This is a genomic window from Flavobacterium nitrogenifigens, assembly GCF_003254565.1.
In the GTDB taxonomy this organism is placed as follows: domain Bacteria; phylum Bacteroidota; class Bacteroidia; order Flavobacteriales; family Flavobacteriaceae; genus Flavobacterium; species Flavobacterium nitrogenifigens.
In genome coordinates this window covers 115,344-173,014 of sequence record NZ_QJRI01000179.1, presented here as the reverse complement: position 1 = coordinate 173,014, position 57,671 = coordinate 115,344, and the positions used below count along the sequence as shown (strand labels likewise).

The window sequence follows — 57,671 nt, the reverse complement described above, 5'->3', positions numbered from 1 at the left end:
TCTGTAAAACGCAAAAGGAGACTCCATCATTCTTCTGTACCGAATGGGCAGCAGACTTTCAACCCTTCCTTCACTAGTCTGAATTAAAATATCTACTGGATCTTTGCGGTTTTTAAAAGAGTTCCATTCCTGATGTTTCTCCAAAGGTATTTTCTTTCTAATCGAAGCTCCTTTTTCATAACGCTCTGCCTTTGATGCGATCGGATTAAATGTGGTTTCGGCTATATGTTTTGAATCTTCGGTCATAACTTATGGTTTTACTTCACTTCTGTTAAATCACCCATTTTCCAAGTTTTATCAAAAAACCCTTTTTCTGGGCCATAAAAACGAGCCAATAATTCAAATTTCCCTTTTGGATCCGTTGGAACCCAGTTTGATTCTTTTCCTGCAGGTGCTTTTGCTCCAAAATAAATATCGACAGAACCATCGCTATTTTTTTGAATTCCAGGAGTGGTTGAAGCGCGGCTGAAATACTTCATGCCTTTTATTAAAGCATGCGTTTCACGATCGTAAGCTGTCACAGACCAATATAATTTTACAGGAACATTTGCTGGAAGATGCAATTGATACAATTTTGAACCATCAAATTCCTGACCTTTATCGTCTTTAATTGTCATTAAATAAAACTGCCCTGTGCCTAAATGTTTAGCACTGAAATAAGCTATTGAGTAGCTTATTGCTCGTTCGCTTACAGGATAAATGTTTGGAGCTGTATAATTGGACATTATTGCTTTTACAACATCTTGAGAAGCGGGTAATGCCCAGTTTGTACCGTCATAAAAAGGGGGAGTAAAAATTGCCTCATATTTACTGTCAATCCATTTTCCGGCATCTTTTACGACTATTTCCAGAATCTCTTTTGTTCGGGCATCTGCCTGAAAAGTTTTTCCTTTTTCAATTCCAATTGATTTTAAAAAATCAACCATAACTAAATCTCGAGTCAGCCACGGTTCACGCTGTACAAACTGATTTAAGAGTTCGAAAAAATGAAAATTATATGGAATTGTATTGCTAAAATCGACTTCAAGCAAATCGGTAAATTTTGTAGCTGGTGGATTTGATGCCTGAGAATATGGATAAATTTTAATACGTTTTCCATAATCAATTGCCCTTTTTAGATCGGCTGGACTTCCGTTGGTAAGATTAGATCTAAGAATTGCAAAACCTGTATAGGTTGATGAAGGCATTGGAATATATCCTGCTGGTATTTTATCTTTATAATCTGGTGGCAAAATCAAATATTTTCCACCCTTTCCTTTATCGACACCCGCCGGACCAATATCTTCAATTGCGGTTTGCCAGCCATCATCAAGACTTCCCGTTAAAGAAGACGCGCCTTCAGCAGCTGGAATTTCTAACACAACAGGTCCTTTTCTAGTGTCATATAGAGGATTTATATAAACAACATCAGGATTTGGTGTTAATGTTTGATTTTTTGAATTTATTAATCCTGACCAATAAATGATCTCATTAAAATTACCTTTTGCAGCAGTTAAACTTTCATTAAGCAGTTCAAAATTGACTGCTGGCATTCCCCAAACAACAGCTTCAATTGCTCGATTATAAATTATTTGCTCATTTAAATTAGCTGGTTTAAAAACACTTGAAACTGTTTCTGTAGAAACTGCTTCTGTTTTTTCTGTCGAAGTTTTATTGCAAGAAATAAATAACGCAATAATAAAAAGTGAAATTATTTTAGTCTTCATTTTATCTCGTATTAAAAAAATTAAAATGATCTTTTCTAAATTCTCATGAAAAATTATTGCGGGAATATAAATGCCACCACCGCTCTTAATCCCCAGTCTGGTTTTATCGATTGATGTCCAACAACCGGAATTAAAGGCATAACGGCAAATTGCATGGTTTGTCCTCCTAATTTTGTAATTGCACCAACATTTGGACTAACGGTTATAAGTGTAGTATTTCCTTGCCAGTTTTGAGTAATTTCTGAAGTGATTCCTAAACTTGCTCCGCTTTTATAACTGTGTGTTAGAAATAATTGTGTGTAAAACTGGTTAAAATCGGCTCTATCTGCATTTCCTGCGACAGACCAAATTTGATTGGCTAAGAAACCAATAGAAAGTCCTTTTCCTTGATGCATGACCAAAACACTTGGTCCAATTCCGAATTTTTCTGTTCCTAAAAATTTTTCTGTCGCAGTTGGCACTAAAAAGGCTGGACCAACTCCTAAGATAAGTCCTTTAGTTTTAGGAGCAAAAAATGCCGTCACTGTTGCATCACTCAAACCAAATTCATGTGTGTTTTCTCCCGTAACATCTTGTTGATCTACAACTGGAAGAATATAACGAGTAATTAAATTTAAATTCTCACTCAACTTAAAAGGAACAACTGGCTGTATATTGATCTGATATTTTATTCCATTATAAGGGCCAATTCCATAAGTAAGATTATTTTGCAACGGGACGCTAATTAAACTTGCCACGGGATTTGCCATTTTATCGGCAAGTTCTTGCGCACTATTTCCCGGTTTTGCAGGTTCTTCCTGAGCAAACGCAGCAAAATTTAAAAGAAAAAAAAGCGTAGCAAATAATAATTTAATTGAAATGGAAGATACTCTCATAATTTTTTCTTTTTTGATTTTTAATTATTTACAAATCAAAACAAACAGCTTTTAAAAGTTTTAAAAGCTGTTTGTTTTTTTAACCTTTGAAATTTTATCAATTATCACCCCCCACCGCTTCTTTTTTCAGTTGTTAAGGCTTTCAGTTTTTCCTGAACATGCTTAAACATTATGAACTCATCAATTTTTGTCGGTCCAGGATATAAGTTACTCTGCACTTTATGTGGCGGATATTTTTCATACGTTTTTACAAACTCAGCAATTACGTCTTGTATGTTAGGCATAAACCACGTTTTTTCGGTAAAGTTATTCATGAATAAATCATAACGTTCTTGCGGATCGGCCCATAAATCAAATATTTGAGGAGCAATAGAAACATAACTTTGAGGACCTTTCCAACCTAAGTTTGTATCTACAGCCAGTCCTCCAGTATACATTCCTCCATCTCCTCTTAGATTAAAGACCGCTTTAAATTTTCCGATTCTCACAGCGCCTGGAGTCAATTCATCTTCAGTAAAATAAAACCACATATCTCTTTTTGATTTTCCTGTACCAAATAAAACAGGTGACATATCATAACTATCAAAAATAGTTGGCTTGCCTTCTCGGTCAACAGTTGGCAATTCTTGGCCAGATAAAGCCGCAAATGTTGCCATAAAATCCAACGTTCCTAAGATGTCGCTATTTTTACTATTTGGTTTAATTTTTCCAGGCCACCATGCCAAAGTTGGAATTCTGCTTCCTCCTTCACGAACAGTTCCTTTTGTTCCTCTAAATGGTGTATATCCGCAATCAGGATAAACATCTTGCCATGTACCATTATCAACTGTATAGATGATTAAAGTATTTTCGGCAATTCCCAAATTTCGAACTTCATCCATAATACGTCCTATTCTTGTATCTAATTCTACAATACAATCGGCGTATTTGTTTTGGCCTGCAGATTTACCTGCAAAATCAGGATGCGGTAGGTTTGGCTGATGATTTTTTGCAAAAGAGATTTCCATGAAGAATGGTTTGTCTTTTTTTGCATTTTCTTTAAGCCATTTTAAAGATTCCTCTTCTGTATATTGATCAATATAAGGAATTGCTTTTCCATCAAGTTTTCTAACCTCTCTATAAGGTTTTCCTGCCTCGCCGTCTAAAGCTCCTTTTGTACCTTTTGCCCATCTTTCTCTAAGATTTTTCGGCATATCCTGATTCCAGTCCGGGTCAGCATAAGTATAAGCATTTAAATGGTAAAGTGTTACATTTTTCATTACATCAAACCCTTGTGCAGTTGGCATAGAATAATCCTCTTCACCCAAATGCCATTTTCCTGCAAAAAAGGTGTTGTAGTTTTTTCTTTTTAATAAAGACGCAAGAGTCCATTCTGCTTTTGGCAGACCACCGCCATCTCCAGGAAATGCAACTGTTGTCATCCCGCTTCGATTAGGAATTCTTCCAGTAATTAATGCTGCTCTTCCTGGCGTACAGCTTGGCTGTCCATAAAAAGACCAAAACTGCATACCTTCATTTGCCATTCGATCAATATTTGGAGTTGCAGCTCCTCTGGCTTCACCACCGCCATAAGGACCTAAATCTCCCCATCCGGTATCATCTGATAATAAAATAATAATGTTTGGGCTTTTTTGCGCATAACCAATACTGGCCATAAAGAAGCAAAAAAGCAAGCCAAAAGTCTTCAGAAGATTGGCTGGTTTGATTAATCTAAAATTTGCTTTCATAAGTTGTTCTGGAATAAATTACACAATCTTTAATTCTAAAATTCTAGGACACGAAATCTAATTATTTGTCGGGGAATATTTTTTTCCAATCGTCTTTCATGCTTATTACATGATATTTGTATTTTGCGGCAGTATTTAAAGAAAGATTATCTTTTTCCTGATAATTGTATTCTCTAATTGAGTCATTGTGATTTACAATTAATTGAAAAGATGGGTATTTACTTCCAGAAGAATATCTCAACATAGCAAGATCTCCAGCTCCGCCTTCATTTCCGCAGGCAAAAACAGGTCTTTGACCAATGTGTAGTTGTATGCCAACAGGTTTTCCTTCCTTATCATTAAAATGATCTAAAGCTGGTTCTCTTAAAACAGCATTTTTAGCATCATCAAATTTATATTTGAAAGAAGTTCCTACCACCTGATCTTTTGGAATCCCGTAAAAATCAGCCGATATCGCTCTTACTAATTCGATCGTTCCACCAGTAACAATGAAAGTTTTGAAACCATTTGCACGCAAATAATTTAAAAGCTCCAATTGAGGTTGGTATCTGATTTGTTTTAGCGGAACATTTTTACCCGGATATTGGGCACCAGCAAAAAACTCTTTTGTTGAAGCTTCAAACTCGTCTTCGGTCATTCCGGTGTGAGTTGCGGCAACTAATTCAATTAATGCTTTATCTCCACCTTTTTCAAAAAAAGCTTTGTCTTTTTCGACTACAGCTTTAAAAGGCTGTTTTTGTGCTAAAGCTGGATTGGCTTCCACCATTTTTTTTACTCTGTAGAAAGCAAATAATTCTTGTACATATGGTTTTTCGGCCCAAAGTGTTCCGTCATTATCAAAAGTCGCAATTCTGTCTTCTACTGGAATAAAATCTGGACTTCCTTCTTTTGTTACTTTTTCAACGTAAGCAATAATGTCCTTTTTTAATGCTCCGTCATTCCAACTAGGCAAAGGATCACCACTTGTTGCAGTAGTTTCTGTTTGTTTATTTTCTGTTGGAGATGTTACAGTATCCGATTTTTTACAGGACAAGAAAAACAGAACCACCAACGATAATATAGATATACTTTTTTTCATGATGCTTTTATGTTAGTAAAAGAGATTCAGGCTGAAAAATCTGAATCTCTTTTATTCTTATTTATTTTTTCTTTTTTGTTTCTTGCTCCTCGTCTTTTAATTTAGGCATCACATTTTTCTCTATATACTGTTTTGCCTTAATATCTTTCATCGCTTCTTCCATAATAGTGTAAGCAGAGAAGCTTGGCGGAATTGATCTTGGAGGATATTCTTTAAATGTTTCTGCAAATACGACTACATCTTGAATTGCTCCATACATCATCTGCACGTGATTCAACTGCCATTCCCAAAATGAATTAGAAGTTATGTCTGCTCTTTCATAAGGATCTTGATATAAATTGAATATTTTTTGCAAACGAAGTTTTGTAAACGGCTCTGCCCACACTCCCATTGTACCTTCTAAACGCTGCTCAGCAAAAACATATTTATAATCTCCTTCTCTTAAACCAACTAAAAGGCCATCATCATCTGTATAAAAGAATTTATCTCTTGCGCTTTTTGGTGTTTTGCCTTCTAAAAATTTACTTTGATCATAACCATCCAAATGTACTTTGTACGTTTTTCCATTTGCAGAGTAACCTTTTAGAAGTTTATTTACGATATCTGGCTCTCCCGCAATTGAAGCAAAAGTTGGAATCCAATCATTATGGCTCATTAATTCTGTAGTTACAGTTCCTGGTTTAATATGTCCTGGCCAACGAACAATACATGGTACACGGAAAGCTCCTTCCCAGTTCGTGTTTTTTTCTGAACGATAAGGTGTCATTGCCGCATCTGGCCATGTATTCATGTGAGGCCCATTATCTGTAGAATACACTACAATAGTATTATCAGCAATTCCTAAATCATCTAAAGCTTTTAAAATGCTGCCTATAGTTTCATCATGCTCAATCATTCCATCAATATATTCACTGTCTCCATGCGTATATCTTCCTCTGTGTTCTTTTCTCACGTGCGTACGCAAGTGCATACGAGTAGCGTTGAACCAGCAGAAAAATGGTTTTCCTGCTGCACTTTGTCTCTTAATAAAATCGATTGCTGCTGCTGATGTTTCGTCATCAACGGTTTCCATTCTTTTTTTAGTAAGTGCTCCAGTATCTTCAATTTTTTGTTTTCCAACTCTACCAAAACGAGGATCAGTTGTCGCGTCATCAACATTTGTTGCGGTACATTTTAAGACTCCTCTTGGCCCAAATTTTTTCAAATACTCTGGATCTTTTGGATAATCTGGCAATTCTGGTTCTTCTTCTGCATTTAAGTGGTACAGATTTCCAAAAAATTCGTCAAAACCATTAACTGTTGGTAAACTTTCATTTCTATCTCCAACGTGGTTTTTACCAAATTGTCCAGTTACATATCCTAAGCTTTTCATGATTCCTCCCACAGAAGGATCCAACTGGCTCATTCCCATAGGAGCTCCAGGAAAGCCTACTTTTGTAAGACCCGTACGAAGACCGTGCTGTCCTGTTAAAAAAGCAGCTCGACCAGCAGTACAGCTTTGCTCTCCATAATAATGAAGAAAACGTAATCCTTCATTAGCTAAACGGTCAATGTTAGGGGTTGTATATCCCATAACTCCATCACTATAAGCACTTATATTAGTCGTCCCAATATCATCACCCCAAAGCACCAATATATTCGGTTTTTTGCTCTGTGCGGTAACAGAAATTCCCGAAAAAAATAACACTGCTAATATCCTAAAAGCATATGCAAGCGTGCATTTAAATTTAATTTGTTTCATGATAAAAAAATTCGTTAGTATTCTTATTGTATGAGTTTTGAAAATCCCCAAAAAAAAAAAGGAAAACGGTAAGCTTTCAAAAAAACACTTCTAAAGCTAGGTTGCATCTTTTTAATATGTTTCAAATTCATTTTTATATTAAAATCTGAAACATGATATTTTTAACTTTTTCTTAAGTATCTCAAATTTAACTAATAAAAGAGCGAACAATCGTGTTTATTCGGCATGAGCTTGTTGCATATTATAATATGAAACAAGATAATTGGAGAATTTGCACCAAAATGTTTCATTTTAAAAAATGAAACACAACAAACTGTCAGAAAATTAAGCAGTTATGTTTTTGCCTAAAAAAGAGAAAAAGAAAGAAATAAAACACGAAAATCTTTTTTTGAGCTGCTATTTTTTAACAAAATGGCGAAATGAAACAAAAAATTCATTTTATTCGTGCAAAATTTTAACAAATTATCAAAAAAATAATCTATTAAAAATTTCTAAAGGCAAAATGAGAAGAGCTATTTGAGTTTTGCAAAACATCATAAAAACAAAAAGCCGCTTAAAAAATTAAGCGGCTTTGAAATTTAGTAAAGAACAAATTATTCGATTTCAGAAACTCTCATCGTGTTAACCATTCCTCTATCTTTAATTGGCATTGCAGCAAGGTTGATTAAGTAATCTCCTTTTTGTGCATAACCTTTGTCAACTGCAATTTGATTTACATCTGTTACAGTATCGTCTGTACTCTCTTCATTATCATAGTAGAAAGATTTAACCCCCCATAATAAATTTAATTGAGTTAAGATTCTTCTGTTTGAAGTAAATACTAAAATATGAGCTGTTGAAGGTCTCCAAGCTGAAATTTGGAAAGCTGTGTAACCACTATTTGTCAAAGTACAAATTGCTTTAGCTTCAATCTCATTTGCTAATAAAGCTGCTTGGTGACAAACTGTTTTAGTAACGAAACGTTTTGTTTTAATTTGTGGCGTATTTTGAGGAACTTGAATAAGTGGTGAATTCTCAACAGCCTCGCAAATTTGTGCCATTCTTTGAATAACTTGTACTGGGTAGTTTCCTGTAGCAGTTTCTCCAGACAACATTACAGCATCTGCACCATCCATTACTGAGTTAGCAACGTCGTTTACCTCTGCTCTTGTTGGAGTTAAACTTGTAATCATTGTTTCCATCATTTGTGTCGCAACGATAACCGGAATTCTAGCCGTTTTAGCTCTTCTGATCAAATCTTTTTGCACCAATGGAACTTCGTGAGCAGGAAGCTCAACACCAAGATCTCCACGAGCAACCATTAAACCATCGCAATATGCTACAATCTTATCCATATTCTCAAGAGCTTCTGGCATTTCGATTTTAGCAACAATCGGAATTTTAACTTCTGAATGCTTAGCAATTAATTCTTGTAAGTCTTGTAAATCGCGTGGAGTTTTCACGAATGAAAGTGCGATCCAGTCAACTTTTTGTTCAATTGCAAAAATAGCATCTGCAATATCTTTTTCTGTTAAAGCTGGTAAAGAAATTTTTGTATTTGGAAGATTAACTCCTTTTTTAGATTTTAATTCTCCTCCTTGAATAACTTTAGCAACAACCTCAGTTTTTTTATCTGTAGAAACAATTTCAAAAATAAGTTTACCATCATCAAGCAAGATACGCTCTCCTGGATTAACATCATTTGGGAAATTCTGATATTTCATGAACACTCTTTTTGATGTTCCTATAATATCTTCAGCAGTTGTAAAAGTGATTTCATCTCCATCGTGTACAACAGTACCTTCTTCCATTACACCAACTCTAAGTTTTGGTCCTTGCAAATCTCCAAGGATTGCTGTTGTATAACCAAACTCTTCGTTTAATCCTCTAATGATATCGATTTTTTCTTTTACTCCCTCGTAATCTGCATGCGAAAAATTGATTCTAAACACATTAACACCTGCATCGATCATATCTTTAATGATCTCTCTTGTACCACAAGCGGGGCCGAGTGTAGCAACAATTTTGGTTTTCTTGTTTGTTAACATTTTTTTTAAAAAATTAGATTGTTTTTTGATTTTATTTTGTCTGTATCAACGGCATAAATAGCCGCAATACTTTCTATTGTGTTTAATTTTTGTTGAATTTCTGAAAAATTAAGCGCCTCTTCGCTATTATCAATTTTCAGGAAAAAATCGACTTTTTTAAATTCAGGAAGTAAATGAATTGTTGTCGAAACCTCACTTGTTTCATTAGAAAACAAATTCTGGAAATCATTCGTACTCACAGAAATGATTTCATTTTTATTCTGAATTAAATTCCAGGAAACAGCTTTTTCTTCATCATAATAATAGAATCTGGAAAAATTTGCTTCACCTTCCTTAGTTTGAGCATGGATCTCGTTTTTGCTCTTACTTAAGTTGATCGGAAGGATTTTATTGATAAAATAGGCTAATCTATAATCTTCTAATGAAGTATGAATTGCCATTAAATAATAATCAATTTCGTCAAATTCGTCAAAATCCAATTTATGAATAGCCATGTCTTGAAAAATCAAGTTGTAAATATACTATTTCTAAACGGAGCATCAACAGTTATGACATGCTTGTTTTGTTAAATTATAAACGAAAACGATGTAGCCTTGTGAGAGTTACATCATTTTTGCAGCTATTTCTTGTCAATTTTTTCTTGAAATGCAAAATAAGCTCTCTGTGATGCTTTTTCTTCTGCTTTCTTTTTAGAAGTTGCTCGCGCTCTTGCGACAACTTTATCGTCAATACTCAATTTAACACCAAATAAGCGTTGGCCATCTATTCCGTTATCTTCAAAAATGTCATAATGAAAAACTCTTTTTTCTTTCTGACACCATTCGATAACTAGGCTTTTATAGCTTATCACTTTTCCTTCTAATCGCGCAATATCTACATAAGGCGTAACTACTCTCTTTTGGATGAATTTCTCGCAAAAAGTATAACCTTTATCTAAATAAATAGCTCCTACAAGGGACTCAAAAATATTACCATGAATGTTTTCTCCAAAGTGCTGAATTGGCACCTTGCTCTCTACAAACTGCACTAAATTTAAGTCTTTACCTAATTCGTTCAAATGTTCTCGGCTCACAATTTTCGAACGCATTTTGGTCAAATAACCTTCATCTCCATTTGGAGCTTTATTAAATAAATGTGCAGCAATAACGGCACTTAACATAGCGTCTCCTAAAAATTCTAAGCGTTCATAATTTATAGGATGCCCATTCTGATCTAATTTATTAGAAGAGCGATGCGTAAAAGCTCTCCGATAAAAATCAACATTTGTAGGCGGAAAACCAAGAATTTTCTGAATAGTGTCAAAAAAAATCCCGTCTTCTAGAGAACGGGATTTAGAAAATATTTTTTTGATAATATTCATATACAGAAAATTAATCAGCTAGTTTTTTAAACAATACGCAAGCATTGTGTCCACCAAAACCAAATGTATTACTCATAGCAACATTTACTTCTCTTTTTTGAGGTTTGTTTAGAGTAAGGTTTAAAGATGGGTCAATGTTTTCGTCAACAACGGTATGATTAATCGTTGGTGGAACAATTCCGTGCTGCATTGCCAAGATAGAAGCAATAGCTTCAATAGCTCCAGCTGCACCCAATAAGTGTCCTGTCATCGATTTTGTAGAGTTGATGTTGATATTTTTAGCATGATCACCAAAAACTTTGCTAATCGCTTTTAATTCAGCAACGTCTCCTAATGGAGTAGAAGTTCCGTGAGTATTGATATGATCAACTTGATCAGGGCTCATTCCAGCATCTCTCAATGTATTTTCCATTACTGCAATAACTCCAATTCCTTCTGGATGTGGTGCAGTTAAGTGGTAAGCATCAGATGACATACCTCCACCGCCAATTTCGCAGTAGATTTTTGCACCTCTAGCTTTAGCATGTTCGTAATCTTCAAGAACCAAAGCTCCTGCTCCTTCTCCTAAAACGAAACCATCTCTGGTTGCATCAAAAGGTCTTGAAGCTGTTTCTGGACTTTCGTTTCTTGTAGATAAAGCGTGCATTGAGCTAAATCCTCCCATACCTGCAATTGTAACAGCAGCTTCAGAACCACCAGAAACAATAACATCACACATTCCTAAACGAATGTAGTTGAAAGCATCGATTAATGCGTTTGCAGAAGATGCACAAGCAGAAACCGTTGTATAATTTGGTCCCATATACCCGTTACGCATAGAAATATGTGCAGGAGCAATATCGGCAATCATTTTAGGAATAAAGAAAGGATTGAACTTTGGAGTTCCATCACCTTTTGCATAATACAATACTTCATCTTGGAAAGTCTCTAAACCTCCAATTCCTGCTCCCCAAATAACACCAACTCTTTGTTTGTTTACGTTATCATTTGTGATTCCTGCATCCTTAATAGCTTCGTCACTGGCAGCAATTGCGTATTGTGCAAACTTATCTAATCTACGAGATTCCTTGCGATCCATGTAATCTTCAATATTGAAGTTTTTTACTTCGCAGGCAAATTTCGTTTTGTGTTTCTCGGTATCATAATATGTGATCGGAGCGGCTCCGCTAACCCCATTCACAAGTGCATTCCAATATTCTTGGATATTATTCCCAATAGGAGTAAGTGCACCTAATCCTGTTACAACAACTCGCCTTAATGCCATAAATATGTATTTTGTACTTTAAACAAATAAAACCCATGCTTTCTTAACTTATAGTTATTTAAGAGCCATGGGAATTACAATATAAATATATCTTTTTGATTGAAAATCAATCGAAATTTAAAATTTAAAAAAAATAATAACACCCGATTTTTAGAAAATCCAATTTTTCAAAAAACAAATCCCAATTTTGGAATTTGGACATTCAAATTTTGGAATTTTTAAAATTCGGGTGTGGTATTATTATTTTTTTGCTTCTTCGATATAAGAAATAGCTTGACCAACAGTAGCAATGTTTTCTGCTTGATCGTCTGGAATTTGAATATCAAATTCTTTTTCGAATTCCATAATAAGCTCAACAGTGTCTAATGAGTCAGCTCCTAAATCATTAGTGAAGCTTGCTTCTGTTACAACTTCGTTTTCGTCAACACCTAATTTGTCTACGATAATCGCTTTTACTCTTGATGCAATGTCTGACATAATCTTTAATTTTAGAATTTAATTTGTTGGCAAAAATAAAAAACTTTATTTTAAAACAACTATTTAGTTTATAAATGTGACACTAATTTATAAAATTAATTTCAAGAAAGGTCTTTTAAAGCTATTTATTTTCGATTTTTATTCCGTTTTTTGCACTCTTAAAACACACAGCTTTATGAAAAAAATTATCGTTTTTGCCTCAGGATCAGGAACTAACGCAGAGAACATTATAAAATATTTTTCGAACACCGAAATTGCAAAGGTTGTTTCGGTCTTTACAAATAATGCTTCGGCAAAAGTGATTGAAAGAGCAAAAAATCATCAAATTCCAGTCGAAATTTTCGAAAAAAATGAACTTTTAGAAAGAAAAGTGTTACAAAAAATACAGAAAATCGACCCGGATTTGATCGTTCTTGCTGGTTTTTTACTCAAATTCCCAGAAAACATAATTGAACAATATCCAAACAAAATAATAAACATACATCCGGCACTTTTACCTAGTTATGGAGGAAAAGGAATGTACGGAATGCACATACATAGAGCTATAGTTAATAATAAGGAAAAAGAAACCGGAATATCTATTCACTATGTTAACGAAAACTATGATGAAGGCGCTATTATCTTTCAAGCAAATGTAGCCTTAACGGATGAAGACACTCCAGAAACAGTTGCAGAGAAGATTCATGAGCTGGAGCAGAAACATTTTCCGGAGATTATCCACAGAATTCTTGACGAAAATTCCAAAATTTAAATTCCATCCCGATAGCTATCGGGACCAATTTTAGACAAAGCATTAAATCTGCAATCTAAAATCTACAATCTAAAATAAATAAATGAATCACGAAGTACATATATATACAGATGGCGCGGCAAAAGGAAATCCAGGAAATGGTGGTTACGGCGTGGTAATGGAACTGGTGGGCACTCCGCATAAAAAAGAATTCTACGAAGGCTTTCGCTTGACGACAAATAACAGAATGGAACTTTTGGCTGTAATTGTCGGATTAGAAAAACTGAAAAAGCCAAACATGAAAGTCCTTGTAGTTTCGGATTCTAAATACGTGGTTGATTCTGTTGAAAAAAAATGGGTTTTTGGTTGGGAGAAAAAAGGATACAAGGATAAAAAAAATCCTGATTTATGGAAACGTTTTCTAATTGTTTACCGCAAACACCAAGTCGATTTTAAATGGATCAAAGGTCACAACAATCATCCGCAAAATGAGCGTTGCGATCAATTGGCTGTTATGGCATCCATGCAGCCGAAACTTTCGGTTGATGTCTATTACGAAACCATCGGATCTAAAGAATAAAAAAAAATGCATCAATTGTTTGATGCATTTTTTTTTAACTTAAACTTTTACTAATTATTCTTTATCTAAATCTTTTGCCGTTTTAAATCCTGTCAAAAGTCCGATTCCCGCCATGATGAAAATAATTGAAGGATAAACTGCTCCGTCGTTTAAAGATGTGTAAGTTGTAATTAACAACGCAAGAAAAATTCCGACACCACTACCTATTAATAAGAATGCTAGATTTACTACAAAGATTTTCCACGCTGGAACTCCATTTCCCTTTCCTTGTAAAAAGATACTTGCGTCAACACCTTTTTCGATAAGAGCTAAACGCTCTCTGTTTCTTGTTGAATAAATAAGATAAACAATCCCGAAGATCATTAAGAAAAGACTGATTGGAATTAAAATTTTTTCGTCCATGATATTTTATGTTTTTAATTGATTGATATACCTCATATGACGAGGGCTTTTAAAATGAGGTTACAACTTTTAGTGAAAAATTTCAAATTTTAAAATCCAAACTCCAAAACCAACTGATAATCAATTAATTTTGATTGTAAAAAATTTTGACAAAGTTCAACTCCTATACTTTATTATATATTAAAGATTAGAATTTGGAATTTTCCCAAGAATTGGAAATTGGAATTTATTTTCACTTTTCTTGTAACCTAAATAAACAAACTGTCGTCCTATATAATATGAGCACAATACATGATCAACATTATATCGATAAAATTCTGCAGGGCGAGACGAATGCCTTTTCCGTTCTTGTGGATCGTTATAAAGATATGATCTTTACTTTAGCACTTAAAATGGTTAAAAACCGTGAAGAAGCAGAAGAAGTTGCTCAAGACACTTTTATAAAAATTTATAATTCTTTGACAAAATTTAAAGGAGAATCTAAATTTTCGACTTGGATTTATAAAATTGCCTACAATACTTGTCTAGACCGTTTGAAGAAAAACAAAAAAGACGATTTGAATATTTCTATAGATGATTTCTCTTCTCATTTAATCAAAACAATGGATAATGCATTGAGCGCTTTAGAAGAAAAAGAACGAAAGCAAACCATTCAGAAATGTTTAAATTTATTACCAAGTGACGAAAACTTCCTTTTGACCTTATTTTATTTTGATGATCAAAATTTAGAAGAAATTGGAAAAATCATGAATATATCGGCTAACAATGCTAAAGTAAAACTGTTTAGGTGTCGACAAAAATTAGCCGTAATTTTGAGACAGCAGTTAGAACCAGAAATAATAGAATGTTATGAAAGAGAGCGATAAAAATATAGAACAACTTATTGAAAAAATGATGGCCGATGAAAAACTGCAGTCACCATCAATAGATTTCACTTCTAAAATAATGGTTGAAGTTCATCTTTTAGAAGAGAAAAAACTGAAAACATACAAACCTTTGATTTCGAAACCAATCTGGATTTCGATCGGATTGGCTGTAGCTGTATTAGTAATTTATGTTTCCTTTTTCTCAGTTTCTGAAACTGATTTCAAAATTGATGAAGTTGGAAAATTATACTCTGATAGAATATCAACAGCGTTTTCTGGAATTCATCTTTCCAAAAACATCTTATACGCCATTTTAATTGTTCCAATTATGATTTTGGTTCAGGTTGGAATTTTAAAAAATTATTTTGATAAAAAGTATCAACTATAAATTTAAAAATGAAACATAAAACAACGATTTTTAAACACACTCAAAGACCAAAGAAAACATACATATATTCCTTTTTAATGTTGTTGTTATTTGTCACTAGTTATGCATCGGCAATTCCGTCAAACTTTTCGACTAAGGAAATAAAATTTGTTAGCGAAGGAATTTCACTTGCGGGAACTATTTTTACGCCTAACAACATACAAGCTGCCGTTGTAATTGTTCATGGATCTGGACAAGAAAAAAGAATGATGGACTTTGCTACAACTCTTGCCAACAATGGAATTGCAGTTTTAACGTATGATAAACGTGGAGTCGGAGAATCAGGCGGCGTGTATGCAGGACCTGAAGTAGGAACAAACAATGTTGATTTTGCCAATCTAACCCTTTTGTCTTTAGATGCAAGTGCTGCCGTAAATACTTTAGCCAAACATTTATCAAATTACAAAACATCAATAGGTTTAATAGGTGGCAGCCAAGCTGGATGGATTATTCCGTTAGCTGCAGAAAAAAATAAGAAAGTCAAATTTATGACCATCTTTAGTGGAGCTCTTATCACGGTTAAAGAACAATTGAGATTCCAATTTTATACAAATGGTGATCAAAAATTCTGGGACACGCACTCTGAAGAAGAGGCTAGAAAACATGTATTCAATGATCCGGACAAATATGAGTTCATTGATACAAATCCTAATGATGCACTTTCTAAATTATCAATTCCAGGATTTTGGATTTTTGGAAGCAAAGACATTCAAGTTCCTGCGAATTTATCCATCGAATATCTTGATAAATTAAAATCTAAAGGAAAACATTATGAATATAAATTGTTTCCAAATCTGGGACACAATACCGCTTTTTCAAAATCTGAAGAGCCTATGAACGATGCGATCAATTGGATTAAAAAACAATAGCATTAACTATAACTACAATATATCTTGAGATTTCTAGAAAATTATTTTGACAGGAAGTGCTTCTTGTAAAATTGTTAAAAAAACTTATATCACTGATGGTAAATTTATTTATCGTATTTTTGTAAGGTTCATTAAATTTTTGAAAAATGATACAAAAAACCATTACTCCTAAGGACAAAATTGTCAATCTTTCATTTGAAATTCCAAAAAACTATGTTGGAAAATCATTGAAAGTATCGATTGATTTCGAGAATGAAGTTGATCAAATTGAAAGTAATTTGTCCAAAGAAGACTTTGTTAAGTGGATTGAAAATGCTGAAAAATCCAAAACAATGTCTTTAGAAAAGTTTAATGAGAAATGGGAAGAAAAAAAACTGAAGATACAAAACAATATACGTTAGATATTTCCGAGAATTATTTCCAAAACTTAGAAGAGATTGTTGATTACATCGCTTTCGAAAAACACCAACCTTTAAACGCTATTAAAATTGGTAATGGAATTAACAAAACGATGAATAAAATCATTGAGAATCCCTTAATTTATTCCGAGTGTGAAAATCTTCCAACAAAATCCAAAATTTAAAGAGAAGCAACTTATAAAACTTGGTTAATTGTATTTAAAATTAAAAATTATCATATTACAATTCTTGGCGTTTTAAGTGGAAAAAGAAAATCTTCTTCATTTAAAAAAATAAGATAGAAATATAACCTGTAAAATATTCGCAATTATTTTCAAAAAACTTGCAGATTAATTCTGAAAAATCTATTTTAAGCTTCATTAAAAACAGTTTTTAACCAATTCATTTACAGTATTTTCACTCCGAAATTGATGTCATTTTTTTAAGAAAATTTTGAGAACCTAAACCATTGCAAGATTGTAACTTATGAAGTATCTTTGCACCCTAATTCGAAATTCATAAAATGAATAAACTATTGATTGTTGGAACAGTTGCTTTCGACGCGATTGAAACTCCTTTCGGAAAAACAGATAAAATATTAGGTGGTGCTGCAACCTACATCGGATTATCAGCGTCATTTTTTAACTTGCAATCGGCCATTGTTTCTGTAGTTGGCGACGATTTCCCTCAAGAACACTTAGATCTTTTAACTTCAAAAAATATTGATATCTCTGGTATCGAAATTGTAAAAGGAGGAAAGACTTTTTTCTGGAGCGGTTTATACCACAACGATTTAAATTCTAGAGACACTCTTGTAACAGAGTTGAACGTTTTAGCTGATTTTCAGCCAAAAGTTCCTCAAAACTACAAAGATGCTGATGTTGTGATGTTAGGAAACTTACATCCATTAGTACAAAGCAGTGTTCTGGACCAAATGGAGAAAAAACCAAAATTAGTAGTTTTAGACACTATGAACTTTTGGATGGACTGCGCTCTTCCAGAATTATTAGACGTTATTAAACGTGTAGATGTTATTACAATCAATGACGAAGAAGCGAGACAACTTTCTGGTGAATATTCATTAGTAAAAGCTGCTGCTAAAATCCAAGACATGGGACCAAAATATGTGGTGATCAAAAAAGGAGAACATGGAGCACTTTTATTCCACAACAGAGAAGTTTTCTTTGCACCAGCTTTACCATTAGAAGATGTTTTTGATCCAACTGGAGCAGGAGACACTTTCGCAGGTGGATTCTCTGGATTTATTGCACAAAGCGAAAACATTTCGTTTAACAACTTGAAGAATGCAATTATTTACGGTTCAAATTTAGCTTCGTTCTGCGTTGAAAAATTTGGAACTGAAAGGATGGAATCATTAAGTAAAGCCGAAGTAGCGATTCGATTACAGCAATTTAAGTCGTTAACTCAGTTTGACATAGAAATATAATGCCTAAGAGCCTCGATAAAACGGGGCTTTTTTTATTACGTTAATACACACAACTTACAACAACACACAAATAACAAAAAACAATGAGCGACGCTTTAAAACACGAATGTGGTATAGCCTTAGTTAGACTACTAAAACCGCTTGAATATTATAAAGAAAAATACGGAACTGCGTTCTACGGAATCCAGAAGATGTATCTAATGATGGAAAAACAGCACAACCGTGGACAAGACGGAGCTGGTTTTGCAAGCATTAAATTTGATGTAGAACCTGGACAACGCTATATCAGCAGAGTTCGTTCGAATCATTCACAACCTATCCAAGATGTTTTCAAACAAATCAATGAGCGTGTTAGCGAAGAACTAAAAGCGCATCCAGAACTTGGAGACGACATGAAAGAGCTAAAAGCAAATATTCCTTATGTTGGAGAATTGTTTTTAGGTCACGTTCGTTACGGAACTTTTGGAAAAAACAGCATCGAAAGTGTTCACCCATTTTTGCGTCAAAGCAACTGGATGCACCGTAACTTGATTTTGGCAGGAAACTTCAACATGACCAATGTTAAAGAACTTTTCGAAAATCTTGTTGAATTAGGACAGCATCCAAAAGAAATGGCTGATACCGTTACCGTAATGGAAAAAATTGGCCACTTCTTAGACAAGGAAGTTATGCAATTGTACCAAGACTGTAAAGCTGAAGGTTACTCAAAAAGAGATGCTTCTCCAGTAATTGCAGAGCGTTTGGATATTGCAAAAATATTAGCTCGTTCGGCTAAAAACTTAGACGGTGGTTACGCAATGGCTGGTTTATTAGGTCATGGTGATGCTTTTGTATTTAGAGATCCAGCAGGAATTCGTCCAGCTTATTATTACCAAGATGACGAAGTTGTGGTTGTAGCTTCTGAAAGACCAGTTATTCAAACGGTATTTAATGTTCCTTTTGAAAGCGTTCAGGAAATCGACCCAGGTCACGCTTTGATCATCAAGAAAAACGGAAATGTTTCTATGAATCAGATCTTGGAACCAACCGTTAAAAAAGCTTGTTCTTTTGAAAGAATCTATTTCTCAAGAGGAAGTGATGCTGAAATCTACCAAGAACGTAAAGATTTAGGAAAATTAATTTTACCTGCTGTACTTAAAGCAATTGACAGTGATACAGACAACACTGTTTTCTCTTATATTCCAAATACAGCCGAAACATCATTTTATGGTTTAGTTGAAGCTGCTCAGGATTTCTTAAATCAGAGAAAAAACAATTATATTCTAGAAAATAGAAATACATTAACAACAGAAACACTTCAGGAACTTTTAGCTGTAAAGATTCGTACAGAGAAAGTAGCCATTAAAGATGCTAAACTTAGAACTTTTATTACTGAAGATAGCAGCCGTGATGATTTAGTAGCTCACGTTTACGATGTTACTTATGGCGTAATTAAGCCAGAAGATAATTTGGTTATTATCGACGACAGTATTGTTCGTGGTACTACATTAAAAATGAGCATCATTAAAATGATGGATCGTTTGAAACCAAAACGTATCGTAATCGTTTCATCTGCACCACAAATTCGTTATCCAGACTGTTACGGAATCGATATGGCAAAATTAGAAGGTTTAGTTGCCTTTAGAGCAGCACTTGCTTTATTGAAAGAAAGAAACTTGTACCACATCGTAGACGAAGTTTATGCTAAATGTAAGGCACAAGAAAATTTCGCAGACAAAGACGTTGTTAACTATGTTACAGCAATATACGATCAATTTACAGATGAAGAGATTTCAGATAAAATTGCAGAAATGTTAAGCTCACCAGAAATTAATGCTGAAGTAAAAATCATCTTCCAGAAAGTAGAAGATTTGCATAAAGCATGTCCTAAAAATTTAGGTGACTGGTATTTCACAGGAGATTATCCAACTCCAGGTGGAAACAGAGTCGTGAATCGTGCATTCATGAATTTTTATGAAGGAAAAGACGCTCGAGCGTATTAATAAAATACTAATAAAAGGTTAAATAGTGCATTTCATCGGTTTTTTTTGCCGTTCATCCTATTTCTTTGGTGAAGTTGAAAAGCTATGATACTTTTGGAATACCATAACATTAGTAGGTTAAGTTTATGGTAGATTTGGGGCAAAAAGGGTGGAAGCAATTCCACCTTTTTTATTGGAATAAACTCAAACAATTTATAAACAGTCGATTATATATCTCTTAATCGGATTTACTTACCTTTCATCTAAAAATTTTTAATCATAAAAATAACTGCCGTAAATTTATTAGACCATAACGTTAGTAGGTTAGTTTATGGTAGATTTGGGGCAAAAAAGGCGGAATTTCTTCCGCCTTTTTTATTTAACACATAAAATACTGAAAAACAGTAAGTTAAATACGTTTTGTCGAGTTTAATTGCTTTTCATCTAAAAATTTTCCTTTATAAAAATAACTGCCATACATTTACTGAACCATAACATTAGTAGGTTAGTTTATGGTAGATTTGGGGCAAAAAAGGTGGAAGAAATTCCGCCTTTTTTATTGAATTACATCTAGACATATTACAAAATAGACCATACAAGCCTTTAAACGGATATACTTGCCTTTCGTCTGATATGTTTCCTTCAAAAAAATATCTGCCATACCTTTACACAACCATAACATTAGTAGGTTAAGTTTATGGTAGATTTGGGGCAAAAAAGGCGGAACTTCTTTCCGCCTTTTTTATTTTTCTTTTTTTTTAAGAGAATAGATGAAAGAAAATAGAACAAAGATTATACAAGAAAGGTATAGATAAAAAAAGACGAGCACCTTTTGGCACTCGTCTTTTCTCTTTATTCTTTACTCTATTCTCTTATTTGTCTAAAGCAAATCTTCTAGCCACTTCTGTCCAGTTAATTACACTGAAGAAAGCTTCAATATAATCTGGTCTTCTGTTTTGGTAGTTTAAGTAGTAAGCGTGCTCCCAAACGTCCATTCCTAAGATTGGAGTTCCACCGTGACCAGCAGCTTCTGGCATTAATGGATTATCTTGATTTGGAGTACCTACAACTTCTAATTTCCCTCCTTTTTGAACTGTTAACCAAGCCCATCCAGAACCAAATTGTGTAGCACCAGCTTTAGCAAATTTTGCTTTAAATTCTTCGAATGATCCAAAAGAAGACTCAATTGCAGCTAATAAATCTCCTGTTGGCAATCCTCCTCCGTTTGGAGACATTACAGTCCAGAATAAATTGTGGTTGTAGAAACCTCCACCATTGTTACGAACTGCAGCGTTAGATTTGTCTAAGTTGATTAAGATGTTCTCGATTGTTTTTCCTTCTAAATCTGTTCCAGCGATAGCTGCGTTAAGATTTGTAGTATAAGCGTTGTGGTGCTTTGTATGATGGATTTCCATTGTACGTGCATCGATATGTGGTTCTAATGCATCGTATGCATAAGGTAATTGCGGTAATTCAAAAGCCATGGTATTATGATTTTTATGGTTTATAATAATTTATTCCAAATTTAGACATTTAACTTTGGAATTGAAAATACTATTTCGTTATAATTGAATTAAATTCGCTGATAATTTACATTTTTACAATATAAACACCTGAAAATCTTCATTTTCCATTAAATGTAGTCATTGTATTTTCTAAACCAGCTGTTCCAAAAGTTCTAATAATTTCTGCTGAAGTTTCTAAACGTTCTGGAAGTTTTGCTTCTTCTTCAGCAGTCCATTCTCCTAAAACATAATCTACCTGCTGTCCTTTTTTAAATTGATCACTGATACCAAATCTGAAACGGGTATAGTTTTGTGTATTTAAAATTAAATTTATATTTTTCAAACCGTTATGTCCGCCGTCGCTCCCTTTTGGTTTGATCCTAATAGTGCCAAATGACAGGTTTAAATCGTCTGTAATGACCAAAATATTCTCAAGCGGTATATTCTCCTTATCCATCCAATATTTTACCGCTTTACCGCTTAAATTCATGTAAGTATTTGGTTTTAAAAGAAAAAAAGTCCTTCCTTTAAATTTATACTCAGCCAAAGCACCCAATTTTACGGTTTCGAATGAAAGTCCTTCTTTTTTGGCTAAAAAATCCAGGACTTTAAATCCGATATTGTGTCTCGTATTTACGTATTCCGCTCCTATATTTCCTAAACCTACTATTAAATATTTCTTCATATTATCTTCTATGTTCTCTTCTTTTGGTGTTGATGAAAACAGTTTTGTTATCCATTTTATCATGACTGCAAAAGTAAGATTAATTAGAGAATGTGACAATTTGTTAATTAGATAATTTGAGAATGCGACAATTAGACAATTACTTGCTGGCTGTGATTTAACTGCAAAGATCGCAAGGGTTTTGCGCTAAGAACGCTAAGAAATAGCTTTTACTGAGATTTGCAAAGAACACAAAGACTTCGACTTCGTTCGGCCTGACAACTATGAAAAAACTTAGTATATCAGACTCTTAGCAACTTAGAACCTTATGAAAAAGATATTTTCTCGCTAGCCCTGACAGGAGCGGCATCCTTTTTCTGGCTTCTTTAGCCAGGAAAAGATACAGCGGATGGCAGGAACGTCACGTCTTATGAAAACGGAAAGTTGCTGCTTCTAAAAAATAATTAGAAAATTTGAGAATGTGACAATTAGAGAATTTCTTTAAAAAAAAAACTTAGCATCTCAGCACCTTAGAAACTTAGAAGCTAAAAAAAAGCCCCAATCGTAAGATTGAGGCTTTTTGTATGAGTTGAAAAAAATTATTTTTTCTTTCCTTTTGCAGGAGCTTTTGCAGCTTTTGCAGCCTCTTGAGCAGCTTTCATAGCAGCACGAGAGATTCTCACTTGACAAACAACAGTGTTGTCTGGGTGCATAATTTTGTACTCTGGTTTTCCAACTTTAGTAACGTATAATTTGTTACCCATTTCAAGTGGAGTGATGTCAGCTTCAACGAAATCAGGAAGATTTGCTGGTAAAGCTTTAACTTTTAATTTACGTTGGTTCAAACGTAAAACACCTCCCGCAAGAACACCTTTAGATGTACCAACGATTTTCACAGGAACTTCCATTGTGATTTCTTTATCATCAAATAATTGGAAGAAGTCAATGTGTAAAATTTTGTCAGATACTGGGTGAACTTGGATATCTTGCAAAATTGCATTGAATGATTTTCCTTTTCCAAGTTCGATCACAACAGTGTGAGCGTTTGGAGTGTAAACCAAGTTTTTGAATGCAGTAACGTCTGCTGAGAAGTGTACTGCCTGGTTTCCTCCGTATAAAACGCAAGGTACCTGTCCAGCATTACGTAAGGCTTTAGTTGACACTTTGCCCACGCTTTCTCTTTCTGATCCTTTAATTGTAATCGATTTCATTGTAAAAAAATATAGTTATTAAATAAATATTCTTGTTTGCTATGGCTTTAGGCAATACGCCTTAAGCTTTTATGCAAAGTAAATAAGCTTACGACCTAAAGCCTACAGCTTACTGCTTTTACATAATGAATTTTCCACTGATGGAATTGTTGTGGTGAACCATTTGCATTACCTCAGCAAATAAAGGCGCGCAGCTTACCACTTTTATCTTTTTTGACTCTTTCTTTAACGGAATAGAATCTGTTACGATTAATTCTGTTAGTTTTGAGTTTTCGATTTTTTCGTATGCTCCACCAGATAAAATAGCATGCGTACAAATTGCTCTTACACTTAGCGCTCCTTTTTCGATCATAAGGTCTGCCGCTTTCGCTAAAGTCCCTCCTGTATCGATCATGTCGTCTACTAAGATTACGTTACGTCCTTTTACTTCACCAATTAGTTCCATAGTGTCGATAACGTTGGCTGCTTTTCTTTGTTTGTAACAGATTACTACATCTGATTCTAGAAACTTAGAGTAAGCATATGCTCTTTTTGAACCTCCCATATCTGGAGATGCAATTGTCAGATTTTCTAAATTTAAACTTTCTACGTATGGTAAAAAGATCGTAGATGCAAATAAATGATCTACTGGTTTTTCGAAGAATCCTTGAATCTGATCTGCGTGCAAATCCATAGTCATGATTCTTGTTGCTCCTGCAGCTGTTAGTAGGTTTGCTACTAATTTAGCTCCAATTGGAACTCTTGGTTTGTCTTTTCTATCTTGTCTTGCCCAACCAAAATAAGGCATAACAGCTGTAATATGTCTTGCTGATGCACGTTTTGCCGCATCAATCATTAACAACAATTCCATCAGATTATCTGCACTTGGAAAAGTTGAACATACGATGAATACTCGTAAACCTCTTATTGATTCTTCGTATGACGGCTGAAATTCTCCATCACTATACGTTGACATCGTTACTTTTCCTAACGGAATTCCGTAATCTTTTGCAATTTTTTCTGCAAGATAAACACTTTGTGAACAAGCAAAAATTTTAGCTTCTGGTTCTAGGTGCGACATTGTAATTTGTTGTTTTATTCCGTTACTTTTAAAAAAAATCAACTTTATATTTCAATAAAGTCGAAAGCGTATAAATGTCTCGGATGTAGTTAGTTGTGTGTGCTTCGTTTTAACGAGCTGCAAATTTATAAAATTTATTGAACACTGAAAGCAAAAATTTAAGTATTTTTAGTAGTTCGTTTAAAATTATTTTTTACATTTGCACCGTGTTAAAGGAATGACGCCATTTATGACTTCATTCTATTGCGTTAAAATAACTGATTTATCATTTATTTTTTCGTCTGCTACGCCCGGATGGCGGAATTGGTAGACGCGCTGGTCTCAAACACCTGTGGGAAACCGTGCCGGTTCGACTCCGGCTCCGGGTACATAAAAACCTCTTCTTATACGGAAGAGGTTTTTTTTATTTATACTGCTTCACAAACTGCATGATGCAAAATTGAAAAATTGCATGAATTAGCAATAAAACACAATTGATTTGCTTTCTGATGCAACTCTAAAGCCAATTCAATTTGATCTGAATTTGAAATTTTTACTTTCGGATATAATCTTGCCTCAACAAAACGACCGCTTCCATCTTGATTTACTTCTAAAGTTGCTTCTGCACTATCTGAATATTCTAAAACTTCTATTCCGTTTTGGGAACAGACATATAAATACGACATCATATGGCAGGAAACCAAACTGCTTAACAATAAATCTTCTGGATTGTATAATTCTGGATCACCTTTAAAGGCTTTTGCTGCTGAAACATCTAAAATTGGTTTTCCTTCAATTTTTATTTGATGGGTTTTGCTGTATTTTTTTATAGAAGAATCTTCTTTTTTTGAAGTCCAGTTTAATTGAGTTTTAAATAAATGCTTCATTTTGCTAAGTTTTAATTTTTACTAGCTCTACTTTAAATTAATATCGCAAAGTCGCGAAGACGCAAAGTTTATTGTTTTTCGTGGCGACTTTTCGAGATCCAAAATGCCTTATATAAATTTATTTTAATTTATCAAATTCAGCTTCGGCTTCATCTAGGCAAAGAAGTCTCCCCTCGAAATACGGAAAATAATTCACCTTATCAATCGATAATTTCTGTATTTCATTTTCACCAATTCGCAAGTATATTTTTTTTGGAAAAACCCTTCTTACGATCAAATAATCAACAATTTTAAAATTCCCTTTTATTATTTTATCACCAAGAGGACATTCTATTTCTGTATTAAAGATTTGTTTTTCTATACTTATTAGATTTTCTTTTTTTGACAAAGATTCCCATTTACATTTTTCGATCTTGCCACTTTTACTTTTTTCAATCCTGTATTTGTTTTTTTTATCTAAATCATATTTAGAAACTTGATCCAAAATCTTGCTGAATTCTACAAGACTTATAAATTTTCTCTTTTGTTCATTAAGAACAACCGCATGATGATCAATTTCTTTAAAGCTTTTACTGTTTTCTAAACAAACCTCTGAAAATCCAGTTTCAGAATCGCTTTGAAATGGTACAAGTGAAGTCAGCAATATAAATATCATTATACCAAAAAAATATTTTTTCATCAATTTCATCCTGTTTTTTGAATCGAACTCACGAATTTATATAAATTGAAATATAGCTAAAGTGTAATTTCACAAATTGTCACAATCTAAAATTCGTGAATTCGTGGCAGAAAACAAATAAAAAAAACCTCGAAAGCACAAACTTTCGAGGTTTTTAGAAAATTACTAAATTAATAAACAGATTCTAAAACTATTTTTTAACTGAAAACTTAAAAGTAGTTTTCGTTTTATAATTTTCTCCCGGATTTAAAACTGTTGTTGGGAAATTTTTCTGGTTTGGAGAATCTGGATAATGTTCAGTTTCTAAACAAAGTCCTGTTCTGTGTGCAAAAGTTCCTCCGTTTGGCATTGGCAAAGTTCCATCAAGGAAATTTCCAGAATAGAACTGAATTCCAGGTTCGTCTGTTGTCATTTCCATAATTCTTCCGCTTGCTGCGTGGTATACTTTTGCAATAATTGTTTTTCCTTTTTCAGGGTTATTCAACACCCAACAGTGATCATAACCTTTTCCTTTTTCTAATTGATCATTTTTAGCATTGATAGCTGCCCCAATTAATTTTGGCGTTCTGAAATCGAAAGGTGTACCAGCAACATCTTCTAATTTTCCTGTCGGAATTAAATCAGCATCAACTGGAACCAATTTATCTGCATTTAAAGTCAATTCGTGATCTAAGATGGTTTTGGTAAAATCTCCAGATAAATTGAAATATGAATGCTGCGTCAAGTTAACAACCGTTTTTTTGTCTGTTGTTGCTTCATACAAAACTTCTAACTGATTGTCATTTGTCAATGTATAAGTCACAAAAACTTTTAAAGTTCCAGGATAACCTTCTTCCATATCTTTGCTTACATAAGATAATTTTAAAGATGCTGTATCGCCAGATTTAACCTCATCTGCTTTCCAAACCACATTAAAAAATCCTTGCGGACCACCGTGTAAAGCATTTGGTGCGTTGTTAATCGCTAATTGATACTCTTTTCCGTCTAATGAAAATTTACCTTTTGCAATTCGATTTCCATATCTTCCGATTAAAGCTCCGAAAAACGGATTTTCTTTTTCATATTGAGCTAAAGAACTAAATCCGATTACTACATTTTCTGAAACCCCTTCTTTATTTGGCACTTTCAAATCTGTAATTCTTCCACCAAAAGTGATGATATCCACTTCCATCCCATTTTGGTTTTTCAGTTTATAACTTTCGACTTTTTCGCCTTTTGCTGTTGCTCCGTATTCCGATTTTTCAATCGTTACTAAATTTTTTCCTTCAGTAGCCACTTTTTCTGTATCTGCTTTTTTATCACTTTTACATTGAACTAAAACTATTGCAGTTCCAAGCAAGCTTAATATAAAAAGAGATCGTTTTAATACATTCATAAATGATATTTTTTGGGTTTGTAAAAAGTTAAATGTTTAGATGTAAAATGTTAGACCTGAAATTTAATCATTTTAAAAATGTAAAAATTACCTTTTTAAATTTTTTCACATTTTACATCTTACAAATTACATTTTACCGCCTTACAGGCCGTGTTGAAACAAATGAAAGTATGCTTCGTTAGCATTGATTTTATCTTTAAACTCTCTTACAGTTGTTTTTTCATCAATTACCAATAATTCGATTCCTGCAATATCTGCGAAATCTTCCATATATTCTGTAGTAATTGACTGGCTGTAAACCGTGTGGTGCGCTCCACCAGCCAAAATCCAAGCTGTTGCTGCAACTTCTAAATTTGGCTTGCAATCCCAAAGAACACGTGCTACAGGTAATTTTGGTAATTCTGCCATTGGTTTCACTGCTTCCACTTCGTTCACAATTAAACGGAAACGAGTTCCCATATCAACCAAAGAAACATTAATTGCATCTCCTGCAGGCGAATTAAACACCAAACGAGCTGGATCTTCTTTTCCGCCAATTCCTAATGGATGCACTTCGCAAGAAGGTTTTCCGTCAGCGATTGATGGACAGATTTCCAACATGTGAGAACCTAAAACATAAGATTTTTGTGGTGTGAAATGATATGTGTAATCTTCCATAAAAGAAGTTCCGCCTTCTAAACCAACACACATTACTTTTAAAGCTCTAACCATCGCGGCTGTTTTCCAGTCTCCTTCTCCACCAAAACCATAACCGTCGGCCATTAATCTTTGTGTTGCGATTCCTGGCAATTGTTTCCAAACTCCAAGGTTTTCAAATGTATCTGTGAAAGCACCGAATCCTCCTTCTTCAAGGAAAGCTCTTAATCCTAATTCGATTTTTGCCGCTTCAACTAATGAACTTCTTTGTGCTCCACCTTCTTTTAAAGAATCTGTTAAGTTATAAGAAGACTCATAAACTGCTAATAAATCAGCTAATTGTTTGTCTGTTACTTTCTCGATATGCTTTGTAACGTCTGAAGAATCGTATCCGTTTACAGACATTCCGAAACGAATTTGAGCTTCGACTTTATCCCCTTCTGTAACGGCAACTTCACGCATATTGTCTCCAATACGAGCTACTTTTAGGTTTTGAAGTTCGTCCCATCCAAGAACAACTCTTGACCAAATTCCTAATTGTTTTTGAACTCTTTGATCTTCCCAATGTCCTACAACTACTTTACGTTTTTTACGTAAACGAGACATAATGAAACCGAATTCACGATCTCCGTGAGCTGATTGGTTCAAGTTCATGAAATCCATATCGATGCTTCCCCACGGAATTTCAGCGTTATATTGTGTATGTAAATGGCACAATGGTTTTTTAAGGATGTTTAATCCGCCTATCCACATTTTTGCTGGAGAAAAAGTATGCATCCAAGCAATAATTCCAATACAGTTTTTAGCAGAGTTTGCTGCCAAACACACATCTAAAATCTGCGAAGGAGATTTCACTACATCTTTGTAAACCACTTTTACCGGAATTGATGATGAAGCATCTAATCCTTTTGCAATAATCTGTGAATGTTCTGCTACTTTTCTAAGCGTTTCTTCACCATATAATTCCTGGCTTCCTACTACAAACCATACTTCTTTTTGAGATATATCAATCATTTTTTTATTTTGTTTCAAGTTTTCTTTGTTTCAGGTTTCAGGTTCTGAAATGCGGAAAATCTCATTGTTATGTTATTATTTTTGTTTTTGTTTGTTTCAGATTCCAAGTTGAACGTTCCAACAACTTGAAACACAATAAACCTGAAACCTGAAACAAAACTATTACTGTCCGTAATACGAATCTTTTCCGTGTTTACGGTTGTAATGTTTCTTTATTAATGAATCTTTTAATCTTGGTGCGTTTGGGTTTATTTGTAAAGTCAGGTAGGCCATTTCTGCCACAACTTCTAAGACTTTACTGTTGTAAACCGCTTTTGCAGCATTTTTTCCCCATGCAAATGGGCCGTGATTTCCAATTAAAATCATTTCTACTTCTTCATAAGAAAGATTTTTTTCTTTGAAGCAATCCAAAATCTGAATTCCGGTATTGTGTTCGTAGTTTCCTTCTATTAAATGATCTGCCATCGGGGGCGCACACGGAATATCTGCTGTTAAATGATCGGCATGCGTTGTTCCGAAAATCGGAATATCTTGCTGCGATTGTGCCCAAGCCACAGAATATGTTGCGTGAGTATGTGCAACGCCACCAATATTTGGCCAATGTTTGTATAAATAAGCATGCGTTTTGGTGTCAGATGACGGACGCATTGTACCTTCAATAACATTATTATCAAAATCGACAATTACGATATCTTCAGGTTTTAAATCTTCGTAAGGAACACCGCTTGGTTTAATGGCAAAAACACCATTTTTTCTATCCACAGCGCTTACATTTCCGAATGTATACACCACCAAATTCAATGCATTTAACTGCATATTGGCTTCGTAACATTCTTGTTTTAAATCTTTATAAAGAGAACTCATTTTGAGAAATTTTAATAGTTGGATCTGCGAAAGCACTTAATTGTTCGTAAGCAATAAGCAGTTTGTTATAAGCGGCAACTTTATCTAATTGAGGGAAATATTCTCCGTCAAAATCACTTCCTATTTTTTGGCTTGCTTCGATTACATTTGGATAAATTCCTGCTGCAACGGCTGCATAAATTGCCGCTCCTAAAGCAGGAGTCTGGTCTGAAGCTGCAACTTTAATTGGCTTGTTTAAAACATTGGCCAAAGTCTGCATAATAAAAGGCGATTTACGAGCAACACCGCCAATTCCGATTACGCTGTCGATTTTTACTCCTTCTTCTTCAAAACGATCTACAATTTTCTTCGCTCCAAAACAGATTGCGTTTACTAAAGCTTTAAAGATATGTGGTGCTTTTGTTCCTAAAGAAAGATTCGAAATCGCGCTTTTTACTTCCTGATTCGCATCTGGAGTTCTTCTACCGTTAATCCAGTCTAAAGCAATTGGAAGACTTTCTGAAACTGGGATTTTCTCTGCTTCTTTTGTCAATTCAACAATTAATTTATCGCTGAATTCTTCTCTTAACTGTTCTTTTTGAGCCTCATTTAAAACAGATGAAGAACCCAATAAATGTTCTGTCGGCCACATTAAAAGTTCTTTGTACCAAGCCAATAAATCTCCAAAAGCAGATTGTCCTGCCTCTAAACCAATAAATCCAGGAATAACTGAACCATCAACTTGTCCGCAGATTCCGCGAACGGTTTTTGTTCCTACTTCTTCGTAAGAACCAACTAGAATATCGCAAGTCGAAGTTCCCATAACACGAACCAAAGTATTTTCTTCGATTTTAGCTCCAACTGCACCAGAATGCGCGTCGAAAGTACCAACAGCCACAACTGTTTCTGTAGAAAGCCCTAAACGGTCTGCCCATTCTTGGCTTAATTTTCCAGCAACTAAATCTGAAGTATAGGTTTCATCATATAAATTTCCGCGAAGCTGTGCTAAATATGGATGCAACTTTTCTAAGAATTCAACTGGCGGTAATCCGTTCCAGTCTGTGTGCCACATTGCTTTATGTCCTGCTGCACAACGGCTTCTTTTGAAGGTTTTTAAATCTTTATCTTCAATTAATAAATAGGTCATTAAATCGCAATGCTCCATCCATGTATGCGCTGCATTTCTAACCGCTTCGTCTTGTCTTGCGATATGAAGGATTTTTGCCCAAAACCATTCGGAAGAATAAATTCCTCCAACGTATTTTGTTACATCTTCCCCGCCCCAGCTTACTGCCAGTTCGTTAATTTCGTTTGCTTCATTTATAGAAGTATGGTCTTTCCATAAAACCATCATTGCATTTGGATTTTCTTCAAAGCCTTTTGTCAATGCTAATGGCGTTCCATCTTTTGTAACCGGAACTGGAGAAGATCCTGTTGTATCGATACAAATTCCGCGAACCAATGATGGATCCACTTTACTTTCTTTTACAACGTTTTGAATCGTAGTTTCCAATCCTTCAATATGATCCAAAGGATGCTGACGGAATTGGTTTATAGAGGCGTCACAATATTGTTTGTTTTTCCATCTTTTGTAATGAGAAACATTCGATGCCAGCTCCTGTCCATTCTCAGTATCAATTAGCACCGCGCGAACAGAATCTGTTCCGTAGTCCAATCCTATTACATAATTTTTCATTCGTATTTTATTTTTAAAATATTGACAAATATAATTATAAATAATTTATAAGTGTATAAAAAACACTTAATAAAATTCTGCTCCTTAATTTTTACAAAAAATGCATCAAAACAAGGATTTAAGGTCAAAACAAAAGATAAATGTTAATGTTACATTTATAATGTTGCGATTATTTCATCTTAATCTTCAAGATGGTCACAGAGTAAGCTGGAAAATTGTATTGAACTTTGCTTCCATTTACTTTAAACTGACTTACTTTCGGACTAATTTTCGTCATTATTATTTGACGTTTTTAGTTAAATTCGAATATTGGCGTACCGTTTTTATCAAATTTTAATTTCATCATTCGTGCATGACGATTAGGATCATACAGCGGATCTGCAATAATTTCTTTCAACGGTCTTTTATCTGTCACCGGCACAACTTTTGGATCACCAACAGCTTTTTCGTAATCTCTTGCATGATAAATTACCAATGGTTCTCCGTTTTCATCTACTGTAAATGAGTTATGCCCTGGTCCATAAATATTTTTTGCTTTATCAGTTTTTAAAACTGGATATCTGGATTTTTTCCAAGAATTTCTATCTAGTAAATCAGCGTTTTCATCTGCTTCCATCATTCCCATACTGTAACAAGAACCAGTAGCACTTGCTGAAAAAGTAATGTAAATTTTCCCTTTGTGTTTAAGAACTGCAGGACCTTCGTTTACCCAAAAACCTATGCGTTCCCAATCATAATCTGGAGTCGTTAGCATAAATTGAACAGTTTTTAGTTTTATTGGAGATTCCATTTCGGCCAAATACAAATTAGAAGCGGCGAACTGTCCGCCTGTTTTTTCTGCCCAACAGAAATAGCGTTTGTTTTTATGTTCAAATACAGTTCCGTCCAGAGAAAAATCGGTAAAGCTTTTTGGATCTGCATCAGCTGCCTGCATTTGCCCAAGTTCGATCCACTTGTCATGCAAAGGATCCTGACCTGTACATTCCAAAACATAAGGTCTTAATTTCCAAATATCATTTTCTTCGCTTGCTGCAAAATACACGTACCATTTTCCATCTAAATAATGAATTTCAGGAGCCCACACATGACGGCTCATTGGTCCGCTTTTATGCTTTTCCCATACTCTAAAGGTTTCAGCATTTTGAAGCTCATCAATAGACTTTGCACGTCTTAACTCTATAGCGTCATAAGTTGGTACCGATCCTGTAAAATAGTAATACCCGTCTGTATGCTTGTAGATAAAAGGATCTGCTCTTTGCAACACAATAGGTTTGTTAGTTAAGGTTGTTGTAGCAGTCACTTCTTTTTTAGGCAACTCTTTTTCTGCTTTTTTATCTGTACAAGAAGAAACACTTACAAAAACAATGGCCGAAAGTGCCCAATTTCTTAATATGTTTGTTTGCATGTTATACTGGTTTGTTTTAGTTTAATTTATTTGTGAGGAATTCAATCTTTAAAATCAATCCACACTTTCATTTTCCCAACTCCACGATTTGACCAAGAGTAATATGGAATGGCTTTGAATTTTGAATTTTCAATCACATTTACACCTTGCAGTAAGTTGGCTTCTTTTCTCACTTTGAAAGTGTCTGAAGCCGAAATATTGATCTTATCAAAATTGGTTTTGTTGTCCATTTCTTCAACTGCATACACTAGCGGACCATATTCTAAAGAGACTTTGTTTTTATTGGTTTCTACTTTTGAATTGGTTTCTACTTCCTGAACTTCCATCGGGAAATTAAGAGCGATTTTGTCTCCTTTTTTCCAATTTCTGGTCACATTGAAATAGCCGTTTTCAGGCTGAATTGCCAATACTTCTCCGTTTACAGTAATGGTTGGTTTTTGAGTTGAAGCTTTTTTATACGTATATAAATCTCCTGGCAAAACTTCATTTCTTGCCCAGCCTGGAATTCTAAGTTTAATCGTGAATTTGCTTTCTTTTTTGGGATTAACTGAGATTCCGACTTTTCCGTTCCAAGGATAAGAAGTCTGTTGTGAAATCTGTAAATCTGTTTTTCCTAAAGTGAAAGAAGCATTGTTTGAAGCATATAAATTCACATACAGATCGTTTTTTGTTTTCGAATAAATCAATCCTGGAATTGATGGAATAAAACGAATTAAATTTGTCGGACAACAAGAACAATCAAACCAACCTTGACGCGTACAAGAACCTCTGTTTGATTTATAAACACCATCTGCTTCCAAGGCATTTGGATAGAAAAATTGTTTTCCGTCAAGCGAAATACCCGAAATTAATCCGTTGTACATCGTTCTTTCGATCACATCAAAATATTGTGATTTTCCATATAAACTGTGCAATCTATGATTCCAATATACATCTCCGATTGCTGCACAGGTTTCGTTGTAAGCCGTTAAATTTGGTAATTCATAGTTTACGCCAAAAGCTTCACCATCATGTCTCGATCCTATTCCGCCTGTGATGTACATTTTTTTGTTTACCATATTATTCCATATCGTATTTACAGCATTTTCATAGGCTTTATCCTTAGTCAGTGCCACAATATCTGTCATTCCTGCGTACATATAAACGGCACGAACAGCATGCCCGACAGCTTCTTTTTGTTCTATAACCGGCATGTGATCCTGAGCATATTCTCCGTATAATTTATGATTGTTCGGATTTCCACGATTGTCCAAATAGTATTTTGCCAATTTCAGGTAATCTTCTTTTCCTGTAATTTGATATAATTTCAATAATCCAGTTTCTACAATCTGATGTCCTGGAACTCCTTTTATCTGTCCTGGATTATCGCCAAAAGTTCTTACCAACATATCGGCCGCTTTTATGGCAATGTCTAGGAAATTAGTTTTTCCTGTGGCTTCATAATGCACGATAGCAGCTTCAATTAAATGTCCAGGATTATATAATTCGTGGCTGATCTGCAAAGATTCCCAACGTTTTCCTTCGATTACAGGAACCCAAGGCGCTGGTGGTTTTGCAGGGTTTATGGTTCTCCAAGTTGTAATATATCCATCTGGCTCTTGACCAATTTTTACAATGGCAATCATAGAATCCAAAACTCTTTCCAATTTCGGATTTGGTGCGCTAATTAAAGTGTTTGATGCTCCTTCTATAATTTTGTAAACATCGGTATCATCAAAAGGCATATCTCCTCTTGTTGTTCCTGTTTTTTGTTTTCCGGCAATTAAAAAGTTTTCAAAACGACCTTCTTCGTCACATTTTTTAATAGCGTATTCTATCGTTACTTCCTGCACTCTTTTAATAATTGGAAGCCAGAAGGAATCGGTTAGTTTTACATTTTGAATGTTAACCGGTTCGATTTCGTAACCCGCTTTTAAGACCGATGTTTTATTCTGCACCACATTGTTTTTAGTCTCTTTACAGGAAACCAAAACTAGAAGTGACATGAAAATCGTTAAAATTGGTAAGTTGTATTTCATCATTACTTTTGTATTCTATTTTAAAACAGGCCATAAATCTGCGTCCCATTGCATTTCTCTAACCACTAATCTTGGTGTTCCGTTGGTTTTCTTTTCATAAGCATGATAAAACATATAATCTTTTCCGTCAAAAGTATAAGCGCTGTTATGTCCTACTCCAAAATAGTTTTCGTCGCCTTGAACTACTATACTTCCTCCGCCTTGATCGAGTTGTTTTCCTTCTTTATCCAAATAAGGTCCTGTTACATTTTTAGATCTTCCAACAACCACTTTGTAAGTGCTTTTTTCTCCGCGACAGCATAAATCCCAAGAGAGAAATTGATAATAATAACCGTTTTTCTTAAAGATAAAAGGAGCTTCAAGTGCGCCATCTCCCGGGTCTGAATCTGCTAATTCGAAGGTTCTTTTGCGTTTTGCAATCGTATGCCATTCTTGAGGCTGAGCAATTGATTTTAAATCGGGATTTAATTTTACCAATTTCAATCCTTCCCAAAAAGAACCGAAAGAAAGCCAAGGCGTATTGTTTTCATCAAAAACCAAATTCGGATCAATTGCGTTCCACATATCTCTGTTTGGCTGCGATTGAATGACAATTCCCTGATCGACCCATTTGTAGTTTTTATCTTTTGGATCTAAAGTCGTATTGGTCGCAACGCCAATCGCCGAAGTATTTTTGGCGAAAGCCGAAACCGAATAATATAGATAATACGTATTGTTGTGAAATGAAATATCCGGTGCCCAAATATGATTTTTAAAATCAGCCGCAACACCATCTGCCCAAACTGGTTTTTCTGCGAAGACTTGTGGCTCTTTATTCCATTTTTTTAAATCTTTTGAACTAAAAACACTTATTCCGTTGCCTGTGCAGTATAAATAATAAGTGTCTTTTTGTTTGATGACAACAGGATCGTGTACGACAATTTCCTGCGCCATAACCACGGAAACTGTGAACATCAAAAAAGCCGAAATTGCATATTTTATGTTTTTGTAAACCATATAGGTGATTTAAGTAAATTTAAGTTCAAACCTCAACGAAAACTTTTCTAGAACATATAAGCAGTCCAAACTGAAAACTGCGACTGCGACTGAACACTATTGTATACCTTCAGATGTCATTACGACGCGTTTCATCGTTCCATCTTTGTTATAAAATAATTTATCTACACAGACCGATCTTCTAAAACTTCCTCCATTTGGTTTTGATGCTCCGTTGTGATAAATGAAATACGATTGTCCTTTAAAATCAATTATAGATTGATGATTCGTATTACTGTTTCCTGCTAATTCATTCAAAATCCCTTTAAATTCCCAAGGCCCTGTAATTGATTTGCTCATGGCGTAGGCAATTTTTTCAGGAAACTCATAAGCGTATGACAAATAATACCAGTCTTTATGTTTATGAATCCACGGTGCTTCGGTAAAATTTGACAGTTTTATGTGATGAATTTCACCTTCTATTTCCGTCATATTTTCTTTTAATTTGGCATAATGACAGGCGGTATTTCCCCAAAATAAATAGGCTTGTCCATCTGTATCGATAAAAACGGTCGGATCAATATCGTCCCAGCTTATATCGCTAAACTTGGTCATATCGTTGGTAATTAACGCTTTTCCTAATGCGTCTTTAAAAGGCCCAAGCGGATTATCTGCAACAGCAACTCCAATCGATTTTCCAGGAACAGTACCATGTTCAACTGTTACATACCAATAAAATTTTCCGTTTCTTTCTATTACCTGCGAAGCCCATGCATCGCTTTTTGCCCATTTAAAATCGGTTACTTTCAACGGAACTGGATGTGATTCCCATTTTTTCATATCAGAAGAAGAATACACCAGCCATTCATTCATTTTATAAAAATTAAAATCGTTTGGTGCTTCATCATGGCCTGCATACAAATACACTTTGTCTTTATATACCAATGCGGCAGGGTCTCCTGTATATTTATCTGTAATAATAGGATTGTTGAATTTTACCGATTGTGCAGTTCCAGCAATCGATAAAAACAAAACAGAAAGGTTGATAAATAGGTTTTTCATTTGTTACTTTATTTTTTTTGCCACGAATTCACGAATTTTTACAAATCATAATTCGTGAATTGCTTCGCCTATTCGCTATCGCTCGGGTCGTGGCTATTTTTCTCTCCCAGATTGAGCTGGTTTTTTTTAATCTTCTTAATCCTTTATCCCGATAGCTATCGGGAGTAGCTATTCTTTAATTTTTGTAATTTTCTAATTTTCTAATTAATCTTTTTACCCCAAACTGATAATCCCGCACTATTGATTCCGGTATAACTTAAAGTCACTTTTCTGGTTGCCGATTCCCAATCCCAAGCGTCAACTACATTGCATTTCACTCCGTTTATGGTTGCTATTTTTTTAGCTGGATCATACGACCACGTTCCTGTTATGTCTCCACCAACTTTTTTATCGGCAGTTAAAAAAATCGTAACCGCTTTCTGCATGGTTTTGTATTGATAATTCATGGTAATTTGTTCCCAAGTTCCAACTAGATTTCCTTCTGCAAAAGTCGTTGTTGGCACACCCGCATAACGTTCTGGTTCTATTACAGGCCAACCGTCTTCTGTCCATTGAATTCCATGCACATGTCCCATCATTACTGCATTTGAAACATTGATTCCTGCAACACCTTCTGGCAAACGTGCTTGTGAAGCATAAAACCATTGCTTGGTTGTCGGATTTTGAAAAACAGCACAATGCGCAAATCCAACCCAGCCTGTATGATTTTTAAATTGATATGGGTGCGTTAACAACGGATAACATTCTGCCCCGTTTGTAATGCTCATTCCTGTATTGGTTACGTACGGTCCGAGAATGTTTTTGGAACGCGCTACACGTGTATTGTACGCAACCGATAATTCGTCATAAGCCAAAAACAAATAATAATATTGTGTCTCTGGATTATAGATAATTTCTGGCCCTTCGAGCGCCTGCCAACGGTTTGTATTTACATTTCCGCGACCTGCAATTCGAACTCCGTAATCGTCAATTGTTTTTAATTTATCTGGTTTTCCTGTTGTCGGATTTAGTTTTAAAGCTGCAATTCCAGAATGCCATGAACCGTAAATTAGATATTGTTCGCCTTCGGGAGTTTCAATAAAACTCGGATCAATGGCATTGAATTTAAAATAAGCATCCCAATCGTTCCCTCCATTTCTGACATAACTTTTTACGCCGTCAGGTTCAGAGCAGACAACCATTCCTTTGTCAACCCAATTATTAGAAGCTAAATCTGTTGTTTCAGCCAAACCGATAAAAGCGCGTTCGGTCCAAGAAGTATTGGTATCTGTTCCTGTAATTGGATTGGTTACTACAATGCTATAATACATTCTGAAAACATTCCCCACTTTTCTAACGCATGGTGCCCAAAATCCGTAACTCGGATTTGTTATTGGAGGTAGCGCCGGATTCATTCTGGCTCTTTTATTATTTAAAGAATCTTTTACCCAAGCCGGAGCCTGCGTCATTGAAGGGCCCATAAATTCCCAATTGATTAAATCTTTAGATCTTCTGTAGAAAAAATGTCCGTTTCCATCATGTGCATTTCCGTATGAAGCATCAGTTTGATACATATAATAGTATTCTCCTGATTTCTCAACTGATGGATCGTGCACGTTGGCTAAATTCCATTGCGATCTGCTTGCCCAGCTTGCAAATGCGGTATAATTATCTGCATAAGTTGGCCCTTTAAATGTTGGCGTAACCACAGGCGGTTCAACTACAACTGGCGGTTCTGGATCTAATGCCGGATCATCTTTGGAACAGCTTGTCATTAGAATTGCTGCTGCTGCAAAAAATCCGATGAAAGAAATGGTTTTTAAAATGAAGTTTTCTTTTTTCATTTGCCTCTATTTTATTTTCCTTCTAAAACAACTACTGAGAAAGGAGGAATAGTGATTTCAAGTTTTCCTTTTTTGTTTTCGAAACCTTTAAAAGCTGTTGGGACAATTTTATTTGGATTTTCGAATGAATTGTAATCTTGTAATTTATCCGATGTAATAACCGTTCCTGTGAAGTTTTTCACGCCTAAATCTTTTACATCAATTTCGATTTTGTTTTTGTTTTTTGCATCCACATTCACTAATGAAATATGAACCGCTCCGCTTTTATCTTTTGATGCTGATGCTGAAACTGCTGGAAGTTTTTCTCCATTAAAAGTGTATGATGGCGATTCGAAACTTACTGGCAACAACTTAGCATCTTGATGCACGCTGTACATTTTCATTACATGATAGGTTGGCGTCACAATCATTTTGGCTTTATCTGTAAGGATTACGGCTTGTAAAACATTAACACATTGTGCTAAGTTTGCCATACGAACACGGTCTGAATGGTTGTTGAAAATATTAAGTGTAGCACCAGCTAAAACCGCATCACGCATAGTATTTTGCTGATATAAAAACCCTGGATTTGTTCCTTTTTCAACTTCATACCAACCTCCCCATTCGTCAACAATCATGGCTACCTTTTTCTCAGGATCGTATTTGTCCATAATTGCCGAATGCTTGGTAACCAATTCTTCCATTTTTAGAGCTGATTGCATGGTTTTGAAATAGCCTTCTTCAGTAAAATTTCTATCGTCTCCTTTTTTACCCCAGTCAATTACCGCATAATGGTGAACTCCAACTCCGCCTAACATATTTAGCGGAATTCCTTTCATTAAAACTTCTGTCCAATTATAATCTGCACTGTTTGATCCTGAAGCAATACGAGTAATTCCTCCAGTATTTTCCCAGTCAGACATGAAAGTCGCATATTTTCTGTATTCTCCTGCATAGTATTCTGCAGTCATATTTCCTCCGCATCCCCAAGCTTCATTTCCAATTCCCCAGTATTTTACTTTCCAAGGTTCTTTTCTTCCGTTTTTAGTACGCAAATCACTCATCGGACTTTTACCGCTGAAGTTCGTGTACTGAACCCAATCTGCCAATTCTTGAACCGTTCCGCTTCCTACATTTCCAGATAAATACGGTTCTGCTCCTAAAAGTTCACACATATTCAAAAAATCGTGTGTTCCGAAACTATTGTCTTCGGTTACTCCGCCCCACCATTTGTTTACAATTGTTGGTCTTTGTTCTTGTGGTCCAATTCCGTCTTTCCAGTGATATGTATCAGCAAAACAACCTCCTGGCCATCTTAAATTTGGAATTTTTAAATCTTTTAAAGCCGCAATAATATCATTTCTTACTCCTTTTGTATTTGGAATTTTCGAAGTGTCTCCCACAAAAAATCCTCCGTAAATACAACGGCCCAAATGCTCTGCAAAATGGCCGTAGATATTTTTGTCAATTGTAGGTGCATCAGCAGAATTTTTAATAGTAATTGTCGTCTGCGCGAAATTCAGCTGACTGCAAAGCGAAATAAGAAATGTGATTAAAAGTGCTTTTTTCATAATGGTTTTTATTGTAGAGGAAAGTCCGAAAACTTTCCTCTTAATTTTAATTTTTAATAAGAAAGTGTCGGCCATCCTGATGACCAAGTAAAGTATACAATTTCAAGTTTTGGATTTCCGCTGTCGGCTCCGTCATAATAATGAACAGCTCCCTTTTGAGTTCCTGTAATTCTAGATAAATGTCCTGGACCAATATAATTTCCTTGTGTAGCTAAAACTGTTGTTCCGCCACCATTGGTTAATGCCACTCCGTTTTTATCAACGAAAGGTCCAAACGGACTTGTAGAACGTCCAACTACAATATAATAGGTACTGTTTACGCCATTGCAGCAAGTGCCTCGGTTTACAAACATATAATAATAGCTTCCTTCTTTAATTAAACAAGGAGCTTCCCAAGATGCGCTGTTTCCTCCAGCAACAATCGTTCTGCTTCCCGTTGTTTTCCCTGTTGAAGGATTAATTTGGATAACTCCAATGCCTGCATGCCATGAACCATAAGCCATATAGACATTGCTTCCGTCTACTAAAATTGACGGATCGATTGCATTAACATCTGATGCTGATGAAGAAGAAACAACAACTCCTCTGTCTGTCCATGTTGTTCCTGCGCTTTGCGAAATGGCTGAAGTTGTTACCAATCCGATTGCTGATGTGGCAGAACCAAATGTGGAGCAAGAATAATACATATTCCATCTGTTATTAAACCAAGCAACATCTGGCGCCCAGAACGTTTTAACAAATCCTGGAACATATCCTGTAATCCAGCTTGGCGTTGATGAGAATACGGATGTTCCCCATGTCCAGTTAGCCAAATCTCTTGAATACGTCATTGGAATATTATCTCCTGTCGTAAAAACATAATAATTAACTCCGCTTTTTACAATTGTACTCGGATCGTGCGATGGCACATTTCCACTGACTGTTTTAGCTGTTGAATTGGTAACCTCTGAATCCTTTGCATTTACAACTGCTGTTGTTCCTTCTTGTGTTGGGACAATCTCTTCATTTTGACAACTCCCAAATAATATCGCTAATAAAACCAAACTTGTAATTGTTTTCATTGTTCTAATTTTAGTTACTGTTAAAAATTACTTCTCTTGTATTCCAAATTCTAAGGGATAATCATAGTCGCAGTTTTCAGTCACAGTATACAGTGAGACTGAGACCGAAAACTGAGACTGAAAAACTTTAATAACTCTCGTTTTGAATAGTTCCTGGATTGTTATCCATTTCTAATTGCGGAATTGGGAAATATTCTCTTCCTGCTGTATAAGTATTAAACTCAGCATCTCTTGCTTTTAACCAAGCCAATTTTGCTGGATCTTGAAGCCATCCCCAACGACGAATATCATCAAAACGGTGTCCTTCTAGCGGGAATTCTAAAAATCTTTCATGTCCAATTTGTTCTCTCATTTGTGTTTGAGACAATCCTGGTTTTGCAGTTGCCAAATCTGGAAGATTTACCCTGTTTCTTACCATCTGAATGTAAGTGTAAGCCCCTTGAGTATCTCCTGTTTCGTTTAAACATTCTGCATACATCAAAAGAATATCAGCATATCTTAATAAACGCTCATTGATTCCTGAACGCCAATCGTATTCGTCAGCAAATTGTCCGTCAGAGTTTTGGTATTTTCTACAGAATATATCATTTAAATCGGCTGGACTTGAAGCGTAGAATGTTGCAAAATCTTTTCCATACAATTGCATTCCGCCTGGTTTATTATAGAAAATAGTAGCGTCTAAACGAGGATCAAGCTCTCCTGTTTTTGTTTTTTCATCATGAAATTCATTAAACAATGCCCATGATGGCTGTACATCTGTCCATCCAAAAGCACGTGGCGCATAGGTAATCGCTCTTGCCGATGTTTTCCCCCAGCCAGAAGCAGGCGCGCCTCCCCAACCTAAATCAACTCCTCCAGCATCTCTGCTAAATTGAACTTCAAAAAGAGATTCTGAATTGTTTTCATTTGCAGTTGTAAAGTTGTCTCTGTAATTCGTTACTAGAGAATAAACCCCTAAATCTATTACTTGCTTAAAAGTTGTTTTAGCATTTGTGAAATCTTTCGTAAACAAATAGGCTTTTCCTAAATATCCTAACGCTGCACCTTTAGTTGCGCGTCCTTTTTGTCCAGCATCTAATCCTGAAATGCCAACATAAGAATTTGGAAGTAATTCTGCTGCCGCTTTAAAATCTGCAATAACTTGCGCCCAGCCTTCATCTTGCGTTTTTTGAGGATAATAAACCGCTAATTCTGTTGGAAGAGGCACATTCTTAAACATGTTTACTGCATGGAAAAAAAACAGTCCTCTTAAGAAATAGGCTTGTCCTATAATTCTGTTTTTTAACGCTTTGTCTTCAAATTCAATTCCCGGCACATTGGTCAATACTTGATTGGCACGGTAAATACCTTGATAATACGTTTCGTAAGCCCACCCGTAAATTGCAGGATCTGCCACATTCGAATTGAAGTGCCCCACATTATACATTGAACCCCAAGGGCTGTTTGTTCTAGAATCATCTGCTTTTACGTCGAGCAATAATGGCGTGCTTCTCATGTACGTTCCATCTGTCAGTAAACTTCCGTAAGCGGCATTTACGCCTTGCAGTGCATCTTCATCTGTTTTCCAAAAATTATCGACCGAATCATTATTTGGATCCAATTGGGTCAGATCTTCGTTATCTACACAGCTTGTTGTTACCAAGGCTAGTGAAAGAAAAACGGTTATATAGCTAAATATTTTAGATTTCATTTTAATACGTTTTAATGGTTAAACCTGTTTTTAGAAGCTCACTTCTACTCCTAAAGAAATTGTTCTTGGATTTGGAAAAGATCCTGCGTCATAGCCTCTTGAAAGTAGTCCGTCACTATTGAAGTCAGGATCATAACCTTTATATTTAGAGATAATCAACAGGTTTTGACCATTTAGGTAAACCTTAGCTTTTTCAATAAATTTATCTTTAATCGGAATGTTGTAACCGATTTCCATTGTTTGCAGTTTCACATAGTCACCGCTTTCAATAAATCTGTTTGAATCTCTGCTATTTCCGTTTGGATCTCCAATAACTGGAGCTGGAATATTGGTATTGGTATTAGTTGGCGTCCAATAATTTAATTCGTCTGTATGATGATTTGTGTATTGTCCGATCATTAAATTACGATACATCGCATTAAATACTTTGTTACCACCTGCTCCCTGCCAAAACATTGAGAAATCAAAGTTTGAATAAGACGCACTGAAATTTAATCCGAAACCATATTTAGGGATTGTTACACCTTGGAAAGTTCTATCAGCGTCTGTTATAGCTCCGTCTCCGTTTACATCTCTAAATTTCACGTCTCCAGGAGCTGCACCTGTTTGTGTAGGAGAAGCCGCAACTTCTGCCGCATTCTGGAAAATTCCAATTGCTTCCCAAGCAAACATTTCGCCAACAGATCTTCCTACTTCTGTTTTAGAAACTGCTCCATAAATAGGATTTCCATTTACACCCATTTTAGTAACCTCATTTTTAAGTGTTCCGAAATTTCCAGAAATATCATATTTAAATTTATGATGATGATTGCTGTAAGATGCTGTAAATTCAACCCCTGAGTTTTTCATAGATCCTGCATTTGTAGTCACACTTGCAGGAAAAGCTCCTGTAGAGTATGGAAGCGGAACTCCTAACAATAAATCATTCGATTTTTTAATGAAATATTCTGCTGTAAACTGTAAATCATTGTTTAAGAAACCTAATTCGATACCCACATTTGAGTTTGTCGATTTCTCCCATTTTACATTAGGATCTAATGCTGCAACCACTGTTGTTCCAGGAGCAAGCTCATTATTAAAATCATACCCAGCAAAACTGTTTACTGTTGACGCAAAGAAATATTGCGAAATGGTATTGTTACCCAATGTACCGTAACCTCCTCTAAGTTTAATATTACTTATCCATTCTGGTAATGTCCAAAATTTCTCGTTACTGATTTTCCATCCTCCTGAAAAAGAGTAAAAGTTTGCCGAATTATTTTTTTCGCTGAAAAGAGAGGTTTTATCTTGTCTAAAATTAGCCTGCAATAAATATCTGTCATCATAAGAATAGTTTAATCTGCTGATATAGGATATTCCTGTAATTGTAAATTTATATTCGCTGGCATTTCTGGCATCAGCATATTGCAGCATCGGAATATCGTTTGGAGTAAAACCTACACCTCTCATATTATATCTATGATAGTCTCTTTTTTCCTGAATCCAACCTGCAAGAGCGTCAATTTTATGCTTGCCAAGAGTCACTTCATAAGTTAGCAAATTGTTCAAAAACGTTCTTAGCTCATTTCCTGTTTCAACATCCAGCGATGCTTCGTCATTTGTTGTAACATAATACCAACCTAAATCACTTGGCGGAATAAACTTTCTGTTTTCCCAATCTGTTCTATCGTAACTTACATCCAATTTATATTTAAGACCTTTTACAATTTCAACTTCTCCCCAAACATCTCCAATGAAACGATGTCTTTTTCCGTTATTATCAATCAGATTATTATAACCAATTGGATTCATTGAAATCGCTCTTTGAGTCAAATTATCTGTACCTCCATAACCTCCAAGTCTATTTGAGTCATAAACTGGCATAGTTGGGATAGCCCCTAAAATATCACTTACAATAGTCTGACCTGCATTATATTCATTAAAAATTTCTTTATCAGATTGTGTATAGGCAATTTTTGCGCCGTATTTAAATTTTCCTTTTTTACCATTTAAATTTAAGTTGGTAGATAATCTCTCATAATCTTGAGGTGTCTTGATGTAACTTGTATTTTTAAAATAATCAACATTAAAACTATAAGCTATACTTTCTGCACCTCCAGTAAACGTAAGCGCTTGATTTTGCACCACACCTGTCTGAAAAGATTCTTTTTGCCAATCTGTATTTACATTTGAAATATAGGAGGAACTATTTGGGTCATTTCCAGGAGCAATGCTTACAGGAACACCAGCTCTTAAATCTCTGTTTCTTTCGGCTTCACTAGTAATTTTCTGATAGCCAAGGCGATCTGTAACATCCCATTTTTTAGCAACATTTTGAAGACCTACAATAGATTTAAATTTAATATCCATTTTACCTTGCCTTCCTTTTTTGGTTGTAATAATTACAACACCATTTGCTCCACGCACACCATAAATGGCAGCCGATGACGCATCTTTTAAAACCTGCATTGATTCTATTTCTCCTGGGGCAAAATCATAAGGTGAATCGACCATAATTCCGTCGATTACAAAAAGCGGATTGTTATTGCTAAATGAAGTTATACCTCTAATCTTCACATTTACAAAACCTCCTGGTTCTCCTGAAGATTGTACCGTAACACCTGGCACCTGCCCTTGAAGCATTTTAGCGGCATCGTAAGTCACTACTTTTTTAGCAGATTCTAAGTTAACGACACTTACAGAACCCGTTAAATCCGATTTCTTTTGAGTTCCGTAACCAATAACAACTACCTCATTAAGTTTATTGGTGTCTTCGCCCAGAGCCACATCTATTTTAGACTGGCTTCCTACAGCTATCTCTTTATTCTGAAATCCTATAAATGAAAAAACTAATACATCGTTTGGCGATGCCTTAATTGAGTACTCTCCGTCAAATCCAGTCGTAGCAACTGTTTTGGTTCCTTTTATTACGATGTTTACACCTGGAAGAGGCAGGTTATCCTGCGTCGATGTAACAACTCCTGTTATCGTTTTGCCTTGAGCAGACATTTGATTTACAGACAATAATAGCATCAATACTGCTAAAATCCAATTTGTTTTAGGCAATAGAAAATTGCAATACAAAAGTAATTTTTGTTTTGTAATCATAATGGTTTAGTTAAGATTGGTTAGTCGTTTTTAGTTAATAAGTGTTAATCTTACATTTGTAAATTTAACTAAAAAAAAACCACGTAAACAAATTAATATCACAAAAAAAAAGCTCAAAAAAAACACATATCGCAAATTAAGTGTTCAATTGACATTTAAAAATTCAAAGTTTTTTCAAAAAAAGAGGTGTTTTTTTAATTTTAGTTGTGTAAAAAATACACTTTTAATCAAAAAGTCGTTTTTTAATCAAAAAAAGGCTTGAATAAAAAAAGGTAGAAATAAACTGTTTTTTAGTGTTTTGAATTGAAAAAAAAGATTAATTTGTAGGTAAAAGATTGTTTATTTATAGCCTTTTCTGATTAAACAGAACATATTTTTGTGAAAAACTATCCTTGACTGTCCTGTTTTTTTCTTAAAAAAATCTTAAAAAAGAAATTTGTATGTTATTTTTATGCAAAAATCAACTTTTTTAAGGCTACTTTTGAGTAGTTAATTATGTAAGTGTAAAATCTACATTAATAAATTATGATACGATTTAAGAAGTTTATATATTTACCCATCCAAATTAATTATATATGCTAAACAGTTATAGCTCTGCTGATAAAGTTTTACTAGCAGTGGACTGCATCATTTTCGGATTTGACAATGATGGTCTGAAGATTCTTTTGATTCAAAGAGATTTTGAACCAGAAAAAGGAAAATGGTCCTTGATCGGAGGATTTCTAAAACGTGATGAAGTTTTAGACGCTGCCGCAACCAGAATATTAAATACATATACAGGTCTGAACGATATTTATATGGAGCAGTTACATGCTTACAGCGAAATTGATCGTGACCCGGTAGAAAGAACCATTTCGGTTTCTTATTTTGCTTTAATTAATATTGAAAACCACAATGCAGAACTAATTAAAAATTATCACGCAGAATGGTTTCCTATTAATGACGCGCCAAATTTAATTTTTGACCACAACGAAATGGTTGAAAATGCTATTAAAAGACTTCGCTACAAAACTTCGATCAAACCAATTGGTTTCGAATTGCTTCCTGAGAAATTCACCATGCGTCAGCTTTTAGAATTGTACGAAGCTATTTTGAGCAAAGAACTCGACAAACGAAATTTCATCAGTAAAATTAATTCGCTTGAAATTTTAAATAAATTAGACGAAAAAGACATGCAGTCTTCTAGAAAAGGTTCTTATTTATACACCTTTAATAAAGAGAAATATGAAGAAAAGCTACTAAATAATTTTGTGCTCAATCTTTAAGAATATATTTATTCTCTCGCAGATTTAAGAGATTTGGCTGATCAATTATCAAAAAAAAAATCTGCTAAATCTGCGGGAGAAATTTATAAAGAATTCCTTACTATAAGAGCAGATTTGTTTTCGATCTGCTCTTTTATTCCCTGCAGGACCATATCGGCTAGAATTTTTCCCATTAATTCAAAATTGGTTGAAATCGTCGTAATTCCGTTTGCGGCAATTTTCTTCAATGGAGTCTCATTATAAGATATAATGCCAAAATCCTCTCCTAATCTTAAATTTCTGCTCATTGCGTTTTCTATCACCAAAAGCAAATCACGATCGTGAGGAATAATGTATAAATCTCCTAGAGCAATAGATTGATTGCTGAAATCTGAAATAATTTCATAATCAAAACTATAAGCCTGACAAAACGATTCGAACCCTAATTTCATTCCGGCCGGCTCTCTAAAACCAGGGAAAATTAAAATCAGTTTTTTGTATTTTGACAATCGAGATTTGCCTTTCATTAAACCTTCGTAAATATCTTTTTGATGGTTTTGGTAAATCGCTGGAAACATTTTTAGCTCAGGATTGGTCTGATCCAATATAATCACATCGTTTACTGGTAGGGTTTTTATCGAGTCTGTAATGTCGCTTAAGTTCGTTGGCATAATAATATACCTTGTATAATTTCCGTTGCTGTCATTTATCAGTTTTTTGAAAACTTGAACATTAAAATGATGAAAGAAAATATCAACCTGAACATTTTTCCCGATGTTTTTTAAAAACGAATTATAAATATCTTCTTTAAAAATATTCAATTCATCAAAAAGCAGAAAAATCTTCTGAGTTATAGTGATTTCAACGCTTTTAACATAATAGCCCTTGCCAGGAATGGCGTAAATAATTCCTCTTTTCTTCAATTCGTCATATGCTAGTAAAACCGTATCTCGCGATAAGGAAAAAGCCAGACAGACTTTATTAACAGACGGGAGCCTATCTCCCTTAATTAAATTCCCCTCTTCAATCGCTTTTTCGATTGAAAGAATTATCTGCCTATATTTTGGCAGACCAATATTATTTTGGATTGAAATGATGTTCATGATAAAGTCATTTTGACTATAATAATTAAAAACTGGTAGGTACTGGTATGCAAATATAGAAAATGTTTCTACTTTTGGATTTCATTTTTGGTAAAAATTATATGGAAATAAAACACATATCGCATTTAAAAGAGATTCACAATTGCAAATTGTTTGGTTTAATGCCCAATAAGGAAGAAATTTATTCTTTTGATCTAGTTAACAAAAACGGAATGAAAGTTCAAATCATCAATTATGGTGCAACGGTAACTTCTATCCAAATTCCGGTAAACGGAAAATTAACAGATGTTGTATTAGGGTTTGACAATTTAGAATCGTATTTAGAATCATATAATTTACCAAGCGCTCCCTATTTTGGAACAACCGTTGGACGTTATGCTGGACGCATTCATAATGCCTCTTTCAGTCTTAATGGCACAAAATTTCAGCTTGATGGGAACAATAATGGCAATACGCTTCACGGTGGAGAAATGGGATTTGGAAGAAAAGCTTGGAGTGTAACTGATGCAAAAAGTGGAGAAAATCCTTCTATAACTTTTGGTCTTTTGAGCGCACATTTAGACGAAAATTTCCCTGGAGAAATGACTGTTTATTTAACATATACTTTGACAGAAGAAAACGAATTAAAATTAGAATATAAGGCAACCTCAACAGAAGATACTATTATCAATTTGACGCATCACAGTTATTTTAACCTTGATGGTCATGACGGAAATGTTCTAGAACAGCAAATGTTTATCAAATCGGCTAAAATGCTGGAAACAAATCCAGATAATATTCCAACAGGAAATTTTACCGATTTGAACGATCATGATTTTGATTTTAGAACAGCAAAAAACTGTCCGTTTCCAATTGACAATTCTTTTGTGGTAAATTCTAAAACCGAAATCGTAGCACAATTAATCAGTTTAAAAAATAAATTGAGAATGAATGTTTACACCGATCAGCCAAGCGTACATATATATGTTGGCGGAAATTGTTTCGGAAAACTGAAAGGAAAAGAAAATGTGGATTACAACGCTCAAAGCGGAATTTGTTTTGAAACACAGAATTTTCCAGATGCGCCAAATCAGGCTCATTTTCCAAATGCTGTTTTGAAAAAAGGGGAAGAATACACGCAGAAAACACTTTACAAATTTGAAACCATAAACTAACTATTTATACAATACCACAATTACTACAACTATAATGAATGATATTTTAATACAAAATACCGTTGCTTTTTTTGAGAAATCTTTCGGATCTTCTCCTCAAAAAACGGTACTTTCTCCAGGCAGAATTAACATTATCGGAGAACATATTGACTACAATGACGGTTACGTTTTACCTGCTGCAATTGACAAAGTGATTTGCTTTGCTTTTGCAAAAAACAACACTAAAACTTCTAAAGTAATTGCTATTGATTTAAACGAAGAATTTGAAATCGATTTGACTCACGAAATAAAACTGAGTGATGTCGTTTGGACGAATTATATTCGAGGTGTAATCAAACAATTGCAAGACAACGGATTTTCTTTTGATGGTTTTAACTGTGTTTTCAGCAGTAATATTCCGGTTGGTTCTGGATTGTCTTCTTCTGCAGCTTTAGAATGCGGAATGATTTTCGGAATCAAATCTCTTTTCGATTTAAAAATTGAGAAAAAAGACATTTCGTTATTAGGACAAAAAGCAGAACACTGGGTTGGTATCAACTGCGGAATTATGGATCAGTTCTCGAGTGTTCATGGTCTTGAAAACAAAGTAATTCAGCTAGACTGCAACACTTTGGATTTTGAATATCACAATGCCGATTTCAAAGATTATTCTCTGATTTTATTTGATTCTAATGTAAAACATTCGCTTTTCACCTCAGAATACAATACAAGAAGAATTGAATGCGAAGAAGGCTTATCCATCATAAAAAATCATTTTCCAGAAGTAAAAACTTTTAGAAACGCTACAGAAGAACAGGTATTGAGTCTTAAAGATAAAATGACTGAAAAAGTTTTCAGCAGAGTTCATTTTGTTGTAAAAGAAATTAACCGTGTTATCAAAGCGTGCGAAGCTTTAGATCAAGGAAATATTGAACTTTTAGGAGAATTGCTTTTTGAAACACATTACGGTTTATCGCAAGAATATGAAGTAAGCTGCGAAGAATTGGACATGCTTGTTGATACGGCAAAAGAAGACGATGCCATTATTGGTTCTCGACTTATGGGAGGCGGTTTTGGCGGCTGTACTATTAATTTAGTTAAAAAAGGGCATGAAAATGAGGTTAAGCGTAAGTTTTCAAAGCTTTATTTAGATACATTTGGAATTGAATTAAAATTCTATGATGTAAAAATCTCAAACGGAACAACGCTACTTTAAAACCACACACTGTACAATGAAAAATTTTGACATTAACGAAGATCCACACAGACGATTTAACCCTTTAATTAACGAATGGGTATTGGTTTCACCACATCGTGCAAAACGCCCTTGGCAAGGACAAAATGAAACTATTTCAACCGAAGAACTTCCTAAATATGACCCAACTTGTTACTTGTGTCCAGGAAATGTTCGTGCCAACGGAATGAATAATCCGCAATACGAAAACAGTTTTGTTTTTGAAAATGATTTTGCTGCCATGAAACAGGACGAAATTATTTTTGAAGACGATATTAAACATACTTTTTTTAAGGCAAAACCAGAACAGGGAATTTCGAGAGTGGTTTGCTTTTCGCCAAGACACGATCTAACCCTTCCAGAGATGGAAATTGCTGATATTGAAAACATCATTAGAACTTGGCAAAAAGAATATACCGATTTAGGAAATATCAAATACATCAACCACGTTCAGATTTTTGAAAACAAAGGAAGTGTAATGGGATGCAGCAACCCGCACCCGCACGGACAAATCTGGGCGCAGTCATCATTGCCAACTCAAGTTGAAAAAACGCAAAACAGTTTAAAATCATACTTTGATAAAAATGACAAAACATTATTAGAAGATTATGTAAAAGCTGAGTTGAAAGCCGGAGAAAGAATCGTAATCGAAAATGATCATTTTGTGGCATTAGTTCCGTTTTGGGCAATCTGGCCTTACGAAACGATGATTGTAAGCAAAAGAGCTGTAAACAAAATCACCAACTTTACTGTTGAAGAAAGTACCGCTTTCGCGAAAATCTTAAAACAGTTAACAACGAAGTACGACAATTTATTTAATACTTCATTTCCATATTCTTCAGGAATTCACCAATCTCCAACAGATGGTTTACTGCATCCAGAATGGCATTTTCACATGCACTTTTACCCGCCGTTGTTAAGATCGGCAACTGTAAAGAAGTTTATGGTCGGATACGAAATGTTAGGCGAATCGCAACGTGACATTACACCTGAAAAAAGTGCTGAAATTTTAAGACAGCTTTCAGATGTACATTACAAAAGTCTGGTAAAAGCGTAATCGCTTAATGTTGCTTTAAAGCCAAAAAGTAAAAATTTAACACAATTCTCACTTTATAAATGTAAAAAACACATTTACTAGTGGTTGATTTCTAATTTTTTATTTTACATTTGGCTTCTGCTTTTATTTTCGCAAAAAAATAACAGAAATAAAACACATCTTTCATTTTTAACAAGATTTAACAACACAAAAACTGATTTTAAAACCACATAAACAAACAACCTATAATAATTATTTAAAATACTACTAACAATGAACCAAAACCTCGCTTTCGCAGACTATGCGGTTTTTATTATTTATTTTATCGTAGTTTCTGTCTACGGTTACACCGTTTACCGCAAACGTAAACAGGACGAACATGATGCTAAAGCTTACTTTTTGGCAGAAGGAAATTTAACTTGGTGGGCAATTGGAGCCTCTCTTATTGCTTCTAATATCTCTGCAGAACAATTCATCGGAATGAGTGGTGAAGGTTTCTTCTTAGGAATCGCTGTTGCTGCTTACGAATGGCTTGCTGCCGTTGCTCTTATCATTGTGGCTGTATGGTTTATTCCTGTTTATCTTAAAAACAAGATTTATACTATGCCACAATTCTTAAAAACACGTTACAACGAATCTACTGCGCTTATCATGGCAGTATTCTGGCTGTTTTTATATGTTTTTGTGAACCTTACTTCTATTTTATACTTAGGAGCAGTTGCCATTAATGGTCTTGCTGGAGGAGAATACCTTCACGTGATCATGTTAGGATTGGCTATTTTTGCTTTATTTATTTCTCTTGGAGGAATGAAAGTTGTAGCCTATACAGACGTTATTCAGGTTGCGGTTTTAATCATTGGAGGTTTGGTAACTTCTTATATCGCTTTGACAACTGTTGGACAATATTTTGGTGTTGGCGAAAATGCAATTGCCGGTTTCAAAGTTTTAATGAAAGAAGCGCCTGAGCATTTTAAAATGATTATTCCAAAACCAACTGCATCATCTTCTCAATTAGAAATCGATAAATATTTAACTTTCCCAGGATTGTTATCTTACGCTGCTGGTATCTGGATCATCAACCTGAACTACTGGGGATGTAACCAATATATTACGCAAAGAGCACTTGGTGCTGACTTACAGACTGCACGTACAGGAATCTTATTTGCTGGTATGTTAAAATTATTAATGCCACTTATCGTAATGCTTCCTGGTATTGCTGCTTATGTTTTATACACAAACGGACATTTGCCTCAATTAGTTGGAGGAAAAGATGGTGCTTATTCTGCTGTATTAACTTTCCTTCCAACAGGTTTAAAAGGACTTTCTGTTGCTGCCCTAACAGCTGCAATCGTAGCGTCTTTGGCTGGAAAAGTAAACAGTATCTCTACAATCTACACATTAGATGTTCATAAAAAATACATCCAGAAAGATGCTGGCGAAAAACAGCAGGTAAACATCGGGCGTATTGCCGTTTTTGTTGCCATGCTTTTAGCAGTTTTATTTACATGGAATGACATCTTAGGAATCGGAGGAGTTGGAGGATTTACATATATCCAAAAATACACTGGATTCATCAGCCCTGGAGTTTTTGCTATGTTCTTCTTAGGTATGTTCTGGAAAAGAACTACTGGAACAGCTGCAATCGTTGGTGTAATATTAGGATTCTTATTATCTGTTTTATTCAACGAATATGCTCCAGCTTTATTTGGAAACGACACACTTTTATACACAGCATACTCTAATGGAAAAGGAGCTTTCGAAATTCCGTTCCACATCTGTATGGGATTATCATTCTTATTTACAATGATTGCCATGATTCTGATAAGTTTCGCTGGACCAAAAGTAAACCCTAAAGCATTCGAGACAGAACCTGGAATGTTTAAAGTTAAACCGCAAACAACAGTCTTAATCGTTATTACGTTATTGATTATTGTTGCGCTTTATGTTAAGTTCTGGTAATAAATTATCAGTTCAATTCTCTCTTTTTACAGCTGTTGTTTGTCATGAACAACAGCTGTAAATTTTTAAAAAATATTTTAATACATAGAAACATAGATTTTTTAACCTATAAAAAAGAGTAAAAAACAAATCTAGATTTGAACACATAACCTATGTGAATTTAGATAAATGAAATGCCTTTTTTAGACAAAGATGAGCTATGATTCTATGTGTTTAAAAAATAAACTAACAATAAATTATAATAAATAAAAGCATGCAGTTATCATTAACCCAAAAAATCATTATCGTTACGGGAGGCGCAAAAGGAATTGGTTTAGGAATCGTTAAGGTTTTAGCCGAAGAAAATGCCATTCCGTATATCGTTGGACGTAACGAAAATGATAACATCAAAGCCGTAGAAGAATTAAAAGCCATTGGAAAAGAAGCGCATCAAGTTGCCGCTGATTTGACAAAACCTGAAGACTGCAAAAAAGCCGTTGAAGCCGTAATCGCAAAATTCGGAAGAATTGACGGATTGGTAAACAATGCTGGAGTTAATGACGGCGTTGGATTAGAAAACGGAAATTATGAAGATTTCGCCGCTTCGCTTCACAAAAATCTAGTGCATTATTATTTAATGGCCCAGCACGCGCTTCCGTATTTAAAAGAATCAAAAGGAGCAATCGTAAACATCGGTTCTAAAACTGCCGAAACGGGTCAAGGCGGAACCTCAGCGTACGCTGCTTCAAACGGAGGTAGAAATGCTTTAACGAGAGAATGGGCCGTTGAATTGTTAAAATATAGCATTCGCGTAAATGCCGTAATCGTAGCAGAATGTTACACGCCGCTTTACGAAACCTGGATCAATACTTTTGAAAACAAAGAAGAAAAATTGGCTGCAATCACCAAAAATATCCCGTTAGAAAACAGAATGACAACCGCTGAAGAAATCGCAAATATGGTGGTTTTCTTATTGTCTGAAAAATCAAGCCATACTACTGGACAGATTATTTATGTTGATGGAGGTTACACGCATTTAGATCGATCCATTTAAAAAATATTTTTTTTTGCCACGAATTACACGAATTAACCCGAATTTTTCATTTAGAAAATTAATTCGTGGAAATTAGTGTAATTCGTGGCAACTTTTTAATTTTCATGCAGATTGAGCACGTTCCTCTAAAAATCCTTTTTAATCTTTATAATCAATCTGTGGCAAAACTAACTTTAGCATTATTTTTAAAATCAGAAGGCGTAATTCCTTTAACCTTTTTAAATAGTTTATTAAAGTTCGAAGCCGTTTTATAACCGCATTCATACGCAATCTCAGACATGCTTTTATCGGTTTCTAATAACAATTTACAAGCATTAGAAACTCGGATTTCGTGCAGATAATCCACAAAATTCTTCTTCGTTTTTACCCTGAACATTCTGCAGAAAGACGTTCGTGTCATATTCGCGACAGCGGCAATTTCTTCCAAAGAAATATTCTTTTTATAATTCTTATTGACATATTGAAAAACCTCCGAAAGACGATCTACTTTTGAATCCTTCTGCATCAAAGAATAAATTTCATCATTGATATAAATCGTATCCTGACTTTCTGAAAGAATAGACAAAATCTCAAAAAGTCCGACAATCACTTCGAAGTCTTTTTTAGCAACTAATTTCTCCAGTTTTTTCGCAATCTGCTTATTCGTTTTTCCAATAATCGAAATTCCTTTTCCTGCTTGAAAAAAAAGTTCGTTGATTTTTTGGGTTTCTTTTAATTCGTAAAAAGTCGGTCCGAAAATATCTTTATGAAAATATACCACAATTGAATTGGCTCTCAAATCTTCAATTCCCTGATAATATTTTTCATCATTCAGCCACACATGCGGAATATCAGAACCTAAAAAAACCATATCGCCAGGTTCAAAAGGCATTACCGAATTTCCGATAATTCGCTTGCCAAAACTCTCTTTTACATAAACCAATTCCAATTCTGGATGAGAATGAAAAGGTGCTTGAAAAAAAGGTTCAATACGATTCAGCACCGAAACTTTGGTGTTGAGATAAGACGCTATTTTGGTTTGTTCCAATTTCATACCACAAAGATAATTAAAGATTAGATACGGATAATATTAGACTATTAAGCAATGTGTAAAAAGGCTAATTTTATTTTTCGTTAACTGCCCGAATTCTATACAAAATCAGAGGATTAAATTGTTTTAAAACGAAAGCAGTGACATCAAAAAAAAAAGAAAAAACAAACAACACAATGTCTGACAATAACACAAAAAAACTGGTTGTAAAACTGCATCCAGACGATAATGTATTGGTTGCCTTAACCGATCTTCAAAAAGGCGATTCGATTCATTTTGAAAATGAAACTTACGTTTTACAAGACCTCATCAAAGCCAAACACAAATTCTACATGCAGGACATGAAGCAGGGAGAAGAAGTAAATATGTACGGTGTTTTGGTTGGAAAAGTGCAAAACGATTTGGCTAAAGGAAGTTTAATGACGACTGAAAACCTTAAACACGCCGCAGATCCTTACGCTTACAGAAACGCTTCTTACGAATGGAATGCACCAGATGTTTCTAAATTTGAAAACAGAACTTTTAAAGGTTATAAAAGAAAAGACGGACGTGTTGGAACGGCTAATTACTGGCTTTTCATACCAACTGTTTTTTGTGAAAACAGAAATTTAGATGTTATCAAAGAAGCATTACACAAACAATTGGGTTATGCTGTAACAGACAAATACAATCAATTTACGCACGAATTACTGGAAGGTTATTTGAACGGAAATGACATTAACGATATCAATATTGAATTAAATCCGACACCAAAAAACAAACGCGTTTTTGAAAATGTAGACGGAATCAAATTCTTAAATCACCAAGGCGGTTGCGGCGGAACGCGTCAGGATGCTTCTACTTTGAGTGCTTTATTAGCTTCTTATGCCAATCATCCAAACGTGGGCGGAATTACGCTTTTGAGTTTAGGATGCCAGCATTTACAAATTCAGGATTTTGTAAACGATGTAAAAAGACAAAATCCAGAGTTTGACAAACCCCTGTTTATTTTTGAACAGCAACAAACAGAAAGCGAAGAAGTTTTAATTACAAATGCCATCAAAAAAACGTTTGAAGGTTTAATTGAAATCAATAAATACGAAAGAACCGATGCGCCGTTAAGCGATTTGTGTATTGGCGTAAAATGTGGCGGAAGCGACGGTTTCAGCGGTGTTTCTGCAAATCCTGCTGTGGGTTATACTTCGGATTTAGTCGTAGCTTTAGGCGGAAAAATTCTTTTGGCTGAATTCCCAGAATTATGCGGTGCAGAACAGAATTTAATTGACAGATGTATTACGGAAGATAACGCTAAAAAATTCATAGATCTAATGGAATCTTATGATGAACTAGCGCATAAAGTGGGTTCTGGTTTTCATATGAATCCTTCACCGGGAAATATTAAAGATGGATTAATTACAGATGCCATAAAAAGTGCGGGAGCAGCGAAAAAAGGTGGCACTTCTCCTGTAGTTGATGTTTTAGATTATACCGAATTGGTTACAAAACCAGGTTTAAGTTTGGTTTGTACTCCAGGAAATGATGTAGAAGCTACAACTGGAAAAGCGGCTTCTGGAGCGACTTTAATTTTGTTTACAACGGGATTGGGAACGCCGACAGGAAACCCTGTTTGCCCTGTAATTAAAGTGGCAACAAACTCAGTTCTAGCAACCAGAATGAAAGATATTATAGATATTGACTGCGGACCAATTATCAGTGGTGAAAAATCTATTGAAGAAATGGGCGAGGAAATTTTAGAATACTGCAT

48 protein-coding genes and 1 tRNA gene (2 of these 49 cut by a window edge) are annotated in these 57,671 nt (G+C 34.8%); 16 read left to right on the top strand and 33 right to left on the bottom strand.

Annotated elements, in window-relative coordinates; all coding sequences use genetic code 11:
• From DM397_RS17990 to DM397_RS17935, 11 genes are all read right to left on the bottom strand, one after another.
• Window positions 1-246, bottom strand: partial view of a DUF2252 domain-containing protein gene (locus DM397_RS17990; protein ID WP_111378857.1) — the 5' end (the start) only. Its footprint begins 1,155 nt before the window's first position; the window shows 246 of its 1,401 coding nt (coding positions 1-246); its start codon is at window positions 244-246; its stop codon lies beyond the left edge, outside the window.
• An 11-nt stretch (window positions 247-257) separates the two neighbouring features.
• Window positions 258-1,706: a DUF1254 domain-containing protein gene (locus tag DM397_RS17985; protein ID WP_111378856.1), complete on the bottom strand. Its 1,449-nt coding sequence runs from the start codon at window positions 1,704-1,706 to the stop codon at window positions 258-260.
• Between the two features lie 53 nt (window positions 1,707-1,759).
• Window positions 1,760-2,581, bottom strand: a complete 822-nt coding sequence (locus tag DM397_RS17980) for a hypothetical protein (RefSeq protein WP_111378855.1) — start codon at window positions 2,579-2,581, stop codon at window positions 1,760-1,762.
• A gap of 104 nt (window positions 2,582-2,685) precedes the next feature.
• Window positions 2,686-4,308, bottom strand: a complete 1,623-nt coding sequence (locus tag DM397_RS17975) for an arylsulfatase (RefSeq protein WP_111378854.1) — start codon at window positions 4,306-4,308, stop codon at window positions 2,686-2,688.
• Between the two features lie 61 nt (window positions 4,309-4,369).
• On the bottom strand, window positions 4,370-5,386 hold the full coding sequence (locus tag DM397_RS17970) for an HAD family hydrolase (RefSeq protein WP_111378853.1): 1,017 nt from the start codon (window positions 5,384-5,386) through the stop codon (window positions 4,370-4,372).
• Window positions 5,387-5,447: 61 nt separating this feature from the next.
• The gene (locus DM397_RS17965; RefSeq protein WP_111378852.1) at window positions 5,448-7,127 is read right to left on the bottom strand and encodes an arylsulfatase; all 1,680 of its coding nucleotides are present in this window, start codon (window positions 7,125-7,127) and stop codon (window positions 5,448-5,450) included.
• 593 nt (window positions 7,128-7,720) lie between these two features.
• Window positions 7,721-9,154, bottom strand: a complete 1,434-nt coding sequence (pyk, locus tag DM397_RS17955) for a pyruvate kinase (protein WP_111378850.1) — start codon at window positions 9,152-9,154, stop codon at window positions 7,721-7,723.
• A gap of 5 nt (window positions 9,155-9,159) precedes the next feature.
• The gene (locus DM397_RS17950) at window positions 9,160-9,648 is read right to left on the bottom strand and encodes an IPExxxVDY family protein (protein ID WP_111378849.1); all 489 of its coding nucleotides are present in this window, start codon (window positions 9,646-9,648) and stop codon (window positions 9,160-9,162) included.
• A gap of 125 nt (window positions 9,649-9,773) precedes the next feature.
• Complete coding sequence (gene rnc / locus DM397_RS17945) at window positions 9,774-10,514, bottom strand: ribonuclease III (RefSeq protein ID WP_111378848.1); 741 nt, start codon at window positions 10,512-10,514, stop codon at window positions 9,774-9,776.
• A gap of 10 nt (window positions 10,515-10,524) precedes the next feature.
• On the bottom strand, window positions 10,525-11,778 hold the full coding sequence (gene fabF / locus DM397_RS17940; RefSeq protein ID WP_111378847.1) for a beta-ketoacyl-ACP synthase II: 1,254 nt from the start codon (window positions 11,776-11,778) through the stop codon (window positions 10,525-10,527).
• Window positions 11,779-12,018: 240 nt separating this feature from the next.
• On the bottom strand, window positions 12,019-12,255 hold the full coding sequence (locus tag DM397_RS17935; protein ID WP_007137004.1) for an acyl carrier protein: 237 nt from the start codon (window positions 12,253-12,255) through the stop codon (window positions 12,019-12,021).
• Window positions 12,256-12,430: 175 nt separating this feature from the next.
• On the opposite strand from DM397_RS17935, the gene purN reads away from it, so the two are divergent.
• Both purN and rnhA read left to right on the top strand, forming a co-directional pair.
• A complete protein-coding gene (purN, locus tag DM397_RS17930; RefSeq protein WP_111378846.1) occupies window positions 12,431-13,006 on the top strand; it encodes a phosphoribosylglycinamide formyltransferase in 576 nt (191 codons plus the stop codon).
• A gap of 82 nt (window positions 13,007-13,088) precedes the next feature.
• Window positions 13,089-13,565, top strand: coding sequence for a ribonuclease HI (gene rnhA, locus DM397_RS17925; protein WP_095930688.1), 477 nt, complete (start codon window positions 13,089-13,091; stop codon window positions 13,563-13,565).
• Window positions 13,566-13,619: 54 nt separating this feature from the next.
• Here rnhA and DM397_RS17920 read toward each other — a convergent pair whose 3' ends face one another.
• The gene (locus DM397_RS17920) at window positions 13,620-13,967 is read right to left on the bottom strand and encodes a DUF6249 domain-containing protein (protein WP_111378845.1); all 348 of its coding nucleotides are present in this window, start codon (window positions 13,965-13,967) and stop codon (window positions 13,620-13,622) included.
• Between the two features lie 278 nt (window positions 13,968-14,245).
• On the opposite strand from DM397_RS17920, the gene DM397_RS17915 reads away from it, so the two are divergent.
• The 6 genes from DM397_RS17915 to DM397_RS17885 all read left to right on the top strand — a co-directional run bounded on the left by DM397_RS17915 (window position 14,246) and on the right by DM397_RS17885 (window position 19,956).
• Window positions 14,246-14,833, top strand: a complete 588-nt coding sequence (locus DM397_RS17915) for an RNA polymerase sigma factor (RefSeq protein ID WP_111378844.1) — start codon at window positions 14,246-14,248, stop codon at window positions 14,831-14,833.
• Window positions 14,817-15,221 carry a hypothetical protein gene (locus DM397_RS17910; RefSeq protein WP_111378843.1) on the top strand — a complete coding sequence of 135 codons (405 nt, stop codon included), beginning with the start codon at window positions 14,817-14,819 and terminating at the stop codon, window positions 15,219-15,221. The genes DM397_RS17915 and DM397_RS17910 overlap by 17 nt, the downstream gene beginning before the upstream one ends.
• A gap of 8 nt (window positions 15,222-15,229) precedes the next feature.
• Window positions 15,230-16,129 carry an alpha/beta hydrolase family protein gene (locus tag DM397_RS17905; protein WP_204251882.1) on the top strand — a complete coding sequence of 300 codons (900 nt, stop codon included), beginning with the start codon at window positions 15,230-15,232 and terminating at the stop codon, window positions 16,127-16,129.
• A gap of 146 nt (window positions 16,130-16,275) precedes the next feature.
• Window positions 16,276-16,530, top strand: a complete 255-nt coding sequence (locus tag DM397_RS17900) for a hypothetical protein (RefSeq protein WP_111378841.1) — start codon at window positions 16,276-16,278, stop codon at window positions 16,528-16,530.
• 520 nt (window positions 16,531-17,050) lie between these two features.
• Window positions 17,051-17,974, top strand: a complete 924-nt coding sequence (locus DM397_RS17890) for a PfkB family carbohydrate kinase (RefSeq protein WP_111378839.1) — start codon at window positions 17,051-17,053, stop codon at window positions 17,972-17,974.
• An 83-nt stretch (window positions 17,975-18,057) separates the two neighbouring features.
• The gene (locus DM397_RS17885) at window positions 18,058-19,956 is read left to right on the top strand and encodes an amidophosphoribosyltransferase (protein WP_111378838.1); all 1,899 of its coding nucleotides are present in this window, start codon (window positions 18,058-18,060) and stop codon (window positions 19,954-19,956) included.
• Window positions 19,957-20,807: 851 nt separating this feature from the next.
• Here DM397_RS17885 and DM397_RS17880 read toward each other — a convergent pair.
• From DM397_RS17880 to DM397_RS17865, 4 genes are all read right to left on the bottom strand, one after another.
• On the bottom strand, window positions 20,808-21,419 hold the full coding sequence (locus tag DM397_RS17880; protein ID WP_111378837.1) for a superoxide dismutase: 612 nt from the start codon (window positions 21,417-21,419) through the stop codon (window positions 20,808-20,810).
• Window positions 21,420-21,558: 139 nt separating this feature from the next.
• A complete protein-coding gene (gene pth, locus DM397_RS17875; protein ID WP_111378836.1) occupies window positions 21,559-22,188 on the bottom strand; it encodes an aminoacyl-tRNA hydrolase in 630 nt (209 codons plus the stop codon).
• A 515-nt stretch (window positions 22,189-22,703) separates the two neighbouring features.
• Window positions 22,704-23,315, bottom strand: a complete 612-nt coding sequence (locus DM397_RS17870; RefSeq protein ID WP_111368498.1) for a 50S ribosomal protein L25/general stress protein Ctc — start codon at window positions 23,313-23,315, stop codon at window positions 22,704-22,706.
• Window positions 23,316-23,433: 118 nt separating this feature from the next.
• Complete coding sequence (locus DM397_RS17865; protein ID WP_111378835.1) at window positions 23,434-24,375, bottom strand: ribose-phosphate pyrophosphokinase; 942 nt, start codon at window positions 24,373-24,375, stop codon at window positions 23,434-23,436.
• A 288-nt stretch (window positions 24,376-24,663) separates the two neighbouring features.
• Between DM397_RS17865 and DM397_RS17860 the strand changes: the two genes are divergently transcribed.
• Window positions 24,664-24,743: transfer RNA gene (locus DM397_RS17860), tRNA-Leu, on the top strand.
• A gap of 39 nt (window positions 24,744-24,782) precedes the next feature.
• On the opposite strand, the gene DM397_RS17855 is transcribed toward DM397_RS17860, so the two are convergent.
• The 15 genes from DM397_RS17855 to DM397_RS17785 form a co-directional block, all read right to left on the bottom strand.
• Complete coding sequence (locus tag DM397_RS17855) at window positions 24,783-25,241, bottom strand: OsmC family protein (RefSeq protein WP_111378834.1); 459 nt, start codon at window positions 25,239-25,241, stop codon at window positions 24,783-24,785.
• 118 nt (window positions 25,242-25,359) lie between these two features.
• Window positions 25,360-25,920, bottom strand: coding sequence for a hypothetical protein (locus DM397_RS17850; protein ID WP_142479079.1), 561 nt, complete (start codon window positions 25,918-25,920; stop codon window positions 25,360-25,362).
• A gap of 190 nt (window positions 25,921-26,110) precedes the next feature.
• Window positions 26,111-27,295 (bottom strand): aldose epimerase family protein, encoded by a 1,185-nt coding sequence (locus tag DM397_RS17845; RefSeq protein WP_111378832.1) that lies wholly within the window; start codon window positions 27,293-27,295, stop codon window positions 26,111-26,113.
• A gap of 141 nt (window positions 27,296-27,436) precedes the next feature.
• Complete coding sequence (gene araA, locus DM397_RS17840) at window positions 27,437-28,945, bottom strand: L-arabinose isomerase (RefSeq protein ID WP_111368490.1); 1,509 nt, start codon at window positions 28,943-28,945, stop codon at window positions 27,437-27,439.
• A 162-nt stretch (window positions 28,946-29,107) separates the two neighbouring features.
• Entirely contained in the window at window positions 29,108-29,809 is a 702-nt protein-coding gene (locus DM397_RS17835; protein WP_111284502.1) for an L-ribulose-5-phosphate 4-epimerase, read from the bottom strand.
• On the bottom strand, window positions 29,793-31,484 hold the full coding sequence (locus DM397_RS17830) for a ribulokinase (RefSeq protein WP_111378831.1): 1,692 nt from the start codon (window positions 31,482-31,484) through the stop codon (window positions 29,793-29,795). The genes DM397_RS17835 and DM397_RS17830 overlap by 17 nt, the downstream gene beginning before the upstream one ends.
• 292 nt (window positions 31,485-31,776) lie before the next feature.
• A complete protein-coding gene (locus tag DM397_RS17825) occupies window positions 31,777-32,889 on the bottom strand; it encodes a glycoside hydrolase family 43 protein (protein ID WP_111378830.1) in 1,113 nt (370 codons plus the stop codon).
• Window positions 32,890-32,930: 41 nt separating this feature from the next.
• Window positions 32,931-34,910 (bottom strand): glycoside hydrolase family 127 protein, encoded by a 1,980-nt coding sequence (locus DM397_RS17820; protein WP_239457877.1) that lies wholly within the window; start codon window positions 34,908-34,910, stop codon window positions 32,931-32,933.
• Between the two features lie 12 nt (window positions 34,911-34,922).
• A complete protein-coding gene (locus DM397_RS17815) occupies window positions 34,923-35,903 on the bottom strand; it encodes an arabinan endo-1,5-alpha-L-arabinosidase (protein ID WP_239457876.1) in 981 nt (326 codons plus the stop codon).
• A 96-nt stretch (window positions 35,904-35,999) separates the two neighbouring features.
• Complete coding sequence (locus tag DM397_RS17810; protein ID WP_111378828.1) at window positions 36,000-36,944, bottom strand: glycoside hydrolase family 43 protein; 945 nt, start codon at window positions 36,942-36,944, stop codon at window positions 36,000-36,002.
• A 200-nt stretch (window positions 36,945-37,144) separates the two neighbouring features.
• Complete coding sequence (locus DM397_RS17805) at window positions 37,145-38,767, bottom strand: arabinan endo-1,5-alpha-L-arabinosidase (protein WP_111378827.1); 1,623 nt, start codon at window positions 38,765-38,767, stop codon at window positions 37,145-37,147.
• Window positions 38,768-38,778: 11 nt separating this feature from the next.
• On the bottom strand, window positions 38,779-40,317 hold the full coding sequence (locus tag DM397_RS17800) for an alpha-N-arabinofuranosidase (RefSeq protein WP_111378970.1): 1,539 nt from the start codon (window positions 40,315-40,317) through the stop codon (window positions 38,779-38,781).
• Window positions 40,318-40,370: 53 nt separating this feature from the next.
• A complete protein-coding gene (locus DM397_RS17795) occupies window positions 40,371-41,378 on the bottom strand; it encodes an arabinan endo-1,5-alpha-L-arabinosidase (protein WP_111378826.1) in 1,008 nt (335 codons plus the stop codon).
• Window positions 41,379-41,505: 127 nt separating this feature from the next.
• Window positions 41,506-43,068 (bottom strand): RagB/SusD family nutrient uptake outer membrane protein, encoded by a 1,563-nt coding sequence (locus DM397_RS17790; RefSeq protein ID WP_111378825.1) that lies wholly within the window; start codon window positions 43,066-43,068, stop codon window positions 41,506-41,508.
• A gap of 30 nt (window positions 43,069-43,098) precedes the next feature.
• A complete protein-coding gene (locus tag DM397_RS17785) occupies window positions 43,099-46,155 on the bottom strand; it encodes a SusC/RagA family TonB-linked outer membrane protein (protein ID WP_111378824.1) in 3,057 nt (1,018 codons plus the stop codon).
• Window positions 46,156-46,730: 575 nt separating this feature from the next.
• Here DM397_RS17785 and DM397_RS17780 point away from each other — a divergent pair.
• Window positions 46,731-47,420 (top strand): NUDIX hydrolase, encoded by a 690-nt coding sequence (locus tag DM397_RS17780; protein ID WP_111378823.1) that lies wholly within the window; start codon window positions 46,731-46,733, stop codon window positions 47,418-47,420.
• 83 nt (window positions 47,421-47,503) lie between these two features.
• Here DM397_RS17780 and DM397_RS17775 read toward each other — a convergent pair whose 3' ends face one another.
• Window positions 47,504-48,502, bottom strand: coding sequence for a GntR family transcriptional regulator (locus DM397_RS17775; RefSeq protein ID WP_111378822.1), 999 nt, complete (start codon window positions 48,500-48,502; stop codon window positions 47,504-47,506).
• Window positions 48,503-48,603: 101 nt separating this feature from the next.
• Between DM397_RS17775 and DM397_RS17770 the strand changes: the two genes are divergently transcribed.
• The 5 genes from DM397_RS17770 (at window position 48,604) to DM397_RS17750 (ending at window position 54,897) form a co-directional block, all read left to right on the top strand.
• Complete coding sequence (locus tag DM397_RS17770; protein ID WP_111378821.1) at window positions 48,604-49,656, top strand: aldose epimerase family protein; 1,053 nt, start codon at window positions 48,604-48,606, stop codon at window positions 49,654-49,656.
• A 34-nt stretch (window positions 49,657-49,690) separates the two neighbouring features.
• Window positions 49,691-50,851, top strand: a complete 1,161-nt coding sequence (galK, locus tag DM397_RS17765; protein WP_111378820.1) for a galactokinase — start codon at window positions 49,691-49,693, stop codon at window positions 50,849-50,851.
• A 16-nt stretch (window positions 50,852-50,867) separates the two neighbouring features.
• On the top strand, window positions 50,868-51,926 hold the full coding sequence (locus DM397_RS17760) for a UDP-glucose--hexose-1-phosphate uridylyltransferase (RefSeq protein WP_111378819.1): 1,059 nt from the start codon (window positions 50,868-50,870) through the stop codon (window positions 51,924-51,926).
• A gap of 252 nt (window positions 51,927-52,178) precedes the next feature.
• Window positions 52,179-53,864, top strand: a complete 1,686-nt coding sequence (locus DM397_RS17755; RefSeq protein WP_111378818.1) for a sodium/sugar symporter — start codon at window positions 52,179-52,181, stop codon at window positions 53,862-53,864.
• A gap of 253 nt (window positions 53,865-54,117) precedes the next feature.
• On the top strand, window positions 54,118-54,897 hold the full coding sequence (locus DM397_RS17750) for an SDR family oxidoreductase (protein ID WP_111378817.1): 780 nt from the start codon (window positions 54,118-54,120) through the stop codon (window positions 54,895-54,897).
• Between the two features lie 151 nt (window positions 54,898-55,048).
• Here the strand turns inward: DM397_RS17750 and DM397_RS17745 are convergent, their stop codons facing one another.
• Entirely contained in the window at window positions 55,049-55,930 is an 882-nt protein-coding gene (locus DM397_RS17745; RefSeq protein WP_111378816.1) for an AraC family transcriptional regulator, read from the bottom strand.
• A gap of 173 nt (window positions 55,931-56,103) precedes the next feature.
• On the opposite strand from DM397_RS17745, the gene DM397_RS17740 reads away from it, so the two are divergent.
• Window positions 56,104-57,671 carry the 5' portion of a UxaA family hydrolase gene (locus tag DM397_RS17740; protein WP_111378969.1) on the top strand. The gene runs 88 nt beyond the window's last position, so the window shows 1,568 of its 1,656 coding nt (coding positions 1-1,568); it begins with the start codon at window positions 56,104-56,106; its stop codon lies beyond the right edge, outside the window.

Coding starts and splice junctions, on each gene's coding strand:
- DM397_RS17985 (WP_111378856.1), bottom strand. CDS start 1,706: ATGAAGACTAAAATAATTTCACTTTTTATTATTGCGTTATTTATTTCT.
- DM397_RS17980 (WP_111378855.1), bottom strand. CDS start 2,581: ATGAGAGTATCTTCCATTTCAATTAAATTATTATTTGCTACGCTTTTT.
- DM397_RS17975 (WP_111378854.1), bottom strand. CDS start 4,308: ATGAAAGCAAATTTTAGATTAATCAAACCAGCCAATCTTCTGAAGACT.
- DM397_RS17970 (WP_111378853.1), bottom strand. CDS start 5,386: ATGAAAAAAAGTATATCTATATTATCGTTGGTGGTTCTGTTTTTCTTG.
- DM397_RS17965 (WP_111378852.1), bottom strand. CDS start 7,127: ATGAAACAAATTAAATTTAAATGCACGCTTGCATATGCTTTTAGGATA.
- pyk (WP_111378850.1), bottom strand. CDS start 9,154: ATGTTAACAAACAAGAAAACCAAAATTGTTGCTACACTCGGCCCCGCT.
- DM397_RS17950 (WP_111378849.1), bottom strand. CDS start 9,648: ATGGCTATTCATAAATTGGATTTTGACGAATTTGACGAAATTGATTAT.
- rnc (WP_111378848.1), bottom strand. CDS start 10,514: ATGAATATTATCAAAAAAATATTTTCTAAATCCCGTTCTCTAGAAGAC.
- fabF (WP_111378847.1), bottom strand. CDS start 11,778: ATGGCATTAAGGCGAGTTGTTGTAACAGGATTAGGTGCACTTACTCCT.
- DM397_RS17935 (WP_007137004.1), bottom strand. CDS start 12,255: ATGTCAGACATTGCATCAAGAGTAAAAGCGATTATCGTAGACAAATTA.
- purN (WP_111378846.1), top strand. CDS start 12,431: ATGAAAAAAATTATCGTTTTTGCCTCAGGATCAGGAACTAACGCAGAG.
- rnhA (WP_095930688.1), top strand. CDS start 13,089: ATGAATCACGAAGTACATATATATACAGATGGCGCGGCAAAAGGAAAT.
- DM397_RS17920 (WP_111378845.1), bottom strand. CDS start 13,967: ATGGACGAAAAAATTTTAATTCCAATCAGTCTTTTCTTAATGATCTTC.
- DM397_RS17915 (WP_111378844.1), top strand. CDS start 14,246: ATGAGCACAATACATGATCAACATTATATCGATAAAATTCTGCAGGGC.
- DM397_RS17910 (WP_111378843.1), top strand. CDS start 14,817: ATGAAAGAGAGCGATAAAAATATAGAACAACTTATTGAAAAAATGATG.
- DM397_RS17905 (WP_204251882.1), top strand. CDS start 15,230: ATGAAACATAAAACAACGATTTTTAAACACACTCAAAGACCAAAGAAA.
- DM397_RS17900 (WP_111378841.1), top strand. CDS start 16,276: ATGATACAAAAAACCATTACTCCTAAGGACAAAATTGTCAATCTTTCA.
- DM397_RS17890 (WP_111378839.1), top strand. CDS start 17,051: ATGAATAAACTATTGATTGTTGGAACAGTTGCTTTCGACGCGATTGAA.
- DM397_RS17885 (WP_111378838.1), top strand. CDS start 18,058: ATGAGCGACGCTTTAAAACACGAATGTGGTATAGCCTTAGTTAGACTA.
- DM397_RS17880 (WP_111378837.1), bottom strand. CDS start 21,419: ATGGCTTTTGAATTACCGCAATTACCTTATGCATACGATGCATTAGAA.
- pth (WP_111378836.1), bottom strand. CDS start 22,188: ATGATAAAATGGATAACAAAACTGTTTTCATCAACACCAAAAGAAGAG.
- DM397_RS17870 (WP_111368498.1), bottom strand. CDS start 23,315: ATGAAATCGATTACAATTAAAGGATCAGAAAGAGAAAGCGTGGGCAAA.
- DM397_RS17865 (WP_111378835.1), bottom strand. CDS start 24,375: ATGTCGCACCTAGAACCAGAAGCTAAAATTTTTGCTTGTTCACAAAGT.
- DM397_RS17855 (WP_111378834.1), bottom strand. CDS start 25,241: ATGAAGCATTTATTTAAAACTCAATTAAACTGGACTTCAAAAAAAGAA.
- DM397_RS17850 (WP_142479079.1), bottom strand. CDS start 25,920: ATGAAAAAATATTTTTTTGGTATAATGATATTTATATTGCTGACTTCA.
- DM397_RS17845 (WP_111378832.1), bottom strand. CDS start 27,295: ATGAATGTATTAAAACGATCTCTTTTTATATTAAGCTTGCTTGGAACT.
- araA (WP_111368490.1), bottom strand. CDS start 28,945: ATGATTGATATATCTCAAAAAGAAGTATGGTTTGTAGTAGGAAGCCAG.
- DM397_RS17835 (WP_111284502.1), bottom strand. CDS start 29,809: ATGAGTTCTCTTTATAAAGATTTAAAACAAGAATGTTACGAAGCCAAT.
- DM397_RS17830 (WP_111378831.1), bottom strand. CDS start 31,484: ATGAAAAATTATGTAATAGGATTGGACTACGGAACAGATTCTGTTCGC.
- DM397_RS17825 (WP_111378830.1), bottom strand. CDS start 32,889: ATGCAAACAAACATATTAAGAAATTGGGCACTTTCGGCCATTGTTTTT.
- DM397_RS17820 (WP_239457877.1), bottom strand. CDS start 34,910: ATGATGAAATACAACTTACCAATTTTAACGATTTTCATGTCACTTCTA.
- DM397_RS17815 (WP_239457876.1), bottom strand. CDS start 35,903: ATGGTTTACAAAAACATAAAATATGCAATTTCGGCTTTTTTGATGTTC.
- DM397_RS17810 (WP_111378828.1), bottom strand. CDS start 36,944: ATGAAAAACCTATTTATCAACCTTTCTGTTTTGTTTTTATCGATTGCT.
- DM397_RS17805 (WP_111378827.1), bottom strand. CDS start 38,767: ATGAAAAAAGAAAACTTCATTTTAAAAACCATTTCTTTCATCGGATTT.
- DM397_RS17800 (WP_111378970.1), bottom strand. CDS start 40,317: ATGAAAAAAGCACTTTTAATCACATTTCTTATTTCGCTTTGCAGTCAG.
- DM397_RS17795 (WP_111378826.1), bottom strand. CDS start 41,378: ATGAAAACAATTACAAGTTTGGTTTTATTAGCGATATTATTTGGGAGT.
- DM397_RS17790 (WP_111378825.1), bottom strand. CDS start 43,068: ATGAAATCTAAAATATTTAGCTATATAACCGTTTTTCTTTCACTAGCC.
- DM397_RS17785 (WP_111378824.1), bottom strand. CDS start 46,155: ATGATTACAAAACAAAAATTACTTTTGTATTGCAATTTTCTATTGCCT.
- DM397_RS17780 (WP_111378823.1), top strand. CDS start 46,731: ATGCTAAACAGTTATAGCTCTGCTGATAAAGTTTTACTAGCAGTGGAC.
- DM397_RS17775 (WP_111378822.1), bottom strand. CDS start 48,502: ATGAACATCATTTCAATCCAAAATAATATTGGTCTGCCAAAATATAGG.
- DM397_RS17770 (WP_111378821.1), top strand. CDS start 48,604: ATGGAAATAAAACACATATCGCATTTAAAAGAGATTCACAATTGCAAA.
- galK (WP_111378820.1), top strand. CDS start 49,691: ATGAATGATATTTTAATACAAAATACCGTTGCTTTTTTTGAGAAATCT.
- DM397_RS17760 (WP_111378819.1), top strand. CDS start 50,868: ATGAAAAATTTTGACATTAACGAAGATCCACACAGACGATTTAACCCT.
- DM397_RS17755 (WP_111378818.1), top strand. CDS start 52,179: ATGAACCAAAACCTCGCTTTCGCAGACTATGCGGTTTTTATTATTTAT.
- DM397_RS17750 (WP_111378817.1), top strand. CDS start 54,118: ATGCAGTTATCATTAACCCAAAAAATCATTATCGTTACGGGAGGCGCA.
- DM397_RS17745 (WP_111378816.1), bottom strand. CDS start 55,930: ATGAAATTGGAACAAACCAAAATAGCGTCTTATCTCAACACCAAAGTT.